This window comes from Pseudomonas sp. NPDC089752 (assembly GCF_044748725.1).
In the GTDB taxonomy this organism is placed as follows: Bacteria; Pseudomonadota; Gammaproteobacteria; order Pseudomonadales; family Pseudomonadaceae; genus Aquipseudomonas.
In genome coordinates this window covers 168,076-222,902 of the sequence record NZ_JBIVGP010000009.1, presented here as the reverse complement: position 1 = coordinate 222,902, position 54,827 = coordinate 168,076, and the positions used below count along the sequence as shown (strand labels likewise).

Here is a 54,827-nt window from a genome sequence, read left to right as displayed (position 1 = left end):
CTGCTGTTCCCGCTGTATGCCATTACTGGCTTGTGCGTGGGTGTGATTGGTGCAGTCCCTTATGTGATGGTCAAAGCATTTCCGGCGGCGGTGCGTTTCAGCGGCCTGTCGTTCTCCTACAACGTTGCCTACGCCATCTTCGGGGGGCTGACGCCGATGGTGGTGACTGCGCTGCTCAAGGTCAGCCCGATGGCGCCGGCCTATTACGTTGCGGGGTTGTGTGCGGTTGGTTTCGGTGTGGGGCTGTATTTGCTTGTCAACAAGCGCTGATTTGCGTTGCTTGTGCTGGCCTCTTCGCGGCTGAAGCCGCTCCCACAGAGTATTGCAGCCTCCGGCAATGATGGCCTTTCATCCAATTGTCACATTGGGGTCATATCGTGTTCATGCGGCCTGCCGATACTTGGGCCCGTTCCATCCAACACCCACAATATTCCTGCTAGGAGCAAGGCATGAAACTGAAGCGTTTGATGGCGGCCCTCACCTTCGCCGCCGCTGGCGTTGCAACCGCCAATGCGGTAGCCGCTGTCGACCCAGCCATCCCGACCTACACCAAGACCACCGGTGTTTCGGGCAACCTCTCCAGCGTAGGTTCCGACACCCTCGCCAACCTGATGACGCTGTGGGCCGAGGCCTACAAGAAGGAATATCCGAACGTAAACATCCAGATTCAGGCTGCCGGCTCCTCCACCGCGCCACCCGCGCTGACCGAAGGTACCGCCAACCTCGGCCCGATGAGCCGCAAGATGAAGGATGTCGAACTACAGGCCTTCGAGCAGAAGTACGGCTACAAGCCGACCGCCATCCCGGTCGCCGTCGACGCCCTGGCCGTGTTCGTGCACAAGGACAACCCGATCAAAGGCCTGACCATGGCCCAGGTCGATGCGATCTTCTCCTCCACCCGCCTGTGCGGTGGCAAAGCCGACGTCAAAACCTGGGGCGACCTGGGCGTGACCGGCGACCTGGCCAACAAGCCAGTACAGCTGTTCGGCCGTAACTCGGTATCGGGCACCTATGGCTACTTCAAGGAAGAAGCCCTGTGCAAAGGCGACTTCAAGCCTAACGTCAACGAACAGCCTGGCTCGGCTTCGGTCGTGCAGTCGATCAGCTCCTCGCTGAACGGCATCGGCTACTCGGGCATCGGCTACAAGACCGCCAGCGTCAAGACAGTCGCCCTGGCCAAGAAAGAAGGTGGCGAGTTCGTCGAAGACAACGAAGCCAACGCCCTGAACGGCACCTACCCGCTGTCGCGCTTCCTGTACGTCTACGTCAACAAGGCCCCGAACAAGCCTCTGGCCCCGCTGGAAGCCGAGTTCGTCAAGCTGGTGCTGTCGCAAGCTGGCCAGCAGGTCGTGGTGAAGGATGGCTACATCCCGCTGCCGGCCAAAGTTGCCGCCAAAGCCCTGGCTGACCTGGGCCTGGACCACAACGGTAACGTTGCAAAGAAGTAAGTAACTGAGGACGAGGCCGGCACTGACGCTGGCCTCCTCCCCGCATTCTCGGCCCGAAGCCAGGGTTCCTGCGCGGCGGGCTTTGTTGCGTCAACTCTCTGTCATGTTTTTGTCATACGGGACCGCTAGGGTGTGCGCATGAATGATCTGGCCAATTCCACAATGACCCCAAATTCCCCGCCCGTGCGGATTGACTTCAATACGCCCGAGCTGCAACGCAAGCGCCGCATGCGCGCGCTGAAAGATCGCCTGACCCGCTGGTATGTACTGGTGGGCGGGCTTGCCGTGCTGGCAGCCATCACCCTGATCTTCTTCTATCTGGCCTATGTGGTGCTGCCGCTGTTCCAGGGCGCCTCGCTGACCAGCAAGAAAGCCCTGGAGCCGACCTGGCTGCAGCAGGATGCCGGCAAGCCGCTGATGATCGCGCTTGAAGAGCAGAACCTGGTCGGCATGCGCGTCTCGGACAAGGGTCAGGCACTGTTCTTCGACACCAAGACCGGCAACGAACTCAAGCGTATCGACCTGCCGCTGCCAGAGGGCACCCAGGTCAGTTCGATCAGCACCGACCAGCCGGGCAGCCCGATGGTGGTGCTGGGCTTGTCCAACGGTAAGGCACTGGTGTTCCACCACACCTACAAGATCACTTACCCGGACAACAAGAAGACCATCACCCCCGGCATCGACTACCCGTATGGCCAGGAGCCATTTGTGCTCGATGACCAGGGCCGTGCCCTGGAGCACGTCAGCGTCAACGTCAATGGCGATACCCTGGTGCTGGCCGGCTCCACCGGCGCGCACCTGCAGGTAATCGAGCTGACGCGCACGGAAAACATGATGACCGAAGAGGTCACCACCGAGCAGAACCGCATCGAGCTGCCGCAGATGACCGAGGTGGTGAAGAACATCTTCATCGACCCGCGCCAGCAGTGGCTGTATGTGATCAACGGCCGTGCCACCGCAGATGTCTTCAGCCTGCGCGACAAGAGCCTCAATGGCCGCTACAAACTGTCCGAAAACGCCGACACCGAAATCACCGCCAGCGCGCAGCTGGTCGGCGGCATCTCGCTGATCATCGGTGACTCCAAGGGTGGCCTGGCCCAGTGGTTCATGGCCCGTGACGCGGATGGCGAGTCGCGCTTCAAGCAGATCCGCACCTTCCAGATGGGCAAGGCGCCGATCGTGCAGATCGATGCCGAAGAGCGCCGCAAGGGCTTCATCGCCCTGGACAGCGAAGGCGAGCTCGGCGTGTTCCACAGCACCGCGCACCGTACCCTGCTGGTCGAACCGGTCGCCGAGGGTGCCGGTACCTTGGCCCTGTCGCCTCGCGCCAACCGCATCATCATCGAACAAGGTGGCAAGCTGCTGCCGCTGAGCCTGAAGAACCCGCACCCGGAAGTTTCCTTCAGCGCGCTGTGGGGCAAGGTCTGGTACGAGAACTACGACGAGCCCAAGTACGTTTGGCAGTCGACTGCGTCGAACACCGACTTCGAGCCCAAGCTGAGCCTCTCGCCGCTGACCTTCGGTACCCTCAAGGCCGCGTTCTACGCGATGATCCTGGCGGCCCCGCTGGCCATTGCCGCCGCCATCTACACCGCCTACTTCATGGCCCCGGGCATGCGCCGCAAGGTCAAGCCGGTGATCGAGCTGATGGAAGCGATGCCCACGGTGATCCTCGGCTTCTTCGCCGGCCTGTTCCTGGCGCCGTATCTTGAAGGGCACCTGCCAGGAGTGTTCAGCCTGTTCCTGCTGATGCCGTTCGGCATCCTGCTGGCCGGCTTCACCTGGAGCCGCCTGCCTGAGTCGCTGCGCCTGCGGGTGCCGGATGGCTGGGAAGCGGCGATCCTGATCCCGGTGATCCTGTTCACCGGCTGGTTCGCCCTGACCATGAGCCCGTACCTGGAGACCTGGTTCTTCGGCGGCGACATGCGCCTGTGGATCACCAACGACCTCGGCATCACCTACGACCAGCGCAACGCCCTGGTGGTCGGTATCGCCATGGGCTTCGCGGTCATCCCGAACATCTACTCGATTGCCGAAGACGCCGTGTTCAGCGTGCCGCGCAGCCTGACCCTGGGTTCCCTGGCCCTGGGCGCAACGCCGTGGCAGACCCTGACCCGCGTGGTCATCCTCACCGCCAGCCCGGGTATCTTCTCGGCGCTGATGATCGGCATGGGCCGTGCGGTGGGCGAGACCATGATCGTGCTCATGGCCACCGGCAACACCCCGGTGATGGAGATGAACCTGTTCGAAGGCATGCGCACCCTGGCCGCCAACGTGGCGGTGGAAATGCCCGAATCCGAAGTCGGCGGCAGCCACTACCGTGTGCTGTTCCTCGCCGCCCTCGTGCTGCTGATGTTCACCTTCATCATGAACACCTTGGCCGAGCTGATTCGCCAGCGTCTGCGCAAGAAATACTCGTCGCTTTGATAGAAAGGTAGCGATCCGTGAAAAAGGATTCCCTCAAAGGCTGGTTCAAGAGCGGCGCCCCCGGCGTCTGGATCAGCGGTGGCGCGGTGGCGATGGCGGTGATCATGACCGTCGGCCTGCTGGCGGTGATCGCCGTGCGCGGCCTCGGCCACTTCTGGCCGGCCGACCTGATCCAGGCCACCTACAAGGTGCCAGGCCAGGCAGATCACATCGTCATCGGTGAAGTGGTGCAGAAAGAAGAGGTGCCGCGTGCGCGCCTCAAAGGCGCCGGCTTGCCGGTACCGGACGTAGGCCCGGAGTTCATGACCCGCGAGCTGATAAAGGTCGGTAACCGCGACCTCAACGGCAGCGACTTCACCTGGGTGGTCGGCGACTGGCTGGTCGATGAGCAGCGCCCGGCCGACTTGATCGCCCTGGAGCGCCGCGAGTGGGGCAACTTCTATGGCCGCCTGGTCAGCGTCAAGGAAGAAGGCCGCGTGGTCGCCGAAGGCCCTGGCGCCTGGAACGAACTGCAGGCCCGCCTCAAGCGCGCCAACCAGCTCAACGCTGAGCTGCAGCAGCTTGAGAAGAAAGACATCGGCGCCATCAACCATGGCCTCGAGCGCCTGCGCCTGCAAAGCCGCAAGCTGGAACTGCACGGCAAGCTGGACGCAGCCGCCCAGGCCGACATGGACGCCGAGCGTGCCGAGCTGAACAGCCGCTACAAGGCCATCGAAGAGCGCCTCAGCGGCCTGCATCAGGCGTTCTCCCGCGACAGCCTGGTGGCCCGCGACGGCAACGGCCGCGAAGTGGAGATCAACCTGAGCAAGGTGGTACACGCCATCCAGCCGAACGGCATGTCCGCGCTGACCAAGATGGGCACCTACTTCGCCAAGGTCTGGGAGTTCCTCAGCGACGACCCGCGTGAAGCCAATACCGAGGGCGGTATCTTCCCGGCCATCTTCGGCACCGTGATGATGACCCTGATCATGGCCGTGATCGTCACCCCATTCGGCGTGCTGGCGGCCGTGTACCTGCGCGAATATGCCAGGCAAGGCACGGTGACCCGGCTGATCCGCATCGCCGTGAACAACCTGGCGGGCGTGCCGGCGATCGTCTACGGCGTGTTCGGCCTGGGCTTCTTCGTCTACGTGCTGGGTGGCTCGATCGACCGGCTGTTCTTCCCCGAGTCGCTGCCGGCGCCTACCCTGGGGACACCGGGCCTGCTGTGGGCCTCGCTGACCCTGGCGCTGCTGGCGGTGCCGGTGGTGATCGTGGCTACTGAGGAAGGTCTGGCGCGAATTCCACGCACCGTGCGTGAAGGCTCGCTGGCGCTGGGTGCGACCAAGGCCGAGACGCTGTGGAAAATCGTCCTGCCGATGGCCAGCCCGGCGATGATGACCGGCATGATCCTCGCCGTGGCCCGCGCCGCCGGCGAAGTGGCGCCGCTGATGCTGGTGGGTGTGGTGAAGCTGGCGCCATCGCTGCCGCTGGACGGCAACTACCCGTATCTGCATCTGGACCAGAAGATCATGCACCTGGGCTTCCACATCTACGACGTCGGCTTCCAGAGCCCTAACGTCGAGGCCGCGCGGCCGCTGGTGTACGCCACCGCGTTGCTGCTGGTGATGGTGATCGCCACCCTCAACCTCTCGGCGGTGTGGATCCGTAACCACCTGCGCGAGAAGTACAAGGCGCTCGACCACTGAGCCTGATTTGCAAGCGTGCCGCCCGCATCCGGGTGGCCCTTTGAAACGAATTGATAGCGTATGGAGATGACCATGCAGCAAGACTCCCACACCCACGGCATCGACATGTCTGCCTTGGGTCGCGACAAGCAGGGCCTGCGCCTGGCCGAAGAAACCGTGGCCATCGAAGTACCGGGCCTGAGCCTGTTCTACGGCGACAAACAAGCGCTGTTCGACGTCAGCCTGAATATCCCCAAGCAGCGCGTGACCGCCTTCATCGGCCCGTCCGGCTGTGGCAAGTCGACCCTGCTGCGCACGTTCAACCGCATGAACGACCTGGTTGACGGCTGCCGCGTGGAAGGTGCCATCAACCTGTATGGCAACAACATCTACCGCAAGGGCGAGGACGTGGCCGAGCTGCGCCGCCGCGTGGGCATGGTGTTCCAGAAGCCCAACCCGTTCCCCAAGACCATCTATGAGAACGTGGTCTACGGCCTGCGTATTCAGGGCATCAACAAGAAGCGCGTGCTCGACGAAGCGGTCGAGTGGGCACTCAAGGGCGCGGCGCTGTGGGACGAGGTCAAGGATCGCCTGCACGACTCGGCACTGGGCCTGTCCGGCGGCCAGCAGCAGCGTCTGGTGATCGCCCGTACCATCGCTGTCGAGCCTGAAGTACTGCTGCTCGACGAACCCTGCTCGGCACTCGATCCGATCTCGACGCTGAAGGTCGAAGAGCTGATCTACGAACTGAAATCCAAATACACCATCGTTATCGTCACCCACAACATGCAGCAAGCGGCACGCGTTTCCGACTACACCGCGTTCATGTACATGGGCAAACTGGTCGAATTCGGTGATACCGACACCCTGTTCACCAACCCGGCGAAGAAGCAGACCGAAGACTACATCACCGGTCGCTACGGCTAAGCCTGCAGCCAGGGAACGACACGAACCACTTGCACCTGCTTCGCGGAGCGAAACGATGATCAACAAAGAAAGCCTGACGCACCATATTTCCCAGCAGTTCAACGCCGAGCTCGAAGAGGTGCGCAGCCACCTGCTGGCCATGGGCGGCCTGGTCGAGAAGCAGGTCAACGACGCGGTCACCGCGCTGATCGAGGCCGACTCCGGTCTGGCCCAGCAGGTGCGTGAAGTCGACGAACAGATCAACCAGATGGAGCGCAACATCGACGAGGAGTGCGTGCGCATTCTCGCCCGTCGCCAGCCGGCGGCCTCCGACCTGCGCTTGATCATCAGCATCTCCAAGTCGGTGATCGACCTGGAGCGCATTGGTGACGAGTCGACCAAGATCGCCCGTCGCGCCATTCAGCTGTGCGAGGAAGGCGAGTCGCCGCGCGGTTACGTCGAGGTGCGCCACATTGGCGACCAGGTGCGCAACATGGTGCGTGACGCGCTCGATGCCTTCGCCCGCTTCGACGCCGAGCTGGCGCTGTCGGTGGCGCAGTACGACAAGACCATCGACCGCGAGTACAAGACCGCCCTGCGCGAGCTGGTGACCTACATGATGGAAGACCCGCGCTCGATCTCGCGGGTACTGAGCGTCATCTGGGCCTTGCGCTCGCTGGAGCGTATCGGCGACCACGCGCGCAATATCTCGGAGCTGGTGATCTACCTGGTACGCGGCACCGACGTGCGCCACATGGGCCTCAAGCGCATGAAGGCAGAAGTCGAGGGTACGGCATTCGAAGAAGCCGAAAGCGCTAATGTTCCGGCTGAACCGGACGATAAATAAGATTGCTCCCGAGCATCGACGCCCGGCCTTGGCCGGGCGTTTTCGTTTGCGCCAGAGCAGCAGCAGGCACCCGCGAACGATGCAAAGAAGTCCCGGCGTGGCCCAGTTATTGGCAAATGGCCATCAATCGACGGTAGGCTAGTCGGGGATCAAGAGGAGTTTCGATGAGTAAAGTGAATGTGCTGGTCGTGGATGATGCGCCGTTCATCCGTGATCTGGTGAGGAAGTGCCTGCGTAATGCCTTCCCGGGCATGGTCATCGAAGATGCGGTCAACGGGCGCAAGGCCATGACCCTGTTGGCCAAGGAACAATTCGACCTGGTCCTGTGCGACTGGGAAATGCCGGAGATGTCCGGCCTGGAATTGCTGACCTGGTGCCGTCAGCAGCCCGAGATGAAGAGCCTGCAGTTCATCATGGTGACCAGCCGTGGCGACAAGGAGAACGTGATTCAGGCCATCCAGGCTGGCGTCTCCGACTTCGTCGGCAAGCCGTTCACCAACGAGCAGTTGCTGACCAAGGTGAAGAAAGCCCTGACCAAGATCGGCAAGCTCGACAGCTTGATGGCCGGTGGCCCGGCTCGGGTCAACTCGGCATTCGCCAACGACTCGCTGAGCGCACTGACCGGCGGCAAGCCCGAAGCGGTTAAGGTGGCAGCGCCTGCAGCTGCCCCGGCCAAGCCGTTGATCAACGCACCGCAACCTCAGACCGCCGCCGCGGCGGCTGCGCAGTCTGGCCGTGGCCAGGGCCAGTTGCGCCTGTCCAGCGGCACCCAGCCCTGCGTGATCAAGGCACTGAGCCTCAAGGAGGCGCTGCTGGTGGTGCGCCGCAGCGCGACCTTGCCGCAAGTGCTGGAAGGGGCCGTGCTCGATCTGGAGCAGGGCGAGAACGCAGAAGTGGCCCGTCTCAACGGTTACCTGCATGCCATCGCGGCGCTGGAGCCGAAGCCGGAAAGCGACTGGTTGCAGTTGACCTTCAAGTTCGTCGACCAGGATGCGCAGAAGCTCGATTACCTGTCGCGCCTGATTGCCCGCGGCACGGCGCAGAAGCACTTCACTCCGGGCGCCTGATTCGACCTACACCGAACCCTGTGGGAGCGGGCTTGCCCGCGAATACGATGGTGACTCCACCCTCGCTTTCGCGGGCAAGCCCGCTCCTACAGGGTCGGATAACGCCCGCCACAATCTTCCGACCAACTGTAATAACGCTCTCAGATCGCCCTGCTAGGCTTCGACAGAACACTACCTGTCAAAAAGCCACTATCATGCCCGCCATCGCCCGCTTGCTGCTTTGCTGTGCCTTGCTTTCGGCCTCGGCGTCGACGCTGGGCATGACGCTCTACAAAACCACCGACAATTTCGGCGTGGCCTCCTACTCCGATCGCCCCAGCCCAGGCGCAAAAGCCTTCGAGCTGCGCGAGCCGATGTTCGAGCGGTTGGACAGCCAGGTCCGCCTGCAGACCGAAACCTTCCCCGGCGGTGTACGCTTCATGGTGCGCAACGAGCTGTACGTGCCGATGCAGGTCGAACTGCGCATCGACAAGCTGGCCAACGCTTTCGGTGGCAATGCTCCGCGAACCGTGCGTGCGGTGGTCGGGCCGCGCTCGACCAAGGTGCTCAGCTCGGTGCTGGCGGCGCCCAGCGGGCCGCTCAAATACGCCAGCAACTTCCAGTACGCCATGGGCGACCCCGGCCAGCGTTCACAGGCTTACCGCTATCCGTTCCCGTGGAAAGGTGGGCCTTTCCGCCTGACCCAAGGCCCCAACGGCCGTTTCAGCCACTTCGGCCCCAAGGGCCGCTATGCCATGGACATTGCCATGCCCGAAGGCACCCCGATCATCGCGGCACGCGGTGGCATGGTGGTGAAAGTCGAGAACACCCAGAGCGGGCGAGGGACCAACCCTTCGGGCAACTTCGTACGCATCCTGCACCCGGACGGCACCATGGGCGTGTACCTGCACCTGATGCGCGGCTCGGTGGTAGTGGCGGAGGGACAACAGGTGGCGCTGGGGCAGGCGCTGGCCAAGTCGGGCAATACCGGCAACAGCACCGGGCCGCACCTGCATTTCGTGGTGCAGCGCAATGTGGGGCTGGCGCTGGAGTCGATACCGTTTCAGTTCGACCGGCCGATTGGCGGGTTGCCGGACTTTACCGCCGGCAACCCTTGAGGACGGTCAGTCCAGCTTCAGCACCTTGGCCAGCACGATCTTCGGCCCTTTCATCTTTTTGATGATGATGCGCAAGCCCTCGACCTCCAGCACTTCCTCTTCTTCAGGCACGCGCTTGAGGGTCTCGTAGATCAGTCCGGCGAGGGTTTCCGCTTCGATGTGGTCCAGGTCGATACCCAGCAGGCGCTCGACTTTGAACAGCGGTGTATCGCCGCGCACCAGCAGCTTGCCGGGCTGGTAGGCGAGGATGCCGCGCTCGGTCTTGCGGTGTTCGTCCTGAATGTCGCCCACCAGTACTTCCAGCACGTCTTCCATGGTCAGATAGCCGATCACCTTGCCATCGGCTTCCTCGACCAGCACGAAGTGCGCGCCGCCCTTGCGGAACTGCTCCAGCAGCTGCGATAGCGGCATGTGCCGGGACACGCGCTCCAGCGGGCGGGCGAGGTCTTCGAGGTCGACGGTTTCGGGCAGGTGTTCGAGCTCGGCCAGCTCCAGCAGCAGGTCCTTGATGTGCAGCAGCCCGGTGAATTCCTCACGCTCGGCGTCGTACAGCGGGTAGCGGCTGAACTTGTGGCGGCGCACCAGGGCGAGGATTTCCTTGAGCGGCGCATGGGCATCGATGCTGACCATGTCCTCGCGCGAATTGGCCCAGTCGACCACCTCCAGCTCGCCCATCTCCACGGCCGAGGCCAGCACGCGCATGCCCTGGTCGCTCGGGTCCTGGCCACGGCTGGAGTGCAGGATCAGCTTGAGCTCTTCGCGGCTGTAGTGGTGCTCGTGGTGCGGGCCAGGCTCGCCTTGCCCTGCGATGCGCAAAATGGTGTTGGCGCTGGCGTTGAGCAGGTAGATGGCCGGGTACATCAGCCAGTAGAACAGGTACAGCGGCACGGCGGTCCACAGCGACAGCAGTTCGGGCTTGCGGATCGCCCACGACTTGGGCGCCAGTTCGCCGACCACGATGTGCAGGTACGAGATGACGAAGAAGGCGACGAAGAACGAGATGGCCTTGATCAGCTCCGGCGTATCGACGCCGACGTAGGCCAGCAGCGGTTCGAGCAGGTGGGCGAACGCTGGCTCACCGACCCAGCCCAGGCCCAGCGAGGCCAGGGTGATACCCAGCTGGCAGGCCGACAGATAGGCGTCGAGCTGGTTGTGTACCTTGCGCAGGATGCTGCCGCGCCAGCCGTGCTGTTCGGCAATGGACTCGACCCGCGTCGAGCGCAGCTTGACCATGGCGAACTCGGCGGCAACGAAGAAGCCGTTGAGCAGCACCAGGAACAAGGCAAAGAGAATCATGCCGAAATCGGCGAAGAGCGAGGTGAGGCTGATACCAGGGGAAGGGTCCATGATGGAGTTTTAACGGGGTCCGTCTTAGAAAAGGTAGAAAGAAAAGTGCCAGCGTTTGCTGGCACAGGGGATCCAATGTAGCGGCTGGGGCGGCAAAAGCAAAGTGGCCCTTGGCATCAGCCCCTGTCGCTGGCCAATTGTGCTGGCGTGAAATGACAGGTGAATGTGCTGCCATGCCCCGGCACGCTGCTGATTTCCAGGCGCCCGCGATGGCGCATCAGCACATGCTTGACGATCGCCAGCCCCAGCCCGGTGCCGCCGGTGTTGGAGGCGCGGCTGGAGTCGACGCGGTAGAAGCGCTCGGTCAGGCGCGGCAGGTGCTTGGCGTCGATACCTACCCCCGAATCCTGCACCGACAGGTGCGCGCCCTGGTCGTCGGCCCACCAGCGGATGCGGATGTTGCCTTCGTCCTGGGTGTATTTCACTGCGTTGAACACCAGGTTGGAGAAGGCACTGCGCAGCTCCGATTCGCTGCCTTTCAAGCGCAGGCCCGGCGCGGCTTCCAGGGTGATGCGCTGGTTGCGCGGGCCGGACAGCGCCTGGGCATCGTTCTTGATCGCGGTGAGCATGGCATCCACCGCCACCGGCTGGTTGTCCGACGGGTAGTCGGTGGCTTCCAGCTTGGCCAGCAGCAGCAGGTCGTTGAGCAGCGTCTGCATGCGCGAACCTTGCTGGGTCATCTGCTGCAGCGCCCGTCGCCAGCGCGGGTTCACGTCTTCGACGTTATCCAGCAGGGTTTCCAGGTAGCCAGTGATCACCGTCAGCGGCGTGCGCAGCTCGTGCGAGACGTTGGCGACGAAGTCCTTGCGCATCTGTTCCAGCTGATGGATGCGGGTGACGTCGCGCACCAGCATCAGGTGCTCGTTGTTGCCGTAGCGGGTGAGGTGCAGCTGTACGCGCAGGCGGTCATTGATCGGCGAGGGGATTTCCAGCGGCTCGGCGTAGTTTTCCGACTCGAAATATTCCTTGAAGCGCGGGTGCCGCACCAGGTTGGTGACCGGCTGGCCGCCGTCTTGCGGGGTCTTGAAACCCAGCAGGGTTTCGGCGGCGCGGTTCCACCACTCCAGGTTGCCGTCGCTGTCGAGCATGATCACGGCGTCACGCAGGGCGGCGGTGGACTCCTGCACGCGGTCGATTACCGCTTGCAGGCGACCGCGCACACGCTGGTCGCGGCGCTGCAGGTGATAGATGCTGTCGAACACCTCGCCCCACAGGCCGTAGCCGTCGGGCGGCGCTTCGTCGGGCTGATGGTTGCGCAGCCAGTCGTGCAGGCGCAGCAACTGCTTGAGGGTCCAACCCAGGTAGAAGCCCAGCCCGATGGCCAGGCTCCAGCCGTAATAGCCACTGACCAGGCCGCCGATCAGGCAGACAGTGATCAGCAGCAACAGGTGGCGAATCAGGGTCGCGTGCCAGTTCTGGTTCAATTGACGGTCCTTGTACAACGACGTGCCGCTAGACGCTTGGGTGCTCGATCAGCTCTTGGTCGAGAAGCGGTAGCCAGTGCCCCGGACGGTTTGTACCAGATTTTCGTAAGCTTCACCCAGTGCCTTGCGCAGGCGACGGATGTGCACATCGACGGTGCGCTCTTCGACATAGACATTGCCGCCCCATACCTGGTCGAGCAACTGGCCGCGGGTGTAGGCGCGTTCCTGATGGGTCATGAAGAACTGCAGCAGGCGGTATTCGGTCGGGCCCATTTCGGCCGGCTTGCCATCGATGGTCACGCGGTGACTGATCGGGTCGAGCAGCAGGCCGCCGACTTCGATCGGCGCTTCGCTGTCACTCGGGCCGGTGCGGCGCAGCACAGCCTTCAGGCGCGCCACCAGCTCGCGCGGCGAGAACGGCTTGGTGATGTAGTCGTCGGCGCCGACTTCCAGGCCCTGGATCTTGTTGTCCTCTTCGCCCTTGGCGGTGAGCATGATGATCGGGATGTCACCGGTCAGCTCGTCGCGCTTGAGGCGGCGGGCCAGCTCGATGCCAGAGGTGCCGGGCAGCATCCAGTCGAGCAGGATCAGGTCCGGTTTGCGGTCGACGATGATCGCGTGGGCCTGTTGCGAGTTTTCAGCTTCCAGGCAGTCATAGCCGGCCATTTCCAAGGCAACGGCGATCATCTCGCGGATAGGCGCTTCGTCGTCGACGATCAGAATGTTTCTGCCAACCATGCTCTCAACCTCTCCTGGAATATCGTGTCTGGCCCGCATTAGATAACGGAATTATTGCAGCTGTGTGACAAGGCGTTGGCCGTTCTGGCGACATTGGATGACTGGGCTAGGCTTGAGAGGGCCGCTGCGGCGGCACGCAGCACTCATTCCACCCCCGAATTTATGGTGATTCCAATGACACGACACACGCTGAGCTGGATGGCCCTTTTCGCTGCACTGGCGCTGCCCGGGGTAGCGTCTGCCCACCATGCGATGGAGAAGGATGGCATGTGGGTCGATCACAACGGCATGACGCTTTACACCTTCGACAAGGATGCTGGCGGCAAGTCGATGTGCAATGGCGACTGTGCCAAGAACTGGCCGCCACTGCTGGTGAAGGCAGACGACGAAGCGCCCAAGGACAAATGGACCACGGTGATGCGTGATGATGGTCAGAAACAGTGGGCCTATGACGGCAAGCCGCTGTACACCTTCGTCAAGGACAAGAAGGCCGGCGAGACCACCGGCGATGGCATGAAGGACGTCTGGCACGTCGCCAAGCCGTAACGGCCACCCCTAACCCCGTGGGAGCGGCTTCAGCCGCGAACACCGGCGAAGCCGGTGCCATACACCGCGTCGCTTGCTTCGCGGCTGAAGCCGCTCCCACAGGGTGGGGTGCTCGCCTTTTATCGGAAGGCGTAATCCAGCACCACGCCTAAGAACACCAGCAACCCCGCCCAATGATTGTGCAGAAATGCGTTGAAGCACGACTCCCGATCCAGCTTGCGCGTCGACCAGTATTCCCAGGCAAAGCACAGCGCCGCACCCAGCAGCCCAAGGTGGAACCAGCCACCCAGCTCGAACCGGCTACCCGCGAGCAACAGGCAGCCCAGCGACAGCAACTGCAGGGTCAGGATGATCACTCGGTCGGCCTCGCCGAACAGGATCGCCGTAGATTTCACGCCAATCTTCAGGTCGTCGTCGCGATCGACCATGGCGTAGTAGGTATCGTAGCCCACCGTCCACAGCAGGTTGGCGATGTACAGCAGCCAGGCACTGGCCGGCAGCTCGCCGCCCGCGGCGGTGAAGGCCATGGGTATGCCCCAGGAATACGCGGCACCCAGTACCACCTGCGGGTAATAGGTGTAGCGCTTCATGAACGGATAGCAGGATGCCAAGGCCACAGCGCCGAACGACAGCCACACAGTCTGGCTGTTGGTGCACAGCACCAGCAGGAAGCTCACCGCCACCAGCAGGGCAAACAGCGCCAGCGCCTCGCGGGGCTTCACCCGGCCACTGGCCAACGGCCGGTCGGCAGTACGCTTGACGTGGCCATCGACCTTGCGGTCGGCGAAGTCGTTGATGCAGCAGCCGGCGGCGCGCATCAGCACCACACCCAGGGTGAAGATCAGCACATTGGCCAAGGTCGGCGAACCCTGCCCGGCGATCCACACTGCCGTCAGGGTCGGCCACAACAGCAGGTAGATGCCAATCGGCCGGTCCATGCGGCTGAGCTGGACGAAGTCCCAGGCACGCGGGTGCACACGGTTCAGCGACTTGAGCAGGTTCAGGTACATCAGCGGTTTTCCTCCTTGGCCGCTTGCCACAAGGTCGGCAGGAATACTTCGGCCACCAGCAGGTCGACGCCGTTGCGCTCGAAGCGCGAACGCCGCCCCCATAGGCCTTCAAGGGCCGCTTCAGCGGGCAGCCAGGCCTGTGGATAAGTGCACACCTCGATCGGGTGGCGGACGAATGCCTGGTCGCAGAACAGTAGCTCGCCCAGCGAGCGGCTGCCCAGGCTTTCCAGGTCCAGGCCACCGCGCTCCAGCGCGCTGCGGCTGGCCACGCTGCGGGCGAATACCCAAGGCTGGCCATGGCCGCGCAAGTACACCTCGCGTACCCAGCCTTCAGCCCCAGGCGCGATGCCCAGTGCCAGGCATTCGTCATCGCGCAGCGGCTGCCAGCCCTCGAACAGAGGGGTGACGCTGAAATGGTCGTGGGAGAGGCGGGTCAGGCGGCGAGTCAGGGAGCCTTCGTCGAACAGCCAGTCGAGGGTAGGCTGGTCGATATCGGTCGCCAGCTGTGAATACGGCAGCCACGCGACAGCGGCTGCTTGCGGGGATTCGTACGACACGTCGGTATGCTTTGTTACAGCCAGAGAGGCGGCGAGCTTAGCATGATTGCCCCGACTGCTTGCATAATGCCCGCATAACAAAGCCTGACCGAGGAAGTACGACCGATGAAGAAGTGGCAATGTATTGTCTGTGGCCTGATCTATGACGAAGCCCAAGGCTGGCCGGATGACGGCATCGAACCCGGCACGCGTTGGGAGGATGTACCGGAAGACTGGCTGTGCCCCGACTGCGGCGTCGGCAAGAGCGACTTCGAAATGATCGCCATCGGCTGATAGCACCACCGTCCAACACAGAGGAAAGCACGACATGACGTCACCCGTGGTCATCATCGGTACCGGCCTGGCCGGCTATAACCTGGCCCGCGAATTTCGCAAGCTCGATGGCGAGACGCCGCTTTTGCTGATTACCGCCGATGACGGCAGATCCTATTCCAAGCCCATGCTTTCCACGGGCTTTGCCAAGCACAAGGACGCAGATGGCCTGTGCATGGCCGAGCCGGGCGCCATGGCCGAGCAGCTCAAGGCCGAGATTCGCACCCATACCCGCATCAGCGGCATCGACCCGGGCCACAAGCGTTTGTGGATCGGTGAAGAGGCGGTGGAGTATCGCGATCTGGTGCTGGCCTGGGGCGCGCAGACCGTGCAGGTGCCGATCGAAGGCAACGGTGCCGGGCAGGTGTTCCCGATCAACGACCTGGAAGACTACGCCCGTTTTCGCGCCGCCGCGGCTGGCAAACAGCGGGTGTTGATCCTTGGCGCTGGCCTGATTGGCTGCGAATTTGCCAATGACATGAGCCTGGGTGGTTTCCAGGTCGATGTGGTGGCGCCCTGCGAACAGGTCATGCCCACGCTGTTGCACCCCGCTGCGGCCGTTGCCGTGCAGGCCGGGCTGCAAGGCCTGGGCGTGCGCTTCCACCTCGGCCCGGTGCTTACTCGACTTGATCAGGTGGGCGAGGGCCTTGAAGCGCACTTGTCCGATGGCAGCGTGATCGCCTGTGACCTGGTGGTGTCGGCCATCGGCCTGCGCCCACGCACTGACCTTGCGGCGGCAGCCGGCCTGCAGATTAATCGCGGTGTGGTCGTCGACCGCCAACTGCGCACCTCTCACGGCAATATCTTCGCCCTGGGTGATTGTGCCGAGGTTGAGGGCATCAACCTGCTGTACGTCATGCCGCTGATGGCATGCGCACGTGCCTTGGCCCAAACCCTGGCCGGTAACCCCACCCAAGTCAGCTATGGTCCGATGCCCATTACCGTGAAAACCCCGGCCTGCCCGCTGGTGGTATCGCCTCCGCCTGCGGGGCTTGACGGCAACTGGCAGGTCGAGGGGCAGGGCAGCGACCTGAAAGTGCTCTGTCACGCCGACGACGGCCAGTTGCTGGGCTATGCCCTGACCGGCACGGCTGTCATGGAAAAACTGGCGTTGAATCGGCAGTTACCGCCGCTGATGGCCTGAATAGCGGGCGTTCTGTCGGATTTACCCTGCTGTTGCCCCCACAATGGCCGCCCAGACACTGGCGCGGCCCCGGAGGGCGTGCCATTCTCACTTCCGTCTGCCGCAGATTAGAGCCTGCGGTGCCTTGAACGCTGCTTTCATGGCAGCACGGCAATAACAACAAAAAATTCCGTCAAAGAGGCTTCACTATGCGTAAACCAGAACTCGCCGCCGTCATCGCCGAAAAGGCCGATCTGACCAAGGAAAAGGCCAACCAGGTGCTGAACGCGATTCTCGACAGCATCACCGGTGCCCTGGACAAGGACACCGTCACCCTGGTCGGCTTCGGCACCTTTGAGAAACGCCATCGTGGCGCTCGCACGGGCAAGAACCCGCAGACCGGTGAGCCGGTGAAAATCAAAGCCAGCAATACCGTGGCGTTCAAGCCCGGCAAGAACCTGCGCGACAGCGTCAACGTTCCCGCCAAGCCGGCCAAAAAGACCAAGTGATCGACGCCTGATACCTTCAGCCTCTCTACAAACGGGCGCCCCAGGGCGCCCGTTGTGCTTTCTGCAGTAAACGTGCAGCGAACTTGCGTAAATAGTACGAGAAAAGGCTAAACTGCGTGCCTCAGTCATTTTTCATTCGAGGCGAGTTGATGAAGTTTCGCTTTCTTCTCTGGGCCATGGGGTTGTTGATGGCCAGGGCCAGCCGCACCAACCCGGCGTTTCAGCAGCAGTTGAAGGACAAGGACCTGGTGTTCCAGATGCAGACCCTCGATGGCAAAGTAGCCCGGCATTTCACCGTCAGCGGCGAACGCATCAGCAGCAAGGGTGGCAGCCACCCACAGCCAGCCTTCGCCATCGCCTTCAAGGATGCCGCCTACGGCTTCGCCACGATGCAGGCGAGCAACAAGCAGCTGGCGTTCATGCAGGGCATTCAGGACAAGAACATCCAGATCAAGGGCAATCCGGCGCTGGTGATGTGGTTTCAGGGTTTGATGAAGTACCTGAAGCCGAAGAAGAAGGGCTAATGTATTTCTGTGGGAGCGGGCTCGCCCCGCGAAGGACTCGCTGCGGAGCATGGCACCGGCTAGCCGGTGTTCGCGGGACAAGCCCGCTCCCACAGAGTCCGCAGTAGCCTCAGTGCGGTGCGTTGAACTGCGAAGCCAGCTCGCGCAGCAGGCTTTCGGCCTCAAGCACCTTGTTCACCACATCTTCGGCTTTATCCCGGGTAATCCCCAAACGCTCCAGCAGCGCGTCAGGGATCGCCTCCTGCGGCCCCGAGCCAATCCCGCGCGAGCGCAGCAGGCGTGTGGCCAGGCACACCAGGTTGGGGTAGGCCGAGTAGCTGCCTTCATATGAAGGGTCGTGCTGGAAGCGCAGCGCCGTTTGCAGTTCTTCCGGCATGTCCCACAGCTTCATCAGCCAGGCGCCGATCTGTTCGCGGCTGATACCCAACAGGTGCTGCTCCACATAGGTGTGGCACAGGTGCGGATTGACCTCCAGATGGCGACAGATCAGCGAGAAGTGCGGCGGGAACACATGTGCCAGCAGCAGGTAACCGAAGTTGTGCAACAGCCCGGCCAGGTAGGTCAGGCCGGCTTCCGGGCGTTCTGCGCGCGGCATGGCGCGGGTCAGGCCTTCGATGATCGCGGCGGTGTAGATCGACTGCTGCCAGTACGGCGTGGCCTGCTGCGGGTGATCCTTGGGCAGGCTCAGGGTCTTGCCCAGCGCCAGGCCCAAGGCCAGGTTGATCACCAGGTCGAAGCCCAGCACGCGGACGATGGCATCTTCCACCGAACGGATCTTGCCGGGTGAAGCGTAATAGGGCGATGCGGCCCAGCTGACCACCTGCGCAGCCAGCGCCGGGTCGGTTTCGACCACACCGGTGATATCGTCGATGCTGGCGTTGGGGTCGACACGCAGCTTGATGATCTTCTGCGCGGTGTCGGCCAGCGGTGGAATCTCGATGGTTTCTTCCAGGCGCTTCTGGATGCGTCGGGCGGTGAACGCCTGGACGGCCTGGGTGATCTCTTTGGAGTCGTCATCCGGGCGGTCGAGGTTGGGGCGAATTTCCCGAACTGGTTGGCCGAAGCTGCCTGCGCTGGCCTTTTTCAGCATGCGCTTGAAGTCTTCCTGCTCAATTTCCAGCAGTAGCCCGGCTTCGCCGGACTGGATCAGCAGCCGATCAGCTTCGAGCAACTTGCCTTCATACAGGCAGGGCGAACTGGTCAGCGCCGGAATGGCCGGCAAGGCCTTGAGCTGGTGCTTGTCGAGCATCTGTTTCAGGCGTGCCACGGGTACGGCCTTGAGCTTGCGGCCAGTCAGCTCTTCCAGGCGGTTGAGGTCCAGCAGCTTGCTCTGCGGGAACAGCACCATCAAAGCGCCGATCTCGTCGTCCAGCAGGATCGCCTGTACCCGCGAGGCTGCAGGCGCTTGCGGGTGTTCGGACACCTCGCGGTAGGCCACGCCCAGTTTATCGAGCAACAGCCGGATGACAGACGGTGCGTGTGGGGTTGCGGTGTCCAGGGCAACTTCAGTCATGGTCCGTATCCACTGATTCTTTTAAATGCGAAGTATAACCAGTCTGGTCGCAAAGCTGGATCCATTCTGGTACTGGCGTCACACTTGGCCATATTGCTGGCCATGGCGCAGCCAGCGGTCAAGTAGCGGGCTGACGTGGTCCGGCCAGCGAGCGATCAAGGCCTGGGCGGCGTCGCGCACGGCGGGCAACAAGTCGGCATCGCGCATCAGGTCGGCGACCTTGAATTGCAGCAGGCCGGTCTGGCGGGTGCCGAGCATCTCGCCAGGGCCGCGCAGTTCCAGGTCCTTTTCGGCGATGACGAAGCCATCGTTGGTTTCCCGCATGATCCCCAGGCGTTCACGGCCGATCTGCGACAGCGGCGGGTGATAGAGCAACACGCAGTGGCTCACCGCGCTGCCCCGGCCAACCCGGCCGCGCAGCTGGTGCAGTTGGGACAGGCCCAGGCGTTCGGGGTTTTCGATGATCATCAGGCTGGCGTTGGGCACGTCCACACCGACTTCGATCACGGTGGTCGCGACCAGCAACTGCAGGTCGCCTTGCTTGAACTCGGCCATGACCGCGGCCTTTTCCGCAGGCTTCATGCGCCCGTGGATCAAGCCCACGCGCAGCTCGCCCAAGGCGCTGCCGAGGTCTTCATAGGTGCTCTGCGCGGCCTGGCAGGTGAGCTCTTCGGATTCTTCGATCAGCGTACACACCCAATAGGCCTGGCGCCCCTCGGCGCAGGCGGCGCGTACCCGCTCGACCACTTCGAAGCGGCGGCTGTCGGCGACCAGTACGGTATTCACGGGTGTACGCCCTGGTGGCAGCTCGTCGAGCACCGAGGTGTCGAGGTCGGCGTAGGCGCTCATGGCCAAGGTCCGTGGGATCGGCGTGGCGGTCATGATCAGCTGATGGGGGCACAGTTCACCGGCCACGCCTTTCTTGCGCAAGGCCAGGCGTTGCTGCACGCCAAATCGGTGTTGTTCGTCGATGATCGCCAGGGCCAGGTGCTTGAACTGTACTTCTTCCTGGAACAGCGCGTGCGTGCCCACCACCATCGGCGCGCCGTTGGCGATCTGTTCCAGGGCGCTGGTGCGGGCCTTGCCCTTGAGCTTGCCGGCCAGCCAGGCGACTTCCAGGCCCAGCGGTTCGAGCCAGCGCTTGAAGGTGATGTAGTGCTGTTCGGCGAGAATCTCGGTGGGCGCCATCAGCGCCACCTGATAGCCGGCTTCCAGGGCCTGCAGCGCGGCGAGCGCGGCCACTACGGTCTTGCCGGCGCCTACGTCGCCCTGAACCAGGCGCATCATCGGTTCGTGCTGGCTGAGGTCATAGGCGATCTCGTTGGCCACACGCTGTTGCGCACCGGTCGGCTGGAAGCCCAGGTTGGCCAGATACTGCGCCTGCAGGCGCTTGGCCTTGGGCAGCACCGGCGCGCGCAAGCTGCGCAGGCTTTCCCGCAGGCGCTGTTGCGACAGCTGGTGGGTCAGCAGCTCTTCGAAGGCCAGGCGATGCTGGGCCCAGTGCTGGCCTTCGGCGAGCTCGTCGAGGTCGGCGTCGGCGGGTGGGTTGTGCAGGTAGCGGATGGAATCGTCCAGCGGCGCCAGGTGATAGTCCCGGGCCAGCTCATCCGGCAACCAGTCCGGCAGGCTGCGCGGGCCAAGCATGCCCAGGCTCTGCTGGCAGAGCAGGCGCAGGCGTTGCTGGGTCAGGCCTTCGGTGGACGGATAGATCGGCGTCAGGGTCTGCTCGACCGGCGGAGGCGGTTCATCGCCATTGAGCGCGCGGTACTCCGGGTGGTAGATCTCCAGGCCAGAGGCGCCAGGGCGAGCCTCGCCATAGCAGCGCACGTGGGTGCCGCGTTTCAGGCCTTCCTTCTGGGCATTGCTGAAGTGATAGAAGCGCAGGCTGAGCACGCCCGTGCCATCACCGAGGCGCACCACCAGGCTGCGGCGCTTGCCCATGGTGACGTCGGCGCCGCTGACCACACCTTCGATCACCGCATCCTGGCCCGGGCGCAGGGCGCCGATGGGCACCACGCGGGTACGGTCCTGGTAACGCAGGGGCAAGTGGAACAGCACATCCTGCAGGTTTTCCAGGCCGACCTTGGCGAGCTTTTCCGCCATGGCTTCGCCGACACCCTTGAGCGCAGTGACCGAGACCTTCGACAGCTCAGTCATGACTCAGGCCGGTTGTTCCACGGCTGGCTTGGCTACCGAGCAGAGGCGGATCGAGTCGGCAAGGATCTCGATGGCCTTCGGCCGCGGGAAGCTGGCGCGCCAGGCAATGGCTACGGTACGGAAGGGGGCGGGTGCGGTCAGTGGGCGAACTTCGATGACCCCCGGTGCGTAATGGTGGCTGTGCACCGCCGACAGCGGCAGGATCGACACCCCCAGGCCCGAGGCCACCATGTGGCGGATGGTTTCCAGCGAGCTGGATTCGACCGTGGTGTGCTTGGCAGCATCACCGCCCTTGTTCAGCGTCGGGCAGGCTTCCAGTACTTGATCACGGAAGCAGTGACCCTCGCCGAGCAGCAACAGGCTCTTGTCGTTGAGCATGGCGGTGTCGATGGTCTTTTTTGCCGTCCACGGGTGGTCGGCGGGCATCAGGGCACAGAACGGCTCGTCATACAGCGGCAGGGTCAGCACGTCGGCTTCGTTGAACGGCAGGGCGATGATCACCGCGTCCAGTTCGCCATTGCGCAGTTTTTCGCGCAGCACGTGGGTGAAGTTTTCTTCGATGTACAGCGGCATCTGCGGCGCCACGCGGTGCAGCTGCGGGATCAGGTGCGGGAACAGGTAGGGGCCGACGGTATAGATGGCACCGACTTTGAGTGGGGCGGTCAGCTGGTTCTTGCCGGCCTGGGCCAGCTCGCGGATACCTTGGGCCTGCTCCAATACCTTCTGTGCCTGGGCAACGATGCTTTCGCCGACCGGAGTCAGGCGCACCGCGCTCTTGCTGCGCTCGAAGATCAGCACGCCAAGCTCGTCCTCGAGCTTCTTCACCCCGACGGACAGGGTCGGCTGGCTGACGTGGCAACGCTCGGCGGCGTGGCCGAAGTGCTGCTCCTGGGCGAGGGTGACGATGTAGCGGAGTTCTGTGAGGGTCATAACGTGCGTCCATGAAGTTGCGAGCCCAGCATAGCGGCTGCAATTGATAGACGCACGTTATCAGACTTGCCGATTTGTGACAGAAACAAAAGTATCAGCGACGGTCCAGCGAGTAGACGAACGGCGCCACGACTTCGATCGTGCCATTGTTCAGCAACTCCGCAGGCGGCTTGGGTACGGTGCCGGCCCGGCGGATCATTTCCAGGGTTGCCCGGTCCAGTGCCGCGCTGCCCGAACCGCCAGCCATCGAGTACGACACCACCTTGCCTTCGGCATCGACCACGAAGCGCAGGCGGTTGATGCCCTGCAGGCCGCGACGGCGCGCGTCTTCCGGGTAGCGCTTGTACTTCGCCAGGTGGCGCAGCAGGTCGCTCTGCCAGGTCGGCAACGCTTGGCTGTTGGAGGCGATGCTCGGCGCCGGTGCCGCCGACTTCTGCGGTGGCGTGTTGCTTGGCGGCGTATCGACCACTTGTTCCTTGGCCGGTGGTTCATCCTTGGGCGGCTCAGGCTTCTTCTCAGGCTTCGGTGGTTGAGGCTTGGGCTTCGGCTTGGGCGGCTTGGCGATGGCGATTTTCGGTTTCGGCGCTTCTACCAGCTTGGGCATCGGCGGTTCTTCGACCGGTGCCGGTGGCTGTGGAGCGGCCTTCGGCGGTGGTGGTGGCGCGGGTTCCGGCAGCGGTGCCAGTTCGACCATCATGGCTGCCGGGGGCAGCTCGATGGCCTGGGGCACCGACCAGTTGAGCGTCAGCACCACGGCGACCACGTGCACGCCCAGCACGATCGCCAGGCTGCTACCGTAGCGCGCCATGTTTGAGCGCGTTGTCGTCATTTCTTGGCTGCCGTCTCGAGTCCGACCAGGCCGACCTTGAGGTAGCCGGCCGCACGCATGGTGTTCATCACTTCCATCAGGTCACCGTAATCCACGCCTTTGTCGGCCTGGAAGAAGATGGTGGTTTCCTTGTCACCCTTGGTCTTGGCGTCGAGCATCGCGCCAAGCTGCGCGGGGGCAGGCACCTGATCGTCGCCGACGTACAGCTTCTGGTCGGCCTTGACGCTGACGAACACCGGCTTCTCGGGCCTCGGTGCCGGCTTGGCGGTCGAGGCCGGCAGGTCGACCTTGATGTCGACCGTGGCCAGAGGCGCGGCAACCATGAAGATGATCAGCAGTACCAGCATCACGTCGATGAACGGCGTAACGTTGATTTCGTGGTTTTCGGCGAGGTCGTCGCCACCTTCGTTGAGATGCAGGCCCATGGCTTACCCCACTTTCACCATGTGCGGGGCGGCGCGGTCGCTGCCCTGGTGGTCGAGGTCACGGCTGACCAGCAGCAGCACCTGCGCCGAAGCGTCGGAAACCTGTGCCTTGTAACCAGCGATGGAGCGGGCGAAGACGTTGTAGATGACCACCGCCGGGATCGCGGCGACCAAGCCCAGGGCGGTAGCCAGCAGGGCTTCGGCGATGCCGGGAGCAACTACGGCCAGGTTGGTGGTCTGGGTTTTGGCGATGCCGATGAAGCTGTTCATGATGCCCCATACGGTACCGAACAGACCGACGAACGGCGCAGTGGAACCGATGGTGGCGAGCACGCCGGTGCCGCTGCTCATGTTACGGCCGCTGGCGTGCACCAGGCGTTCCAGGCGGAAGCTGACGCGTTCCTTGATGCCTTCCTTCTCGCGGGCGTTGGCCGACAGGCGCATCTCTTCGAGGGCATCGTGGACCAGAGTGTGGGCCAGGGTGCCTTCCTTGTTCGAGACGTCGCTGGCTTCCTTGAGGCTGGCGGATTTCTTCAGCTGGGCGATCTCGCCGCGCAGACGGCGCTTGGCGCCCATCAGCTCGAAGCCTTTGGCGATCCAGATGGTCCAGGTGATGATCGAGGCGATGGCCAGGCCGATCATGACGATCTTCACCACGATGTCGGCGTTCTTGTACATGCCCCATGGCGACAGGTCGTGGGCCATGCCCAGCGAGGTGTCTTCGACCAGCGCTTCGACACTTGGGTCTACCGCTGCAGGCGCATCGACCGGCGTGGCGACCTGACCGTCTGCTGCTGGAGCCGGGGCTTCGGCGGCCGGGGCAGCCGGAGCGGTTGCGGCAGCGGGGGTGCTGGCGTTGGCGGTTGGCTCATCGGCCATGGCCACTGGGGCCAGCACCAGGCTGAACATCAGCGCGGCGATGGCGCGCCAGGCGCGCGACGGGGTTGGCGAAGCGGAAGGTTGAGTACGTGTCATGCTGGCCGGACCTGATGAAGAAAAAAAGTGAGCGTTCTCCAAGGCCTCGAGATAGGCCGAGAACAGATAGGGGTGCCATTATTGCAAGTAATTCTTGTTAACAAAAGTAATCATGTTGCTTTTTTCGCCCATGGTCTAGCCGCCTATCGTGTAATCCGGCTAGCCTGAATCTTTGGTCTAGGGAGTATAGAGATGTCAGACCTTTCCGCTTTGATAGTCGGTTGCGGTGATGTAGGGGGCCGTTTAGCCCGTCAATTGCTGGCTAAAGGCTGGCATGTCAGCGGCCTGCGGCGCTCGGTCGAGGACCTGCCTGCCGGTGTTGAGCCTATCGCTGCCGACCTTTGCGACTCAAGCATTCCATCCTCATGGCCGCAGCGTTCGCCGGACTATCTGGTGTACTGCGTCGCCGCCAGTCAGCATGATGAGCCCGGCTATCAGGCCGCGTATGTTGACGGTTTGCGCCATGTGCTGGCTTGGTTGGCCGAACGCGGCCAGCACCCGAAGCGCCTGCTGTTCGTGTCCAGCAGCAGCGTGTTTGCGCAAAAGGATGGCGAATGGATCGACGAGACTGCGGCCACCGAGCCTGAAGGCTATTCCGGGCGTGTGATGCTGGAGGCCGAGCGATTGGCACTGGCCAGCGGTGTTCCGGCAAGCGTGGTGCGTTTGACTGGCATCTATGGGCCGGGGCGTGAGTGGCTGCTTAGCCAAGTACGCCAGGGGTATCGAGTGGCCGAGGAGCCGCCGTTGTATGGCAACCGCATCCATGCCGAAGATGCTGCCAACCTGCTGGCTTTCCTGCTGGAAAAGGATGCCGAGGGTGTGGCGCTGGAGGATTGCTATATAGGTGTTGATGACGACCCGGCGCCACTGGCCGATGTGGTGGGCTGGTTGCGGGGCTACATGGGCGTTACCGAGTGGTCTGATGAGCAGCGGGTGCGCCGGACCGGCAGCAAGCGTTGCAGCAATGCGCGGGTGAGGGCGTTGGGTTGGGTGCCGGCGTATTCGAGTTACAAGGAAGGGTATGCGGCGATTCTGAACGAGAAGAGTTGATACGACCGGCCTCTTCGCGGGCAAGCCCGCTCCCACAGGTACATCACTGTTCTCAAGGGCAGTGGTGCACCTGTGGGAGCGGGCTTGCCCGCGAAGAGGCCGGTGAGGCCTAATCCTTCTCCAGCACCCACTGCCGAGCGCCGGCTGCCAACTGAGGTATCTCATCCGGCTGTGCCTGGTTCACCGCACGGAAAATCTCCAGCTTGTCGTCATCGCGCTTGAAGATGAACGGCGCGCCACGCTGGTTGCGCTCCAGCCACAGACTGTCGTTGCTGCCGCCCATGTTGGCGCAGTCGCCCGCCAGGCACAGGGCATAGCGGTCCGGGCCTGGCAGGCCGGTCACGCTGCCGTTATCGGCGAAGCGCACCACGCCGCCTTTGCCTTCACCTTCGACGATCTTCCACTCGCCACCCAGGTAAGCCTGATACAGCGCCTTCTCGAAGCTGCCACCCAGCGGGGTATTGCCAGGTTGCTTGCTGCGCTCGAAGGTCTGCTCGGCACCGCTCTGGTCAGTGGTCTTCAGTTTATCGCCATCGAGCACAAGCTGGTCGGTCCAGCCGCCCTGAAAGTTGGCCTGCCATTGCTTTTCATTGGCGCTGAATTGGCCGTCGCCGGCCTCGAAACCGTTACTGAAGCTGGCTCGCTGGTTGGCCACATCGAGTTTCCACTCGAACACCGGGCCGTGTTCGTTCAGGGCCTGGCGCAGGCTGCCACCTTTGACGGCGGCGTCGATGGCTTCCTGGTTGATCCAGGTGCCGTTCAAATCTTCAGGTTTGTGGCTGGCGCAGCCGCTCAGAAGCAGGGCTGCCAGCGCGAGGGGCAGTGCTTGACGCATGGTGGGGGTAACCTTGAACAGAAGGGTGACGGGCACGGTGCCCGTCACCGGCGGCATCACTCGATGACCAGGATAGCGTCCATTTCGACCTGGGCGCCTTTCGGCAGCGCGGCAACGCCAATGGCGGCGCGGGCTGGGTATGGCTGCTCGAAGTAGCGGCCCATCACCTCGTTGACCTTGGCGAAGTGGCTCAGGTCGGTGAGGAAGATGTTCAGTTTGACGATGTCCTTGAACGAACCGCCAGCGGCTTCGGCGACCGACTTGAGGTTCTCGAACACCTGGACGGTCTGGGCTTCGAAGCCTTCGACCAGCTCCATGGTTTTCGGGTCCAGCGGGATCTGGCCCGACATGTACACGGTGTTGCCGGCCTTGATCGCTTGCGAGTAGGTACCGATGGCGGCAGGGGCTTTGTCGCTGTTGATGACGGTCTTGCTCATGATGACTCCTTGCGGTTGGCGGACTACGTACGCATGCGGGTGATGCGGACTACGCCGGTCAGCGTACGCAGCTTCTTGATCACACGAGCCAGGTGCACGCGGTCGTGCACGCTGACCACCAGTTGGACAACGCTGATGCGGCCGTCGCGTTCGTCCATGCTGATCTTCTCGATGTTGCCGTCGGCGGCGTTGACGCTGCTGGCCAGCAGGGCGATCAGGCCGCGCTGGTGTTCCAGCTCGACACGCAACTCGACATTGAATTCGCCGGTGATGTCCTTGGCCCAGGAAAGCTGTACGCATTTCTCAGGGTTGTGGCGAACTTCGCTGATGTTGCGGCAGTTCTCCAGGTGCACGACCATGCCCTTGCCCGCCGACAGGTGGCCGACGATCGGGTCGCCCGGGATCGGCGTGCAGCACTTGGCATAGCTCAGCACCAGGCCCTCGGTGCCGCGGATCGCCAGCGGGCCTTCCGGCGCCGGCAGCTGTTCGCCTTCGGCCGACAGCAGGCGGCGGGCGACCACGTAGGCCATGCGGTTGCCCAGGCCGATGTCCTCGAGCAGGTCTTCGATCAGCTCCAGGCGGTATTCGGCGAGGATCGCGCTGATGCGCTCCTGAGGAATCTTCTCCAGGCTGCTGTCGAAACCGGTCAGCACCTTGTTCAGCAGGCGCTCGCCAAGGCTGATCGACTCGGAGCGACGCTGCTGCTTGAGCGCGTGACGGATGTGCGTCCGGGCCTTGCCGGTGACCACGAAGTTGAGCCAGGCGGGGTTCGGCCTTGCGCCAGGGGCACTGACGATCTCGACCGTCGAACCACTTTGCAGCGGCTCGGAGAGCGGCGCCAGGCGACGGTTGATGCGGCAGGCGATGCAGCTGTTGCCGACGTCGGTGTGCACCGCGTAGGCGAAGTCGACGGCCGTGGAGCCTTTGGGCAGCTCCATGATCCGGCCTTTGGGCGTGAACACGTAGACCTCGTCGGGGAACAGGTCGATCTTCACGCTCTCGATGAATTCCAGCGAGTTGCCGGCACGCTGCTGCAACTCGAGGATGCCCTTGACCCACTGACGGGCGCGGGCGTGGCTGCCTTTGGGCTGTTCATCGTCGTTGGACTTGTACAGCCAGTGCGCGGCGATGCCGTTGTTGGCCATCTCTTCCATCTCGCGGGTGCGGATCTGGATTTCGATGGGCACGCCGTGCATGCCGAACAGCGTGGTGTGCAACGACTGGTAGCCGTTGGCCTTGGGGATCGCGATGTAATCCTTGAAGCGCCCGGGCAGCGGCTTGTACAGGTTGTGCACGGCGCCGAGCACGCGGTAGCAGGTGTCGACCTTGTCGACGATGATGCGGAAGGCGTACACGTCCATGATCTCGGTGAAGGCACGGCGCTTGCCGCGCATCTTCTTGTAGATGCCATAGAGGTGTTTCTGCCGGCCGCTGACTTCGCCCTGGATGCCGTCGGCGGCCAGGCAGTTGGCCAGCGAGTGCTCGATCTTGGCGACGATCTCTTTACGGTTGCCGCGTGCGCTCTTGACCGCCCGGTGGATCAGCGACGAACGCATCGGGTGCATGGCCTTGAAGCCGAGGTCCTCGAATTCCACGCGCACGGTGTGCATGCCCAGCCGGTTGGCGATGGGGGCGTAGATTTCCAGGGTTTCCTTGGCGATGCGCCGACGCTTTTCGCCGGACAGCACTTCCAGCGTGCGCATGTTGTGCAGGCGGTCGGCCAGCTTGACCAGGATCACGCGGATATCGCGGGCCATGGCCATGGCCATCTTCTGGAAGTTCTCGGCTTGCGCCTCGGCCTTGGTTTCGAAGTTCATCTGGGTCAGTTTGCTGACCCCGTCGACCAGCTCGGCCACCGTCTCGCCAAACTGCTGGCTGAGGGCTTCCTTGGCGATGCCGGTGTCTTCGATCACGTCGTGCAGCATGGCCGCCATCAGGCTCTGATGGTCCATGTGCATGTCGGCGAGGATGCCGGCCACGGCCAGCGGATGGGTCACGTAGGGCTCGCCGCTGCGGCGGCGCTGCCCATCGTGTGCCTGTTCGGCGTAAAAGTAGGCCCGGCGAACCAGGTTGACCTGTTCGGGGCCCAGGTAGGTCGACAGCCGTTCGGCTAAGGCTTCTATGCCCGGCATGGTTTCACCTCTTGCCGAGGAAGAGGTCCTTGTGCCGCGCGACGTCGACCAGGCATGGCTTAGACGGCCTCGTTGGACTCGTCCTCGAACGCGGCGAAGACCGGATCCTCGGTGACGATCTCTTCAGCGGCGATGAATTCGTTGGTCACGATGCCTTCAGCGATTTCACGCAGGGCAACGACGGTCGGTTTGTCGTTTTCCCACGCTACGCGTGGCTCTTTGCCGCCGGTCGCCAGCTGACGGGCGCGCTTGGTCGAGAGCATGACCAGCTCAAAACGGTTATCCACGTGTTCCAGGCAGTCTTCAACAGTTACGCGGGCCATGGTCTTCCTCAGTAGCAAATGCGATGGGCGTGCAGCCCAATATGGGCAGGCGGACTCGATAGTTTAAAAAATCACCAGCCAATAGGGAAGCGCTGTTTTGTCGGTAGGGCTGTGGGGGCTTCTTCGCGGGGCAAGCCCGCTCCCACAATGACTCAGCAGCCTTGGCCCCCTGTGGGAGCGGGCTTGCCCCGCGAAAGGGCCGAAATAGAAGCCCTCAGTGCATGATCCCGACGATAACCTCAGAGCATCGCGCCACGCAACCGCGGGGTCAATTCCTCGAACAACGTCTGCACCGAGCGCAACGCCCGGCAATCCGGCCGGGTCAGCAGCCATAGCTGCGTGTCGCACCCGGCCAGCGGCCCGCTCAGCGCATCGACGCCGGGCAGGGCATGCACCATGTAGTCAGGCAACGCCGCCACGCCAAGCCCGGTGCTCACCAGCTGAGCGATGGTCGACATGCTGCTGCACTGGTAGCGCGGGCTCAGCCCTGGATACTGCTGGTTGCGCCAGACCACGGTGGGATGGTCCTGCATCGAGTCGTCAGGGGCGATCCACGGCACGCTAGTGTGCGCCTCGGCCAGGCGCTCGCGCCATTGCGGTTGGCCACAGATTACGTAGGAAGTAGAGCCCAGGCAGCGTCCGACCAGGTGTTCCGGCGGTGTATTGGTCAGCCGCAGGGCGATGTCGGCATCGCGCCGGCTGAGGTTGGCGAAGGTATTGGAGGTGCCCATTTCCAGCGACAGCGCCGGGTAGTTGGGCATGAACTCGGCCAGTGCCGGCAGCAGCAGGCTGTGCATCACCGCTTCGGTACAGGTCAGACGAACGGTACCGCTGACCACCTGCTCGCCACTGCTCATGGCGATGCGCGCGGCATCCAGCGCCTGCTCGGCACGTTCGGCCTGCTCGGCCAACGCCTGGGCGGTGTCGGTCGGCAGGTAGCCTTTGCGGCTCTTGACGAACAGCGCGGTGCCAAGGGCCGATTCAAGCCGGCGGATCGAACGGAACACGGTCGAAACATCGACCTTGAGCAGTTCGGCGGCCTTTGCCAGCGAGCGGCCGCGTTCCAGGGCCAGGACCAGGGAAAGGTCGGCATGGGTGATCTGATATTGCATTGGTGCACGCTCTGCTTGCCGAAATGCCAATGTCTGTTGCGTAGAGGCCATTTTATAGTGGAACCGCCCCTGGGAATCAATGCGCCCGGTCGGGCAACCAATCCCCACGATGGGAAAGTTAAAAAGAACAACAGTTGCAACCATCGTCGCCCGTGAGGCGCCAGCCGTATCCCCACATCGCCGCAGCAAATCAAAGGATGTACACCATGACGTCGGTCACCCCGTGCGCCAGTTCTTCCAGCGAGATGAAAGACTTCCTCCAGGCCCATCCGGACACCCAGTACGTCGATTTGCTGATTTCCGACATGAACGGCGTGGTACGCGGCAAGCGCATCGAGCGGGCCAGCCTGCACAAGGTGTACGAGAAGGGGATCAACCTGCCGGCGTCGTTGTTCGCGCTCGATATCAACGGCTCCACCGTTGAAAGCACTGGCCTGGGCCTGGACATTGGCGATGCCGACCGCATCTGCTATCCCATCCCCGGCACGCTGTGCAACGAGCCCTGGCAGAAGCGCCCCACCGCCCAGTTGCTGATGACCATGCACGAGCTCGAAGGCGAACCGTTTTTCGCCGACCCGCGCGAGGTGCTGCGCCAGGTGGTGAGCAAGTTCGACGACCTTGGCCTGGATATCTGCGCCGCGTTCGAGCTGGAGTTCTACCTGATCGACCAGGACAACCTCAACGGCCGCCCGCAGCCGCCGCGTTCACCCATTTCCGGCAAGCGCCCGCAGTCGACCCAGGTGTACCTGATCGACGACCTCGACGAATACGCCGACTGCCTGCAGGACATGCTGGAAGCGGCCAAGGAGCAGGGCCTGCCGGCCGACGCCATCGTCAAGGAAAGTGCCCCGGCGCAGTTCGAGGTCAACCTGCATCACGTCGCCGACCCGCTCAAGGCGTGCGACTACGCGATTCTGCTCAAGCGCCTGATCAAGAACGTCGCCTACGACCATGAAATGGACACCACCTTCATGGCCAAGCCCTACCCGGGCCAGGCAGGCAACGGCCTGCACGTACATATCTCGCTGCTGGACAAGAAAACCGGCAAGAACATCTTCAGCCATGAAGACCCGCTGCAAAGCGATGCCCTGCGCCACGCCATCGGCGGTGTGCTGGAAACCATGCCGGCGTCGATGGCTTTCCTCTGCCCGAACATCAACTCGTACCGCCGCTTTGGCGCGCAGTTCTACGTACCGAATGCGCCGAGCTGGGGCCTGGACAACCGTACCGTGGCCGTTCGCGTGCCGACCGACAGCAGCGAAAACGTGCGCATCGAGCACCGCGTGGCCGGCGCTGACGCCAACCCATACTTGATGCTCGCGGCGATTCTGGCCGGCATCCACCACGGCCTGACCAGCAAGGTCGAGCCTGGCGCGCCAATCGAAGGCAATTCCTACGAGCAGCTGGAACAGAGCCTGCCAAACAACCTGCGCGACGCCCTGCGCGCGCTGGATGACAGCGAAGTGCTCAACCAATACATCAGCCCGGACTACATCGATATCTTCGTGGCCTGCAAGGAAAGCGAACTGGCCGAGTTCGAAGTGTCGATTTCCGACCTCGAGTACAACTGGTACCTGCACACGGTGTAAGCCCATGAGCGCAACTGCGGTCCCCTTGATCGGTGTCAGCGCCTGTCGTCAGCAGGTGGGGAAGAACTCGTCGCACACGGTGGGCGACAAGTATGTGGAGGCCGCCGGTTTTGCCGGGCTGCCGCTGATCCTGCCGGCCCGCGATGGCGGCAGCGACACGCAGGCGCTGTTGGCCAGGCTCGACGGCATTCTTTTTACCGGCTCGCCTTCAAATGTCGAGCCGCATCATTACAATGGCGCCCCCAGCGCGGAAGGGACCCGGCACGACCTTGCACGTGACCGCCTGACCCTGCCGCTGCTGCAGGCGGCCATAGACGCCGGTGTGCCGGTGTTCTGCATCTGCCGTGGTTTCCAGGAATTGAATGTGGCCCTTGGCGGCAGCCTGCACCAGCGTGTGCAGGAACTGCCCGGCTACCTGGACCACCGAGAACCTGAGGACGCACCCCTGGAGGTGCAATACGGCCCTCGTCACCCCGTCGGCATTGCGCCTGGCGGGGTGTTCGAGCGCCTGGGCCTGGCTGCGCAGTTCGAGGTCAACTCGCTGCACAGCCAGGGCATCGACCGCCTGGCCCCTGGCCTGCGTGTCGAGGCACGGGCCCCGGATGGCCTGATCGAAGCGGTGTCGATGCCTGATGCGCCGGGCTTTGTGCTCGGCGTGCAGTGGCACCCGGAATGGCGTTTTGCCGACAACCCGGTCTCGCTGCGCCTTTTCCAGGCGTTTCGCGAGGCCTGCATTGCCCATGCTGCACGGTAGGGTCTTACCCGAAGGTCTTGGATGACCAACACCGATTCGCAAGCTTTCAATGAGTGAAAGCGCCTTGTTCGCAAGGCCTGTGACAACAATTCCAATAGTTACGGCAAATACTCATGAGCAATTACACAGAAGCCGGCCGCCCACCCGATGCGGCCGACTCGGGCAGCACACAGCGCAGCAAAGGCCTGGCCAAGGGCCGCCTCGGCCTGTTGGCCAGCGTGGTGCTGGGCATTTCCACGATCGCCCCGGTCTACACCCTGACCGGCGCCCTTGGCCCCACCGTGCGGGAGGTCGGTGCTCACCTTCCGGCCGTGTTCATCGTCGGTTTCCTGCCCATGCTGCTGGTCGCCCTGGGCTACCGCGAGCTGAACTCGGCAGAGCCGGACAGCGGCACGTCCTTTACCTGGTCGGCCCGTGCGTTCGGCCCGATGATTGGCTGGATCGGCGGTTGGGGCTTGGTCGTTGCCACCACCATCGTGTTGTCCAACCTCGCAGGTGTCGCCGTCGACTTCTTCTACCTGTTCCTCAGTCAAATCACCGGCAGCCCTGAGCTGGCGGCCCTGGCGGACAATTTATTGATCAACATCACCACCTGCTGCGTGTTCATCGCCATGGCGGTGTGGATCTGTTGCCGTGGCATGGCTACTACGATGACCGTGCAATATGGCCTGGTGGCGTTACAGCTGTTGGTGCTGATCGGCTTTGCCTTCGCTGCCTTCAGCGAGACCACCGCCCCACCGCCGCTGGCGTTCGATCTGGCCTGGTTCAACCCATTCGGTGTCGAGTCGTTCTCGGCCTTCGCTGCTGGCCTGTCACTGTCGATCTTCATCTTCTGGGGCTGGGACGTGTGCTTGACCGTCAGCGAAGAATCCATCGGCAGCGATGAAGTGCCGGGCAAGGCCGCGACCTGGACCGTACTGCTGATCCTTGGCCTGTACCTGGTCACTGCCATCGCCACCCTGCAGTTTGCCGGCATTAGCGAACATGGCCTGGGGCTTAACAACCCGCGCATCCAGGAGAACGTCTTCGCCCACCTGGCCGGGCCGGTGATGGGGCCGCTGGCAATCCTGATGTCGATCGCCGTGCTGGCCAGCACCGCCGCATCGCTGCAGTCGACCTTCGTTTCGCCAGCGCGCACGTTGCTTGCCATGGGCTACTACGGTGCGGTTCCACAGAAGTTCGCCAGTGTTTGCCCGCGTTCACAGACGCCTCGCTACGCGACCATCTGCGCCGGGGTAGCGGCGGGCCTGTTCTACGTGACCATGCGCAGCCTGAGCGAGAACGTGCTGGCGGACACCATCACCGCGCTGGGCATGATGATCTGCTTTTATTATTCGCTGACCGCGTTCGCTTGCGTCTGGTACTTCCGCCACAGCCTGTTCGCCAGCCTGCGCCACTTCTTCATGCGCGGCCTGTGCCCGCTGGTGGGTGGGGTGATTTTGTCGGTGATCTTCGTGCGCACCGCCATCGACAGCGCCTCGCCGGACTTCGGCAGTGGCTCGCATGTGGGCGGATTGGGCTTGGTATTCGTGATTGCGGCGATCATCTCGGCACTGGGGATCGTGCTGATGATGCTGTCGCGGATGCGCGCGCCGGCTTACTTCCTGGGGGCTACCCTGCGTCAGCAGGCAACTCTGCAGCTGCAGGAATAAGTCATTGGGGCTGCTTTGCAGCCCTTCGCGGGCGAGCCAGCTCCCACAGGTAAGTCATTGCCCGGAAGGCTTGTGCTGTTCTTGTGGGAGCGGGCTTGCCCGCGAAGGGCCGCAAAGCGGCCCCAATAACTAATCAGGCAAGCAGTTCTTTCAGCAGCCCGCTATTGCGCTGCTGCTGCTTCTTCAGCAGCAAGCGGTTGGCCACGAACACCGCCTTCAACTCCTCCAACGCCACGCCGAAGTCATCGTTGATGATGACGTAGTCGTACTCGTCGTAGTGCACCATCTCGCTGACCGCTTCTTTCATGCGCCCGGCGATGATCTCTTCGCTGTCCTGGCCACGGCCATCCAGGCGCTGGCGCAGGGCTTCCTGGCTCGGCGGCAGGATGAATACCGACAGTGCTTCGGGCATCAGCTTGCGTACTTGCTGGGCGCCTTGCCAGTCGATTTCCAGGATCATGTCGAAGCCCTGGTCGAGGGTCTGCTGCAGCGCGCTGCGCGAGGTGCCGTAGAAATTGCCGAACACTTCGGCATGCTCGAGGAAATCACCTTGTTCGATCAGTGCCTTGAATTCCTCGTGAACGACGAAGTGGTAGTTCACCCCGTGTTGCTCACCCGGGCGCATGGCGCGGGTGGTGTGCGAGACCGAGACGCGGATCTGCTGGTCGTCCTTGGTCAGGGCGGTGACCAGGCTGGTCTTGCCGGCACCCGAAGGTGCCGAAACGATATAGAGGGTGCCGCTGCTGTGATTCATGGTCGGGGTGGCCTTACTCGATGTTCTGTACTTGTTCACGCATTTGTTCGATCAGCACCTTCAGGTTGACCGCCGCTTGCGTGCTACGCGGGTCGAAGGCCTTGGAGCCCAAGGTGTTGGCTTCGCGGTTGAGTTCCTGCATCAGGAAGTCCAGGCGCCGCCCGGCGGCGCCGCCGGACTTGAGCACCCGGCGCACTTCGTTGACGTGGGTGCTGAGGCGGTCGAGTTCCTCGGCAACGTCGCTCTTCTGCGCCAGCAGCACCATCTCCTGCTCCAGGCGCTGCGGGTCGAGCTCGGCCTTGAGGTCGCCGAAGCGGTCGATGATCTTCTGTCGTTGGGCCGCCAGCATCTGCGGCACCAGGGCGCGCAGGGTGGTGACTTCGGTGGCCATGTTGTCCAGGCGCTCGTTGATCAGCCGGGCCAACTCCTGGCCTTCGCGCTGGCGCCCGGCCTTGAGTTCGGCCAGGGCTTCGTCGAACAGTGCCAAGGCTTCGGCGTTGAGCGCTTGTGGGTCGCTGGCGTCGGCCACCAGCACGCCTGGCCAGGACAGCACTTCCAGCGGGTTGAGCGGCGCTGGCTGCTTGATCAGGCCAGCCACTTGTTCGGCGGCGGCGACCAGCTGCGCGGCGCGCTCGCGGTCGACCTTCAGCGGTTTGCCGTTGCTGTCTTCGTGCAGGCGCAGGGTACATTCGACCTTGCCCCGCGACAGGCCCTGGCGCAGGCCTTCACGCACAGCGCCTTCGAGGTCGCGCAGGGCGTCGTGCAGGCGCAGGTGCGGTTCGAGGTAGCGGTGGTTGACCGAGCGCAGTTCCCAGACCAGGGTGCCTTGGCTGCCGGCGCGCTCGACACGAGCAAAAGCGGTCATGCTGTGCACCATGGAGAGTACCTCGCGTAATTGAATGGAAGGCGCGGGATTGTAGCGCAGTGCGCCCCCCGGCGCCCAATCCGACCATGTTACCGAGCGCCTGCTTGCGGGTCAGAAAAAGCGACGGGCTGCCGAGGGCGCGACAATAGGCATGTCCTCTGCGGGCAGCGGGCTCTATAATGCTGGGCAGATTCAAAGTCCCAGTACAGGTATCCCAGATGAAACGTCCAAGTGGTCGCGCCGCCGATCAGCTCCGCTCGATCCGCATCACCCGCAACTACACCAAGCACGCCGAAGGGTCGGTACTGGTCGAGTTCGGTGACACCAAGGTCATCTGCACGGTCAGCGTCGAGAACGGCGTGCCGCGCTTCCTCAAAGGCCAGGGCCAAGGCTGGCTGACCGCCGAGTACGGCATGCTGCCGCGTTCCACTGGCGAGCGTAACCAGCGTGAAGCCAGCCGTGGCAAGCAGGGTGGCCGCACCCTGGAAATCCAGCGTCTGATCGGCCGCTCGCTGCGTGCCGCGCTGGACATGAGCAAACTCGGTGACATCACCCTGTACATCGACTGCGACGTGATTCAGGCCGATGGCGGCACCCGCACCGCATCGATCACCGGTGCCATGGTCGCGCTGGTCGATGCCCTGGCAGTGATCAAGAAGCGCGGCGGCCTCAAGGCCGGCAACCCGCTCAAGCACATGATCGCCGCAGTGTCGGTGGGCATGTACCAGGGCGAAGCGGTGCTCGACCTCGACTACCTGGAAGACTCCGCCGCCGAGACCGACCTGAACGTGGTCATGACCAGCGCCGGTGGTTTCATCGAAGTGCAAGGCACCGCTGAAGGTGCGCCGTTCCAGCCTGAAGACTTCAACGCCATGCTGGCGCTGGCGCAAAAAGGCATGAACGAGCTCTTCGAGCTGCAGCAGGCCGCGCTGGCCGACTGATCGCTCGTGCAGATACGAAAAAGCCGACAGTGATGTCGGCTTTTTTGTGTCTGAATAGCATTCAGATGGTCAACGTCCAGTCATAGTCGACGATCAGCGGCGCATGTTGCGAGAAGCGCGGCTGACGCGGCAGGCGGGCATTGCGCACGAAGCGGCGCAGGCCTGGCGTGAGGATCTGGTAGTCGAACCGGTAGCCCAGGTTGAGCATCTCGGCCTGCTCGTTGTCCGGCCACCAGCTGTACTGGTCGCCTTCACGGCTGACTTCGCGCAGGGCATCGACGTAGCCCATCTCGCCGGTGATTGCGTCCATCCAGGCCCGCTCCGGCGCCAGGAAGCCCGGCGACTGCTGGCTGTCACGCCAGTTCTTGATGTCGAGCTTTTGCTGCGCCACGTAGAACGAGCCGCAGTAAATGTACTCGCGGCGCTTGCGGCGCTGCTTGTCCAGGTACTTGCCGAAGTCGTCCATCAACTTGAATTTCTGGTTCAAGTCTTCGTCGCCGTTCATGCCCGAAGGCAGCAGCAGGCTGGCAATACTGACTTTGTCGAAATCTGCTTGCAGATAACGCCCGTAGCGGTCGGCTGTCTCGAAGCCCAGGCCGGTGATGACTGCCTTGGGCTGCATGCGCGAGTAAAGTGCCACGCCACCTTGGGCGGGCACCTCCGCGTCGCAGGCATAAAGGAAATAGCCATCGAGCTGGAAAGCTGGGTCGTCGAGTTCAAAGGCCGAGGCGCGGGTATCCTGAAGGCAGATGACGTCGGCATTCTGGGCTTGCAACCAGCTGAGCAAACCACGCTCGGCCGCAGCCTGAATGCCATTCACGTTCACACTGATGATCCGCATAAATGGCCCCAAAAATCTCGTGCGTGTATGATACCCGAGCTCAACCCATTTAGCTAAATCCGTGGTGTCCGGGACCTTACATGCAGCCGTATCAGCGCGACTTCATCCGTTTTGCCATCGATCGCGGCGTGCTGCGCTTCGGTGAATTCACCCTGAAATCGGGGCGTACCAGCCCATATTTCTTCAATGCCGGCCTGTTCAACACCGGTTCCGCCCTGGCTGAGCTGGGGCGCTGCTACGCGGCAGCCATCGTCGACAGCAAGATCCCGTTCGACGTGCTGTTCGGCCCGGCCTACAAGGGTATTCCCCTGGCGGCGACCACCGCAGTGGCTCTGGCCGACCAACACCAGCTCGACGTGCCGTGGTGCTTCAACCGCAAGGAAGCCAAGGATCACGGCGAAGGCGGCAGCCTGGTCGGCGCGCCGCTGGCCGGTGAGGTGCTGATCATCGACGACGTGATCACCGCCGGTACCGCCATCCGCGAAGTCATGCAGATCATCAACGCTCAGCAGGCCAAGGCCGCTGGCGTGCTGATCGCGCTGAACCGCGAAGAGCGCGGCAATGGCGAGCTGTCGGCGATCCAGGAAGTGGAGCGCGACTTTGGTATTCCGGTGGTCAGCATCGTTTCGCTGACCCAGGTGCTGGAGTTTTTGGCCGATGATCCGCAGCTCAAGCAGCACTTGCCGGCTGTTGAGGCGTACCGGGCACAGTACGGGATCTGATCCTGGCTTGGTAATGCAAAAGGCGACCTTCTGGAGAAGGTCGCCTTTTTTGTATCGCCTGTACCGGCCCTTTCGCGGGGCAAGCCCGCTCCCACAAGTACACCACTACCCTCAGGCCTGGTGCATATCCTGTGGGAGCGGGCTTGCCCCGCGAAGAGGCCGGATCAGGTTATCCGTGCCGCTTGCGGTTACTGATCAGGGTACCCACACCGCTGTCGGTGAAGATCTCCAGCAGCACCGCATTCGGCACGCGGCCGTCGATGATGTGCGAGGTTGTCACGCCGCCCTGGACTGCATCCAGCGCACACTTGATCTTCGGCAACATGCCACCGTAGATGGTGCCGTCGGCGATCAGTTCGTTGACCTGCTCGGTGGTCAGGCCGGTCAGGACCTGGCCCTGCTTGTCCATCAGGCCGGCGATGTTGGTCAGCAGCATCAGCTTTTCAGCCTTCAGCGCTTCGGCAACCTTGCCCGCCACCAGGTCGGCGTTAATGTTGTACGACTCACCGTTGGCGCCCACGCCGATTGGCGCGATCACCGGGATGAAATCGCCCTTCACCAGCATGTTCAGCAGGTCGGTGTTGACGCTGACTACTTCGCCGACGTGGCCGATGTCGATGATTTCCGGTTGGGTCATCTCTGGTGTCTGGCGGCTCACGGTGAGCTTTCTGGCGCGGATCAGCTCCGCGTCCTTGCCGGTCAGGCCGATGGCGCTGCCACCGTGGCGGTTGATCAGGTTGACGATGTCCTTGTTGACCTGGCCACCCAGGACCATCTCAACAACGTCCATGGTCGCAGCGTCAGTGACGCGCATGCCATCGATGAAGTGGCTTTCGATCGACAGGCGCTTGAGCAGGTCGCCGATCTGAGGGCCACCGCCATGCACGACCACCGGGTTGATGCCCACGGCCTTCATCAGCACGATGTCCCGGGCGAAGCCGGTCTTGAGCTCTTCGCTCTCCATCGCGTTGCCGCCGTACTTGATCACCAGCGTCTTGCCGACGAAGCGGCGAATGTAAGGCAGTGCTTCGGACAAAACTTCGGCTACATGGGAAGCGGCATCGCGATCGAGGGTCATGCAGGGCTCCTGTAAGGAACAGATAGTCGGTCAGAACGGCAGTTGCAGCTCAGGGGCAACCCGCAGCAACTGCGCGCGGAAAACATCCTTGATACGTTGCAATTCGGCGTCGCTTTCAGCCTCGAAGCGCAGCACCAGCACCGGCGTGGTGTTGGAAGCGCGCACCAGGCCCCAGCCCTGGGCGTAGTCGACCCGCACACCGTCGATGGTGGTCAGGCTGGCGTCGCCCCAGTCGGCGTCGCGTTGCAGTGCATCAATGATGCTGAATTTACCCTCGTCGGTCACATCAATGTTGATTTCCGGCGTGGAAATATCGTTCGGGAACGCGGCGAACAGGCTTTCGGCGTCCTGATCGGCCTTGCTGAGGATCTCCAGCAGGCGCGCGGCGCTGTAGATGCCGTCGTCGAAGCCGTACCAGCGCTCCTTGATGAAGATGTGCCCACTCATCTCGCCGGCCAGCAGCGAGCCGGTCTGCTTCATCTTCTTCTTGATCAACGAATGGCCGGTCTTCCACATTAGCGCGCGGCCGCCGTGCTGTTCGATCAGCGGGGTCAGGCGACGGGTGCATTTGACGTCGAAAATGATCTCGGCGCCGGGGTTGCGCGCCAGCACGTCCTGGGCGAACAGCATCAGCAGGCGGTCGGGGTAGACGATGCTGCCGGTGTTGGTCACCACGCCGACGCGGTCGCCGTCACCGTCGAAGGCCAGGCCAATGTCGGCGCCTGTTTCCTTGACCTTGGCGATCAGGTCTTCGAGGTTTTCCGGCTTGCCCGGGTCCGGGTGGTGGTTGGGGAAGTTGCCATCCACCTCGCAGAACAGCGGGATGACTTCGCAGCCAAGGGCCTCGATGAGCTGTGGCGCGATTACGCCGGCCGCGCCGTTGCCGCAATCCACCACCACTTTGAGTTTCTTCGCCAGCTTCACGTCGGCGACGATCTGCTGATAATAGCGCTCGAGGATCTCGACCTTCTGCACGCTGCCTTCGGCGCGGGTCAGGTCGTTGGTCTTCAGGCGGGTCAGCAGGGCCTGGATTTGTTCATTGGCCAAAGTATCGCCAGCGATGACGATCTTGAACCCGTTGTAGTCCGATGGGTTGTGGCTGCCAGTGAGCATTACCCCCGACTTGCCAGCAAGCACGTTGGCGGCATAGTACAGCGCCGGGGTCGGCACCAGGCCGACGTCGCTGACCTGGCATCCGGCGTCCACCAGGCCGTTGATCAGCTGCTCGACCAACATCGGGCCGGACAGGCGGCCGTCACGGCCCACGGAGATTTGCGGTTCGCCCTGGGCGATGGTCTGCGCGCCAATGGCACGGCCAATCCAGTAGGCCGTCTCGGCATGCAGGGTCTTGCCGACCACGCCGCGAATGTCATAGGCGCGGAAGATGCTCTCGGGCAATGCGGGGACCAGGTGGGCCATGTCGTTCATCTCTGGAGACTCCATTAGTCAAAGGCTGCCTGGGCAGGCGCAAACTGAACGCTTGGACGATGGTTTCGCCAGAGAGTTCGCCATCCATGGCCTGAGCGGTCGCCGGACGGCTCAGTGGCTGCCGGAGTGGCCGAAGCCGCCCGTGCCGCGCTGGCTTTCGTCGAAGGCCTCGACGATGTCGAAATGCGCTTGGACCACAGGTACCAGAACAAGCTGTGCGATGCGCTCGCCAACGGCGATGGTGAACGGCGTATTGCCGCGGTTCCAGCACGACACCATCAGCTCGCCCTGGTAGTCCGAGTCGATCAGGCCGACCAGGTTGCCCAGCACGATGCCGTGCTTATGGCCCAGGCCCGAGCGCGGCAGGATCATGGCCGCCAGGCCCGGGTCACCGATGTAGATCGACAGGCCGGTGGGGATCAGCAGGGTCTGGCCCGGCTCGAGGACGGTGTCTTCTTTGAGCAGCGCGCGCAGGTCGAGGCCGGCGGAGCCTGGGGTGGCGTACTGCGGCAGCGGGAATTCGGTGCCCAGGCGTGGGTCGAGGATCTTGGCTTGAAGAGCGTGCATGTAACTTATTGAACCTTGTTGAGCCGTTCGGCGATGAAGGCGACCAGTTGCCGGGCGATCTTGCCCTTGCTGGTCTGCGCGAAGAGAGTCTGGTGCTGCTGGCGGTCGATCACGGTCAGGGCGTTTTCTTCGCTGTTGAAGCCGATGCTGGGGTTGGCCACATCATTGGCGACGATCAGGTCGAGGTTCTTGTCCTTGAGCTTGCGCGTGGCGTAATCGAGCAGGTGTTCGGTCTCGGCGGCGAAGCCGACGCTGAACGGGCGGTCGGTGCGGCCAGCGATGGTGGCAAGGATATCGGGATTGCGCACCATCTGCAGCAGCATGCCGTCGCCGGTCGTAGGATCCTTCTTGAGCTTTTGCGCGGCAACCACTTCTGGGCGGTAGTCCGCGACCGCTGCCGAGGCGATGAACAGGTCGCATGGCATGGCGGCTTCGCAGGCGGCGAGCATGTCCCGCGCGCTGACCACGTCGATGCGGTTGACCCGGTCGGGCGTCTGCAGGTGCACCGGGCCGGTGACGAGGGTCACCCGAGCCCCGGCTTCGGCGGCCGCTTCGGCCAGGGCGAAGCCCATCTTCCCGGAGCTATGATTGGTGATGTAGCGCACCGGGTCGATGTTTTCCTGGGTCGGGCCGGCGGTGATCAGCACGTGTTTGCCGGTGAGCGCCTGGCGTTTGAAGCTCTCGGCGGCGCACCAGGCCAGGTCGGTGGCCTCCAGCATGCGGCCCAGGCCGACGTCGCCGCAGGCCTGGCTGCCGGAGGCCGGCCCGAAGACCTGGATGCCGCGTTTCTTGAGCAGTTCAAGGTTGTCTTGGGTCGCCGGGTCGCGCCACATGGCCTGGTTCATCGCGGGCGCCACGGCGACCGTTGCATCGGTGGCCAGCACCAGGGTTGTCAGCAGGTCGTCGGCCATGCCTTGGGCCATGCGCGCCATCAGGTCGGCGGTGGCCGGGGCGATGAGCACCAGGTCGGCCCATTTGGCCAGCTCGATATGGCCCATCGCCGCTTCGGCGGCAGGGTCGAGCAGGTCCATGTGCACCGGGTGGCCGGACAACGCCTGCAGGGTCAGCGGGGTGATGAATTCAGCGCCACCACGGGTCATGACGACGCGCACCTGCGCGCCGTGCTCGAGGAGACGGCGGATCAGCTCGGCGCTCTTGTAGGCGGCAATGCCGCCCCCCACGCCGAGAACGATGCGCTTGCGATACAGCCGCTGCATAGGCTTGCCTTATTCCAGTGAGAGCGGGCGGCGACGTTGCACAAATGCCTGCGGCACAACGTCGCATGTACGAGGCGAAATAGATTAACACACGGGTTAAACGGGCCACAGCAGGACCAAGGAGCAGGGATGAATATCAGGGAGTGGCCAGCGGATGAACGGCCGAGGGAGAAGTTATTGTTGCGTGGGGCAGGGAGCCTTACTGACGCTGAGCTACTGGCGGTGTTCCTCGGCTCGGGCATCCGAGGGCGCAATGTCGTGGAACTGGCGAGAGGGCTTCTGGTGAAGTTTGGTGGCTTGCGTCAGTTGCTGGAGGCCAGTCGTGAAGCCTTCGTGGGCGAGCTTGGGCTGGGGCCGGTGAGATACAGCCAGTTACAGGCATTGCTGGAGATCGGGCGACGGCACTTGGCAACCACCATCCAGCGCGAATCGGTCATGGACAGCCCGGCGGCGGTGCGCAGTTATCTGAAATCCATGCTGCGGCATGAGGCGAGCGAGGTGTTTGGCTGTCTGTTTCTGGATACTAAACACAGGCCGCTGGCCTTCGAGATTCTGTTCAGGGGCACCATCGACCGCGCCAGTGTCTATCCGCGCGAAGTGGTGCGGCGGGCGCTGCAGCACAACGCTGCGGCATTGATTCTGTGCCACAACCATCCTTCGGGTAACAGCGAGCCGAGCCAGGATGATGTGCACCTGACGGTGTCGCTGAAGCGGGGGCTGGGGTTGATCGATGTGCGGGTGCTCGATCACATCATCGTGGGTGACGGGGAGCCCCTTTCGATGGTGGAGCAGGGGTGGATTGTGGCCTAGCGAAGGTCTCTATTGAGAGATGTGGCGCCTGTGAGATCGAGCGCCGCCCGCGCGGCGCATCGCGAGCAACGCTCGCTCCTACGTTTGTTTCGGGCCAATTATTCCTGTGGGATTTGCGCGCGATCGCTTTGGTGCACGACTCGATATCGAATCGTACACACCAGGCGTTCGCGCGCGTCTGTTACTGACGTTACTGGCCCGAAACAAACGTAGGAGCGAGCGTTGCTCGCGATGCGCCGCGCGGGCGGCGCTCGATCTCATAGACAACAAATACCCAAAGGCAGGCACCTCAAATCAACGTTTCACCGAAACCTTACTCAAATCCAACCGCCCAAACGGGCTCGCCTGATACCCCTCGACCCCATCGCGCAACAACGTCGCTGCCGTCGGATGCGCCAGCGGCACCCACAGCGCCTGCTGCTGAATCAACGTCTGCGCCTGCTGGTACAGCCGGCTGCGCACGCTCTGGTCGTTGGTCGTGCGCCCGGCGCTGATCAGCTGATCCAGCCGGTTATCGCAGAACCGCGCGAAGTTGGTCCCCGACTTCACCGCCGCACAGGAAAACTGCGGGCTGAGGAAGTTGTCCGGGTCGCCGTTGTCACCGGCCCAGCCCATGAACAGCAGGTCATGCTCGCCGGCCTTGGCGCGGCGAATCAGCTCGCCCCATTCGATCACGCGGATCTCGGCCTTGATGCCGATCTTGCCGAGGTCGGCCTGAAGCATCTGGGCGCCCAGGCTCGGGTTGGGGTTGAGCAGGCTGCCCGAAGGGCGGGTCCAGATCGTGGTGCTGAAACCTTCGGCCAAACCGGCCTTGGTCAGCAGCGCCTTGGCTTTCTTCAGGTCCAGCGGGTAGCCAGGCAGGTCCTTGGCGTAGCTCCAGGTGTTGGGCGGGTAGGGGCCGTTGGCCGCGGTGGCGGTGTCTTCGAACACGGCCTTGAGGTAGGCCTGCTTGTCGAACGCCAGGTTGATCGCCTGGCGCACCTCGGGCTTGTCCAGCGGCGGGTGTTCGCTGTTGATGGCGACGAAGGCGGTCATGAAGGCCGGCGTGGTGGCGACCTTGAGGTTGCCGTCCTTGCCTGCCTCGGCGACGTCCAGTGGCTTGGGCGACAGAGCCACCTGGCACTCGCCGCGCTTGAGCTTCTGCAGGCGCACGTTGGCATCGGTGGTGATGGCGAAGATCAGCGGGTCAACCGCCGGCTTGCCGTCGAAGTAGTCGGGATTGGCGCGGTAGCGCACCACGGCATCCTTCTGGAAGCGTTGGAAGACGAACGGGCCGGTGCCTATCGGCTGGCTGTTGAGCTTTTCAGGGGTGCCGGCCTTGAGCAGCTTGTCAGCATACTCGGCGGAGTAGATCGAGGCGAAGCCCATGCTCAGGGTGGCCAGGAAGGTGGCGTCGGCGTGGGTCAGGGTGAAGCGCACAGTGTTGCCGTCAGCGGCCTCGATCGACTTGATCAGGCTGCCCAGCTGCAGCGACTGTGCGTGCGGGTAGCCACCCGGAGCCGTCTTGTGCCAGGCGTGGGCGGGGTAGAGCATGCGCTGGAAGCTGAACAGCACGTCATCGGCATTCAGTTCGCGGCTGGGCTTGAAGTACGGCGTGGTGTGGAATTTGACGCCGTCGCGCAGCTTGAAGTCGTAGACCATGCCGTCGGCCGACACCGTCCAGCTTTGCGCCAGGCTCGGTACGACCTTGCCTTGCGCGGCGTCGAATTCGACCAGGCGGTTCATCAGCACGTCGGCCGACGCATTGGTGGTGGTCAGCGAGTTGTACTGAACCACGTCAAAGCCCTCGGGGCTGGCTTCGCTGCAGACGCTGAGCGGGGCAGCCTGGGCAACGCCTGCGGCAAACAGCGAGGTGAACAATAAGGAAAGGGCGGCAGCACGCATGGTGGCTCCTTGGCTGATCAGTGGCCCATCTGCCGGTGCAGTCTGGAAACGTCCTACCCTAGTGCGCGAATCGGCAAATGACTACCCTCTTTTTCGACCGGCTGGCGACGAGTGGTCGACAGCACGCCGAGCTAGTCGTTATGCTGCCCGCGCAAGATTTGTCTCGGTCAGATGCTCATCATCTGTTGTTGCAACGCAGTCTTTCTGGTATAAAGCAGCGCTCTTTTCTAGGGGCTCGGCCTGTCGCATCAGCGGATCCGGTCGATAAGACCTCCAGAATCACGGCGCCTGGCGCCAAAGACTGAGAGATTAAGCGGCCAACCCATGCCGGGTTGGGCATGTGGTTTTAGAGGGCTGAGTCATGTCGAGAGTCTGTCAAGTTACTGGTAAGGGTCCAGTAACCGGGAACAACATTTCCCACGCAAACAACAAAACCCGTCGTCGTTTCCTGCCGAACCTGCAGCACCACCGTTTCTGGGTTGAATCCGAGAACCGTTTCGTGCGTCTGCGTGTTTCCGCCAAAGGCATGCGTATCATCGACAAGCGCGGCATCGACGCCGTTCTGGTTGACATCCGTAAAGCTGGCGCCAAGGTCTAAGGGAGAACATCATGCGTGAATTGATCCGTCTGGTTTCGAGTGCCGGTACCGGCCACTTCTACACCACCGACAAGAACAAGCGCACCACTCCGGACAAAATCGAGATCAAGAAATACGATCCGGTTGTTCGCAAGCACGTGGTATACAAGGAAGCCAAGATCAAGTAATTGATCGGCGACCAAAAAAAACCCGCATCCGAAAGGACGCGGGTTTTTTTTTACCACTGCGATGGCTTAGCCGAAGGCGAAGCCTTCGATCAAGCTGTCGCTGTTGGCACGAATGGTGATGCGGTTGGGGTCAAGTTGGAGCGTTCGGATGTCACCTGGGCCGAGGACCCCAACGCGGCCCGTGATGCGCATGACGGTATCCCTGGTGTTCTCGTCGTAGGTGGTGCCGATCAGATGCGCCAGGGCCTGCAGAACTTCTTCGTTGTTCATGGTGCGTTTCCTAAAGAATGCCTGTCATTAGGCAAGCCCATGTTCCTGCGCGTTTTGGCCCTCGCGTCGGTAAATAGTTACTACCCCTGCTCGAACATCACATAGATCTTGCGGCATGGCTCCAGCACCTCCCAGGTGCCCTTGAAGCCCGCCGGGATAACGAAACGATCACCGGCACGCAGGGTCTTGGCACCGCCATCCTGATCGCGCAGCACCGAAACGCCCTGGACGATCTCGCAATACTCATGCTCGGTGTAGTTCACTGTCCATTGCCCGACCTCACCTTCCCACACGCCCGCAGCGAACTGCCCACACGGGCTGGAGTAATGGTTGTAGACGGCCTGGTCCGGCTCGCCCTTGAGAATTTTTTCCGCCGCCGGGCGGTAGCGTTCAGCCTCGGTGAGCACCTGGGCGAAGTCGATGATGCTGGCGATACTCATGGTACGGCTCCTGTTGTTGTTTAATAAAATGCACATCAGTAGGCTTTTAGGCCATTCGTGTCAAATATATTGATAGTTTACCCGGCCTGGTTTAGGGTATCGCTTGCCCGTGTGCGCTCGTCGCCCGGCCAGAATTCTGACAACGCCAGTGAGTCCTCAGTGCGGCGTTGCACCTAAACAAGAGGAGGAGTTTCGTATGACCACCCTGACCCGTGCGGACTGGGAACAACGTGCCCAGCAACTGAAGATCGAAGGCCGCGCCTTCATCAACGGCGAATACACCGACGCCGCATCCGGTGAAACATTCGACTGCCTGAGCCCGGTCGACGGACGCTTCCTGGCCAAGGTCGCCAGCTGCGACCTGGCCGACGCCAACCGCGCCGTGGAAAACGCCCGCGCTACTTTCAACTCCGGCGTCTGGTCGCAGCTGGCCCCGGCCAAGCGCAAGGCCAAGCTGATCCGCTTCGCCGAGCTGCTGCGCAAGAACGTCGAAGAGCTGGCGCTGCTTGAAACCCTGGACATGGGCAAGCCGATCGGCGACTCCTCCACCATCGATATCCCAGGCGCGGCGCAAGCCCTGCACTGGAATGCCGAAGCCATCGACAAAGTCTACGACGAAGTCGCGCCAACCCCGCATGACCAACTTGGCCTGGTTACCCGCGAGCCAGTGGGTGTGGTCGGTGCCATCGTACCGTGGAACTTCCCGCTGCTGATGGCCTGCTGGAAACTCGGCCCGGCCCTGGCCACCGGTAACTCGGTAGTCCTCAAGCCGTCCGAAAAATCGCCGCTGACTGCCATCCGCATCGCCCAGCTGGCCATTGAAGCCGGCATCCCGGCCGGTGTGCTGAACGTGTTGCCAGGCTACGGCCACACCGTGGGCAAGGCCCTGGCCCTGCACATGGACGTCGACACCCTGGTGTTCACCGGTTCGACCAAGATCGCCAAGCAGCTGATGATCTACGCGGGCGAGTCGAACATGAAGCGCATCTGGCTGGAAGCCGGTGGCAAGAGCCCGAACATCGTCTTCGCCGACGCTCCGGACCTGCAAGCCGCCGCCGAATCTGCCGCCAGCGCCATCGCCTTCAACCAGGGCGAAGTCTGCACTGCCGGTTCGCGCCTGCTGGTCGAGCGCTCGATCAAGGACAAGTTCCTGCCCATGGTGGTCGAGGCCCTCAAGGGCTGGAAGCCAGGTAACCCATTGGACCCGCAGACCACCGTCGGTGCGCTGGTCGACACCCAGCAGATGAACACCGTGCTGTCGTACATCGACGCCGGCCACAAGGACGGCGCCAAACTGCTGGCCGGTGGCAAGCGCACCCTCGAAGAGACCGGTGGCACCTACGTCGAGCCGACCATCTTCGACGGCGTGACCAACGCCATGAAGATCGCCCAGGAAGAAATCTTTGGCCCAGTGCTGTCGGTGATCGCCTTCGACACCGCCGAAGAAGCCATCGCCATCGCCAACGACACCCCGTATGGCCTGGCCGCTGGTATCTGGACCTCGGACATCTCCAAGGCGCACAAAACTGCCCGTGCCGTACGCGCTGGCAGCGTCTGGGTCAACCAGTACGACGGCGGCGACATGACCGCGCCGTTCGGTGGCTTCAAGCAGTCGGGCAACGGCCGTGACAAGTCGCTGCATGCGCTGGAGAAGTACACTGAGCTGAAAGCGACCTGGATCAAACTGTAATCCAGTAGGCCGCTTCGCGGGACAAGCCCGCTCCCACAGGTCCTCCACCGCTGTCGATGGCAGCGGAGATCCTGTGGGAGCGGGCTTGTCCCGCGAATGGGCCTAAGAAAATCAAACAGGGAGGTCAAATGCGCTGGGGCACCTACTTCGCCGTGCTGGCATCGGTACTGAGCGTCGGGCTCGCGCTCGGAGTGAGCATGCCGCTGGTATCCCTGCGCCTGGAGGCCTGGGGCTACGGCAGCTTCGCCATCGGCGTGATGGCGGCGATGCCGGCGCTGGGCGTGCTGCTCGGCGCCAGCCTGGCCAGCCGCCTGGCCGGTTGGGTCGGCGTGCCTGCGGCCATGCGCCTGTGCCTGTGGGGCGGGGCATTGTCGATCGGCTTGCTGGCGCTGCTGCCCAGCTACCCGTTGTGGCTGGCGCTGCGCTTGCTGATCGGCATGTCGCTGACCGTGGTGTTCATCCTCGGCGAAAGCTGGATCAACCAGTTGGTGGTCGAGCAGTGGCGCGGCCGCCTGGTGGCGCTGTATGGCAGCAGCTACGCCTTGAGCCAGCTGGCCGGGCCGCTGGTGTTGGGCTTTCTCGGCTCTGACGATGACTTCGGCTTCTGGTCCGCGACCGGCCTGCTGCTGCTGGCCCCCTTGCTCCTGTTAGGGCGTGGCGGGGCGCCGAGCACCGAGGCGTGCAGCGTCACCTTCGGCGACCTGTTCGCCTTTTGCCGCCGGCTGCCGGTGATCGCCTGGGCCATCGCGTTGTTCGCCGCTTTCGAGGCGATGATTCTTACTCTGTTGCCGGTGTATTGCCTGCAGCAGGGCTTCAGCACCGAAATCGCCCTGTTCATGGTCAGCACCGTGGTGGTGGGTGATGCGGTGCTGCAATTGCCAATCGGTGCCTTGGCCGACCGCATGTCACGGCAAAAACTGTTCACCGGTTGTGCAGTGACCTTGATGGTGTCCAGCCTGGCGATTCCGCTGCTGCTGGAGACGCCGGTGATCTGGCCGCTGTGGGTGTTGTTCGGTGCCAGCGCCGGTGGCTTGTTCACGCTGTCGTTGATACTGATCGGCGAGCGCTATCGTGATGATGCGCTGGTACGCGCCAATGCCCATGTGGCGCAGCTGTGGGGCATCGGTTGCCTGCTTGGGCCGTTGCTGGCCGGGGCTGGCAGCCAGTGGGTCAGCGGCCATGCGTTGCTGTGGCTGATGGCGGCCGGGGCGGCGGGGCTGGTGGTGCTGACCCGGCGGCGCGGGGCGTTCGAGGCGGCGCCTGCGTGACCCTCAGAGCATTTTCTCCAGGCCAACGGCCTTGCTGATCCAGGCATTGAACCGCCGCCAGAGCCCACCGGGCTCTGCGGTCAGCGTGTGCAACTGGCCGTTGTCCTCGGTCACCCAGACCAGCTTGTCGTTGGCCAGCTTCACCTGGTAGCTGAGCGCAGGCGCCATACCCTGCAGCGCCAGCTCGCGGGTGTATTCGGCCAGTTCCGGGCTATCCACCAGGACGCCCACCTCGGTATTCCACAGCACCGAGCGCGGGTCGAAGTTGAACGAGCCGATGAAGGTCTTGCGCCGGTCGAAGACGATCGCCTTGCTGTGCAGGCTCGAATCCGAGCTGCCGTGGAAGCTCAGGCGCCCGGCGCTGGGGTCGCCCGGCTGGCGGCGCAGCTCGAACAGCTGCACGCCGTGTTCGAGCAGCGCGCGGCGGTAGGGTGCATAGCCGCCATGCACCGCTGGCACATCGGTGGCTTCCAGTGCATTGGTCAGCAGCTTGACCGAGGTCCCGGCATCGGCACGGCCAGTCAGGTACAACAGCCCCGGCTCGCCCGGCACGAAGTAGGCCGACACCAGGATCAGCTCCTTGTGCACGCTGGCCAGGTCCGGTGCCAGCTGCTGGCTCATCAACAGGTGCGGATCTGGCTCGTCATCGGCCAGCACCTTGCTCGGCGCATCCCAGAGTGCCGAGCTGTGCGCCCAGATCAGCTCATTGCGCCAGACGTCCAGGCGCGGCTGGGATTGATAGGCCATCAAACGGTCATACAACGCCTTGCGCTTGACCCGCGCCTCGGCCAGCGACACTTCCAGGCGATGGCGGCTGGCACGCAGGTCGTCGGCATCGGGCTGTTGCCAGAGGAAGTCGCCGATCGGCCGGCTCAGCGCACTGTTCCAGTACTGGTCGAAACCGTGCCCAAGCTGCTCGGCCACCGGGCCGACGCCGAGCAGGTCGATGTCGGTGAAGTTGAGGTTGGGCTCGGCATCGAAATACTCGTCGCCCAGGTTGCGCCCGCCGACGATGGCCATGCTGTTGTCCACCAGAAACAGCTTGTTGTGCATGCGCCGGTGCTGGCGCGAGAGGTTGAACAGGCGGCCCACGGCGCGGGTGACGCCGGTGCTGCGGCCCAGGTGCAGCGGGTTGAACACGCGAATCTGGATATTCGGGTGGGCGTCGAGGGTGCCCATGATGGTGTCCAGGCCATCGCTGGTGGTGTCGTCGAGCAGGATGCGCACGCGCACGCCACGGTCGGCGGCGCGCAGCAGTTCGTGCACCAGTGCACGGGTGCTCAGGCCGTCATGGACGATGTAGTACTGCAGGTCGATGCTCGCCTGGGCGTTGCGGATCAGCTCGGCGCGGGCACGGAACGCCTCGTTGCTGTTGGGCAGCAGGCGAAAGCCCGAGCGCCCTTCATAGGGTGCGGCCTGACGCATGACCGAGCGGCCGAAGGCAGAATCCTTGGCCGGCAACGCCTGGCTGGTTTCGCGGGGTGCACCAACGCTGGCACAGCCTGTGAGGCCGAGCAGCGCCAGCAGCAGAGGCAGAATGCGCTGGAATCTCAAATGTGGATCGTCCTGTGCAGCAAGGGCCTGGGGATTTGGACCACAGAGGGCGGCGCAAAGTTACCCTTCGCCGTTGTCCTCAGCCAGTAGACGAAGGGCGGTTTCACCGACCTTGCGTACTGCGTCCTCGATCTGAGGCGTTGGCCGCGCGGCAAAGTTCATGCGTAGGCAGTGGCGGAATTTGCCCGAGGCCGAGAATATGCTGCCCACCGCTACTTGCACGCCCTGTTCCAGTAAAGCGCGATTCAGCCGCAGCGTGTCGAAATGTTCCGGCAACTCCACCCACAGCATGAAGCCGCCCTGGGGCCGGCTGACACGGGTGCCGGCCGGGAAGTAGCGGCTCACCCAATCGCTCATCAGGTCGCGACCCCGCTGGTACTGGCTGCGCATGCGCCGCACGTGCGGCTGGTAATGCCCGGCCGCGATGAAGTCGGCAATGGCCAGTTGCGGCTGGGTAGCGGTGCTGCCGGTGCTGATGTACTTCATGTGCAGCACGCGCTCCAGGTAACGCCCCGGCGCCACCCAGCCGATGCGCAGGCCGGGGGCGAGGGTCTTGGAGAACGAACTGCACAACAGCACGCGGCCGTCGTCGTCGAACGACTTGAGGGTGCGCGGGCGCGGGTAGGTGTAGGCCAGGTCGCCATACACATCATCTTCGAGGATCGCCACGTCGTAGCGCTGGGCCAGGCTCAGCAGCGCTTTCTTGCGCGCCTCGGGCATGATGTAGCCGAGCGGGTTGTTGCAGCTTGGGGTGATCTGGATGAGCTTGATCGGCCATTGCTCCAGCGCCAGTTCCAGGGCTTCGAGGCTGATGCCGGTGGTCGGGTCGGTGGGGATTTCCAGCGCCTTCATGCCCAGGCCCTTGAGGGTCTGCATGGCGCCGTGGAAGCTCGGCGAGTCGACCGCGACGATGTCGCCGGGCTCGCACACCGCGCGGATGCTGCACGACAGCGCTTCGTGGCAACCGGTGGTCACCACCAGGTCGGCGGGGGCCAGGCGACAGCCGGAGTCGAGCATCAGCCGGGCGATCTGTTCGCGCAGGGCGAGGTTGCCGTGGATGTTGTCGTAATACAGCCCTGGCATGTCCTGCCGCCGGCTCAGCTGGGCGAGGCTGCGCAGCAAGGGCTTGAGGCTGGGGCTGTCGATGTCGGGCATGCCGCGGCCCAGCTGAATCACATCCTTGCGCGGGGTGCTGCGCACCAGTTCCAGCACTTGCTCCCATTGCGAGATGTCCACCGGGCGCTGCGCTGGACGGCTGACGGCGGGCAGGGCGGCGAGGTGGCGGTGATCGCTGACGAAATAGCCGGACTTGGGCCGTGGCGAGACCATGCCGCTGTCTTCCAGCATGCGGTAGGCCTGCTGCACGGTGCTCAGGCTGACGCCGTGTTCCATGCTCAGGGCGCGCACCGACGGCAGGCGTTGGCCGGGGCGGTACAGGCCTTGCTCGATACGGGCGCCGAGCAGCTCGGCGAGGTTCAGATAGAGCGTCACGGCATACTCCTGCGCGGTATTGCGGCAGCGACCAGTACAGTTGCGCTGAAAATACAGCATTCAGCCCGTCGGCCGCCAATTCTGTATGGGAATAATAACCCTGTAGTGGCTCTGTATTGTAGGCGCTGCCCGCGCGCATGCTTTCTCCACGGTAACCACTGAATGGGAGAACGCAGCGATGGGTGGCATGAGCGATGTGCGCTTGCAACTGATGGCCAAGGAACTGGAAGCGGGGCAGCAGGCCCAGGTTTTCAATGCGCCGGCAGGCCTTGGCCGTTGGGGCTTGATGCTGCACCGCTGGCACACCCGCAGGGCGCTGCTGCAGCTGGATGACAACCAGCTGCGGGATATCGGGTTGAGCTGGGAGCAGGCTCGGCAGGAAGGCTCCAAGCCCTTTTGGCGGGATTGATTCGGTCAATGTGGGAGCGGGCTTGCCCCGCGAACACCGGCAAAGCCGGTGCCAGCCACCGCGTCGCTTGCTTCGCGGGGCAAGCCCGCTCCCACAGGTATTGAGGTGAACTAGACCAGTTCTTTCAGCCGATGCCAGAGCATCCCCAACGCCAGCAGCGGCGAGCGCAGGTGCTTGCCGCCGGGGAAGGTAATGTGCGGCACCTTGGCGAACAGGTCGAAGCGCCCGCTCTGCTGGCCGCTGATCGCCTCGCCAAGCAGGCGTGCGGCCAGGTGCGTGGCGTTCAACCCGTGACCGGAGTAGGCCTGGGCGTAATAGACGTTCGGCTGGCTGGCCAGGCGGCCGATCTGCGGCAGGCGGTTGGCGCCGATGCCGATCATGCCGCCCCACTGAAAGTCGATGCGCACGTCGGCCAACTGCGGGAATACCTTGTGCATCTTCGGCCGCATGTACGCGGCAATGTCCTGCGGATCGCGGCCGGAGTAATGGCAGGCACCGCCGAACAGCAGGCGGTGGTCGGCGGACAGGCGATAGTAGTCCAGTGCCACACGCTGGTCGCACACCGCCATGTTCTGCGGCAGCAACTGGCGTGCGCGTTCCTCACCGAGCGGCTCGGTGGCGATGATGTAGCTGCCGGCGGGCAGCACTTTGCCGCCCAGCTCGCGGTTGAGGCCGTTGTGATAGGCGTTGCAGCACAGCACCAAGGTCTTGGCGCGCACGCGGCCCTGGGCGGTGTGCACCTTCACTTCGGGGCCGTACTCGATGCGGCTGACTTCCGATTGCTCGTAAAGCTGTACACCGAGGCGGCTGGCCACGGCCGCTTCGCCGAGTGCCAGGTTGAGCGGATGCAGGTGCCCCGAGCCCATGTCGATCAGGCCGCCGACGTAGCGGTCGGAGCCGACCACGCTGTGGATCTCGTCTTTTTGCACCAGGCGCAGTTCGTGGCGGTAGCCCAGGCTGCGCAGTTCCTCGGCATCCTCGGCAAAGCCTTGCAGCTCGCCGGGCTTGTTGGCCAGGTCGCAGTAGCCCCAGGTCAGGTCGCAGGCGATGGCGTGGCGTTCGACCCGCTCACGGACGATCTCCACGGCTTCCAGGCCCATCAGCTTCATGCTGCGCACGCCTTCTTCGCCGATCACCGGGAGGAACTGCTCCAGGCCATGGCCGACGCCCCGGATCAGCTGGCCGCCATTGCGCCCGCTGGCGCCCCAGCCCAGCTTGCGCGCCTCCAGCAGGATCACCGAAAGGCCGCGTTCGGCCAGCTCGATGGCGGTGTTCAGGCCCGAGTAGCCGCCGCCGACGATGCACACGTCGGCGCTGTGCTCGCCTTGCAGAAACGGGTAGTCGGCGTGTGGCGCGCTGCTGGCGGCGTAGTAGGAGGCGGCGTGCTGCGCGCTGTGGATCATTGGGCAGGTCCTGGGCGAATGGGCCTATAATCTTGCCTGAATTCCTGCTTCGTACCCAGTCATGTCCTGCAACCGCCACAAGATCCAGTTCCTGCGCGAACTCATTCCTACTTTCGAGTGCGAACCGGGCTGCCACGATTGTTGCGGCCCGGTCACCACGTCCGCCGA

Annotated in this window: 54 protein-coding genes and 1 pseudogene (2 of these 55 only partly in view); 26 read left to right on the top strand and 29 right to left on the bottom strand. The window is 63.3% G+C overall.

Features of this window, described 5'->3' with window-relative positions; all coding sequences use genetic code 11:
- The 8 genes from ACIPZF_RS17480 to ACIPZF_RS17445 all read left to right on the top strand — a co-directional run.
- Window positions 1-270, top strand: partial view of an MFS transporter gene (locus ACIPZF_RS17480; RefSeq protein WP_400801569.1) — the 3' portion only. Its footprint begins 1,020 nt before the window's first position; only the last 270 of its 1,290 coding nucleotides appear in the window; its start codon lies off the left edge, out of view; the stop codon is at window positions 268-270.
- A 179-nt stretch (window positions 271-449) separates the two neighbouring features.
- Entirely contained in the window at window positions 450-1,448 is a 999-nt protein-coding gene (locus ACIPZF_RS17475) for a phosphate ABC transporter substrate-binding protein PstS (RefSeq protein ID WP_400801568.1), read from the top strand.
- A 138-nt stretch (window positions 1,449-1,586) separates the two neighbouring features.
- On the top strand, window positions 1,587-3,875 hold the full coding sequence (locus ACIPZF_RS17470; protein ID WP_400801566.1) for a phosphate ABC transporter permease: 2,289 nt from the start codon (window positions 1,587-1,589) through the stop codon (window positions 3,873-3,875).
- 17 nt (window positions 3,876-3,892) lie between these two features.
- Complete coding sequence (pstA, locus tag ACIPZF_RS17465; protein WP_400801564.1) at window positions 3,893-5,563, top strand: phosphate ABC transporter permease PstA; 1,671 nt, start codon at window positions 3,893-3,895, stop codon at window positions 5,561-5,563.
- Between the two features lie 72 nt (window positions 5,564-5,635).
- Window positions 5,636-6,469 (top strand): phosphate ABC transporter ATP-binding protein PstB, encoded by an 834-nt coding sequence (gene pstB / locus ACIPZF_RS17460; RefSeq protein ID WP_400801563.1) that lies wholly within the window; start codon window positions 5,636-5,638, stop codon window positions 6,467-6,469.
- A 55-nt stretch (window positions 6,470-6,524) separates the two neighbouring features.
- Window positions 6,525-7,295 (top strand): phosphate signaling complex protein PhoU, encoded by a 771-nt coding sequence (gene phoU / locus ACIPZF_RS17455; protein ID WP_400801562.1) that lies wholly within the window; start codon window positions 6,525-6,527, stop codon window positions 7,293-7,295.
- 164 nt (window positions 7,296-7,459) lie between these two features.
- On the top strand, window positions 7,460-8,362 hold the full coding sequence (locus ACIPZF_RS17450; RefSeq protein WP_400801560.1) for a response regulator: 903 nt from the start codon (window positions 7,460-7,462) through the stop codon (window positions 8,360-8,362).
- Window positions 8,363-8,556: 194 nt separating this feature from the next.
- Entirely contained in the window at window positions 8,557-9,459 is a 903-nt protein-coding gene (locus ACIPZF_RS17445) for a M23 family metallopeptidase (RefSeq protein WP_400801559.1), read from the top strand.
- 6 nt (window positions 9,460-9,465) lie between these two features.
- Here ACIPZF_RS17445 and ACIPZF_RS17440 read toward each other — a convergent pair whose 3' ends face one another.
- The 3 genes from ACIPZF_RS17440 to phoB form a co-directional block, all read right to left on the bottom strand.
- The gene (locus ACIPZF_RS17440) at window positions 9,466-10,806 is read right to left on the bottom strand and encodes a hemolysin family protein (RefSeq protein WP_400801557.1); all 1,341 of its coding nucleotides are present in this window, start codon (window positions 10,804-10,806) and stop codon (window positions 9,466-9,468) included.
- Between the two features lie 116 nt (window positions 10,807-10,922).
- Window positions 10,923-12,230 carry a phosphate regulon sensor histidine kinase PhoR gene (gene phoR / locus ACIPZF_RS17435; protein ID WP_400801555.1) on the bottom strand — a complete coding sequence of 436 codons (1,308 nt, stop codon included), beginning with the start codon at window positions 12,228-12,230 and terminating at the stop codon, window positions 10,923-10,925.
- A gap of 48 nt (window positions 12,231-12,278) precedes the next feature.
- Entirely contained in the window at window positions 12,279-12,968 is a 690-nt protein-coding gene (gene phoB / locus ACIPZF_RS17430) for a phosphate regulon transcriptional regulator PhoB (protein ID WP_003253341.1), read from the bottom strand.
- 174 nt (window positions 12,969-13,142) lie between these two features.
- Here phoB and ACIPZF_RS17425 point away from each other — a divergent pair, with 174 nt between their 5' ends.
- Window positions 13,143-13,514: a hypothetical protein gene (locus tag ACIPZF_RS17425; protein WP_400801553.1), complete on the top strand. Its 372-nt coding sequence runs from the start codon at window positions 13,143-13,145 to the stop codon at window positions 13,512-13,514.
- Window positions 13,515-13,633: 119 nt separating this feature from the next.
- Here ACIPZF_RS17425 and ubiA read toward each other — a convergent pair whose 3' ends face one another.
- Both ubiA and ACIPZF_RS17415 read right to left on the bottom strand, forming a co-directional pair.
- Window positions 13,634-14,524, bottom strand: coding sequence for a 4-hydroxybenzoate octaprenyltransferase (gene ubiA, locus ACIPZF_RS17420; RefSeq protein WP_400801552.1), 891 nt, complete (start codon window positions 14,522-14,524; stop codon window positions 13,634-13,636).
- Window positions 14,524-15,081, bottom strand: coding sequence for a chorismate--pyruvate lyase family protein (locus tag ACIPZF_RS17415; protein ID WP_400801550.1), 558 nt, complete (start codon window positions 15,079-15,081; stop codon window positions 14,524-14,526). The genes ubiA and ACIPZF_RS17415 overlap by 1 nt, the downstream gene beginning before the upstream one ends.
- A 105-nt stretch (window positions 15,082-15,186) precedes the next feature.
- Here ACIPZF_RS17415 and ACIPZF_RS17410 point away from each other — a divergent pair, with 105 nt between their 5' ends.
- The 4 genes from ACIPZF_RS17410 to ACIPZF_RS17395 all read left to right on the top strand — a co-directional run bounded on the left by ACIPZF_RS17410 (window position 15,187) and on the right by ACIPZF_RS17395 (window position 17,549).
- A complete protein-coding gene (locus tag ACIPZF_RS17410) occupies window positions 15,187-15,354 on the top strand; it encodes a rubredoxin (RefSeq protein ID WP_400801548.1) in 168 nt (55 codons plus the stop codon).
- A 34-nt stretch (window positions 15,355-15,388) separates the two neighbouring features.
- Window positions 15,389-16,537, top strand: a complete 1,149-nt coding sequence (locus ACIPZF_RS17405) for an NAD(P)/FAD-dependent oxidoreductase (protein WP_400801547.1) — start codon at window positions 15,389-15,391, stop codon at window positions 16,535-16,537.
- A gap of 188 nt (window positions 16,538-16,725) precedes the next feature.
- Entirely contained in the window at window positions 16,726-17,025 is a 300-nt protein-coding gene (locus tag ACIPZF_RS17400) for an HU family DNA-binding protein (protein ID WP_400801545.1), read from the top strand.
- A gap of 149 nt (window positions 17,026-17,174) precedes the next feature.
- The gene (locus ACIPZF_RS17395) at window positions 17,175-17,549 is read left to right on the top strand and encodes a helicase (protein ID WP_400801543.1); all 375 of its coding nucleotides are present in this window, start codon (window positions 17,175-17,177) and stop codon (window positions 17,547-17,549) included.
- A 109-nt stretch (window positions 17,550-17,658) separates the two neighbouring features.
- On the opposite strand, the gene ACIPZF_RS17390 is transcribed toward ACIPZF_RS17395, so the two are convergent.
- From ACIPZF_RS17390 to exbB, 6 genes are all read right to left on the bottom strand, one after another.
- Window positions 17,659-19,062 (bottom strand): HDOD domain-containing protein, encoded by a 1,404-nt coding sequence (locus ACIPZF_RS17390; protein WP_400801542.1) that lies wholly within the window; start codon window positions 19,060-19,062, stop codon window positions 17,659-17,661.
- A gap of 78 nt (window positions 19,063-19,140) precedes the next feature.
- The gene (gene recG, locus ACIPZF_RS17385) at window positions 19,141-21,219 is read right to left on the bottom strand and encodes an ATP-dependent DNA helicase RecG (protein ID WP_400801540.1); all 2,079 of its coding nucleotides are present in this window, start codon (window positions 21,217-21,219) and stop codon (window positions 19,141-19,143) included.
- A 3-nt stretch (window positions 21,220-21,222) separates the two neighbouring features.
- The gene (locus ACIPZF_RS17380) at window positions 21,223-22,149 is read right to left on the bottom strand and encodes a LysR substrate-binding domain-containing protein (RefSeq protein WP_400801538.1); all 927 of its coding nucleotides are present in this window, start codon (window positions 22,147-22,149) and stop codon (window positions 21,223-21,225) included.
- Between the two features lie 94 nt (window positions 22,150-22,243).
- On the bottom strand, window positions 22,244-22,978 hold the full coding sequence (locus tag ACIPZF_RS17375) for an energy transducer TonB (protein ID WP_400801537.1): 735 nt from the start codon (window positions 22,976-22,978) through the stop codon (window positions 22,244-22,246).
- Window positions 22,975-23,403 carry a TonB system transport protein ExbD gene (exbD, locus tag ACIPZF_RS17370; RefSeq protein WP_400801535.1) on the bottom strand — a complete coding sequence of 143 codons (429 nt, stop codon included), beginning with the start codon at window positions 23,401-23,403 and terminating at the stop codon, window positions 22,975-22,977. The genes ACIPZF_RS17375 and exbD overlap by 4 nt, the downstream gene beginning before the upstream one ends.
- Before the next feature lie 3 nt (window positions 23,404-23,406).
- Window positions 23,407-24,378: a tonB-system energizer ExbB gene (exbB, locus tag ACIPZF_RS17365; RefSeq protein WP_400801534.1), complete on the bottom strand. Its 972-nt coding sequence runs from the start codon at window positions 24,376-24,378 to the stop codon at window positions 23,407-23,409.
- A gap of 192 nt (window positions 24,379-24,570) precedes the next feature.
- Here exbB and ACIPZF_RS17360 point away from each other — a divergent pair, with 192 nt between their 5' ends.
- On the top strand, window positions 24,571-25,428 hold the full coding sequence (locus ACIPZF_RS17360; protein ID WP_400801532.1) for an SDR family oxidoreductase: 858 nt from the start codon (window positions 24,571-24,573) through the stop codon (window positions 25,426-25,428).
- Between the two features lie 109 nt (window positions 25,429-25,537).
- Here ACIPZF_RS17360 and ACIPZF_RS17355 read toward each other — a convergent pair whose 3' ends face one another.
- From ACIPZF_RS17355 to ACIPZF_RS17335, 5 genes are all read right to left on the bottom strand, one after another.
- Entirely contained in the window at window positions 25,538-26,263 is a 726-nt protein-coding gene (locus tag ACIPZF_RS17355; protein WP_400801613.1) for a hypothetical protein, read from the bottom strand.
- Window positions 26,264-26,319: 56 nt separating this feature from the next.
- Window positions 26,320-26,700: a RidA family protein gene (locus tag ACIPZF_RS17350; protein ID WP_043199829.1), complete on the bottom strand. Its 381-nt coding sequence runs from the start codon at window positions 26,698-26,700 to the stop codon at window positions 26,320-26,322.
- A 23-nt stretch (window positions 26,701-26,723) separates the two neighbouring features.
- Entirely contained in the window at window positions 26,724-28,832 is a 2,109-nt protein-coding gene (gene spoT, locus ACIPZF_RS17345; protein WP_400801531.1) for a bifunctional GTP diphosphokinase/guanosine-3',5'-bis pyrophosphate 3'-pyrophosphohydrolase, read from the bottom strand.
- Between the two features lie 59 nt (window positions 28,833-28,891).
- Window positions 28,892-29,155, bottom strand: a complete 264-nt coding sequence (gene rpoZ / locus ACIPZF_RS17340) for a DNA-directed RNA polymerase subunit omega (RefSeq protein WP_012312123.1) — start codon at window positions 29,153-29,155, stop codon at window positions 28,892-28,894.
- Window positions 29,156-29,394: 239 nt separating this feature from the next.
- Window positions 29,395-30,267, bottom strand: coding sequence for a LysR family transcriptional regulator (locus ACIPZF_RS17335; protein ID WP_400801529.1), 873 nt, complete (start codon window positions 30,265-30,267; stop codon window positions 29,395-29,397).
- Between the two features lie 245 nt (window positions 30,268-30,512).
- Between ACIPZF_RS17335 and ACIPZF_RS17330 the strand changes: the two genes are divergently transcribed.
- The 3 genes from ACIPZF_RS17330 to ACIPZF_RS17320 all read left to right on the top strand — a co-directional run bounded on the left by ACIPZF_RS17330 (window position 30,513) and on the right by ACIPZF_RS17320 (window position 34,262).
- A complete protein-coding gene (locus tag ACIPZF_RS17330) occupies window positions 30,513-31,856 on the top strand; it encodes a glutamine synthetase family protein (RefSeq protein WP_400801611.1) in 1,344 nt (447 codons plus the stop codon).
- A 4-nt stretch (window positions 31,857-31,860) separates the two neighbouring features.
- Window positions 31,861-32,610: a gamma-glutamyl-gamma-aminobutyrate hydrolase family protein gene (locus ACIPZF_RS17325; protein ID WP_400801527.1), complete on the top strand. Its 750-nt coding sequence runs from the start codon at window positions 31,861-31,863 to the stop codon at window positions 32,608-32,610.
- Between the two features lie 113 nt (window positions 32,611-32,723).
- Window positions 32,724-34,262: an APC family permease gene (locus ACIPZF_RS17320; RefSeq protein ID WP_400801525.1), complete on the top strand. Its 1,539-nt coding sequence runs from the start codon at window positions 32,724-32,726 to the stop codon at window positions 34,260-34,262.
- Window positions 34,263-34,395: 133 nt separating this feature from the next.
- On the opposite strand, the gene gmk is transcribed toward ACIPZF_RS17320, so the two are convergent.
- A complete protein-coding gene (gmk, locus tag ACIPZF_RS17315) occupies window positions 34,396-35,016 on the bottom strand; it encodes a guanylate kinase (RefSeq protein WP_400801523.1) in 621 nt (206 codons plus the stop codon).
- 13 nt (window positions 35,017-35,029) lie between these two features.
- On the bottom strand, window positions 35,030-35,893 hold the full coding sequence (locus tag ACIPZF_RS17310) for a YicC/YloC family endoribonuclease (RefSeq protein WP_400801521.1): 864 nt from the start codon (window positions 35,891-35,893) through the stop codon (window positions 35,030-35,032).
- Window positions 35,894-36,099: 206 nt separating this feature from the next.
- Between ACIPZF_RS17310 and rph the strand changes: the two genes are divergently transcribed.
- On the top strand, window positions 36,100-36,822 hold the full coding sequence (gene rph, locus ACIPZF_RS17305) for a ribonuclease PH (protein WP_400801519.1): 723 nt from the start codon (window positions 36,100-36,102) through the stop codon (window positions 36,820-36,822).
- A gap of 61 nt (window positions 36,823-36,883) precedes the next feature.
- Here the strand turns inward: rph and ACIPZF_RS17300 are convergent, their stop codons facing one another.
- Window positions 36,884-37,663 (bottom strand): catabolite repression control protein Crc, encoded by a 780-nt coding sequence (locus tag ACIPZF_RS17300; protein ID WP_400801518.1) that lies wholly within the window; start codon window positions 37,661-37,663, stop codon window positions 36,884-36,886.
- Window positions 37,664-37,743: 80 nt separating this feature from the next.
- On the opposite strand from ACIPZF_RS17300, the gene pyrE reads away from it, so the two are divergent.
- Window positions 37,744-38,385: an orotate phosphoribosyltransferase gene (gene pyrE / locus ACIPZF_RS17295; protein WP_014861506.1), complete on the top strand. Its 642-nt coding sequence runs from the start codon at window positions 37,744-37,746 to the stop codon at window positions 38,383-38,385.
- A gap of 169 nt (window positions 38,386-38,554) precedes the next feature.
- Here the strand turns inward: pyrE and argB are convergent, their stop codons facing one another.
- The 4 genes and pseudogenes from argB to coaBC all read right to left on the bottom strand — a co-directional run bounded on the left by argB (window position 38,555) and on the right by coaBC (window position 42,675).
- Window positions 38,555-39,463, bottom strand: coding sequence for an acetylglutamate kinase (gene argB, locus ACIPZF_RS17290; RefSeq protein WP_400801516.1), 909 nt, complete (start codon window positions 39,461-39,463; stop codon window positions 38,555-38,557).
- 30 nt (window positions 39,464-39,493) lie between these two features.
- Window positions 39,494-40,867 (bottom strand): annotated as a pseudogene (locus ACIPZF_RS17285) (phosphomannomutase/phosphoglucomutase); the annotation flags it as partial.
- Window positions 40,868-41,002: 135 nt separating this feature from the next.
- A complete protein-coding gene (gene dut / locus ACIPZF_RS17280; protein WP_400801514.1) occupies window positions 41,003-41,458 on the bottom strand; it encodes a dUTP diphosphatase in 456 nt (151 codons plus the stop codon).
- A 5-nt stretch (window positions 41,459-41,463) separates the two neighbouring features.
- Window positions 41,464-42,675, bottom strand: coding sequence for a bifunctional phosphopantothenoylcysteine decarboxylase/phosphopantothenate--cysteine ligase CoaBC (gene coaBC / locus ACIPZF_RS17275; RefSeq protein ID WP_400801512.1), 1,212 nt, complete (start codon window positions 42,673-42,675; stop codon window positions 41,464-41,466).
- A 129-nt stretch (window positions 42,676-42,804) separates the two neighbouring features.
- On the opposite strand from coaBC, the gene radC reads away from it, so the two are divergent.
- Complete coding sequence (radC, locus tag ACIPZF_RS17270) at window positions 42,805-43,485, top strand: DNA repair protein RadC (protein ID WP_400801511.1); 681 nt, start codon at window positions 42,805-42,807, stop codon at window positions 43,483-43,485.
- Between the two features lie 294 nt (window positions 43,486-43,779).
- Here radC and ACIPZF_RS17265 read toward each other — a convergent pair whose 3' ends face one another.
- A complete protein-coding gene (locus ACIPZF_RS17265; RefSeq protein ID WP_400801509.1) occupies window positions 43,780-45,369 on the bottom strand; it encodes an ABC transporter substrate-binding protein in 1,590 nt (529 codons plus the stop codon).
- 361 nt (window positions 45,370-45,730) lie between these two features.
- On the opposite strand from ACIPZF_RS17265, the gene rpmB reads away from it, so the two are divergent.
- Together rpmB and rpmG are read left to right on the top strand one after the other, a co-directional pair.
- Complete coding sequence (gene rpmB / locus ACIPZF_RS17260) at window positions 45,731-45,967, top strand: 50S ribosomal protein L28 (protein ID WP_054894119.1); 237 nt, start codon at window positions 45,731-45,733, stop codon at window positions 45,965-45,967.
- An 11-nt stretch (window positions 45,968-45,978) separates the two neighbouring features.
- Window positions 45,979-46,134, top strand: coding sequence for a 50S ribosomal protein L33 (gene rpmG / locus ACIPZF_RS17255; RefSeq protein ID WP_003253507.1), 156 nt, complete (start codon window positions 45,979-45,981; stop codon window positions 46,132-46,134).
- 66 nt (window positions 46,135-46,200) lie between these two features.
- On the opposite strand, the gene ACIPZF_RS17250 is transcribed toward rpmG, so the two are convergent.
- Window positions 46,201-46,404, bottom strand: coding sequence for a hypothetical protein (locus ACIPZF_RS17250; protein WP_400801506.1), 204 nt, complete (start codon window positions 46,402-46,404; stop codon window positions 46,201-46,203).
- Between the two features lie 80 nt (window positions 46,405-46,484).
- Window positions 46,485-46,844 carry a cupin domain-containing protein gene (locus tag ACIPZF_RS17245; RefSeq protein WP_400801505.1) on the bottom strand — a complete coding sequence of 120 codons (360 nt, stop codon included), beginning with the start codon at window positions 46,842-46,844 and terminating at the stop codon, window positions 46,485-46,487.
- A 196-nt stretch (window positions 46,845-47,040) separates the two neighbouring features.
- On the opposite strand from ACIPZF_RS17245, the gene ACIPZF_RS17240 reads away from it, so the two are divergent.
- Both ACIPZF_RS17240 and ACIPZF_RS17235 read left to right on the top strand, forming a co-directional pair.
- Window positions 47,041-48,534, top strand: coding sequence for an aldehyde dehydrogenase (locus tag ACIPZF_RS17240; protein ID WP_400801504.1), 1,494 nt, complete (start codon window positions 47,041-47,043; stop codon window positions 48,532-48,534).
- Between the two features lie 128 nt (window positions 48,535-48,662).
- Entirely contained in the window at window positions 48,663-49,802 is a 1,140-nt protein-coding gene (locus ACIPZF_RS17235; protein ID WP_400801502.1) for an MFS transporter, read from the top strand.
- 3 nt (window positions 49,803-49,805) lie between these two features.
- Here the strand turns inward: ACIPZF_RS17235 and ACIPZF_RS17230 are convergent, their stop codons facing one another.
- Window positions 49,806-51,356 (bottom strand): phospholipase D family protein, encoded by a 1,551-nt coding sequence (locus ACIPZF_RS17230; RefSeq protein ID WP_400801500.1) that lies wholly within the window; start codon window positions 51,354-51,356, stop codon window positions 49,806-49,808.
- A gap of 60 nt (window positions 51,357-51,416) precedes the next feature.
- Window positions 51,417-52,847, bottom strand: coding sequence for a PLP-dependent aminotransferase family protein (locus ACIPZF_RS17225; protein WP_400801499.1), 1,431 nt, complete (start codon window positions 52,845-52,847; stop codon window positions 51,417-51,419).
- A gap of 178 nt (window positions 52,848-53,025) precedes the next feature.
- On the opposite strand from ACIPZF_RS17225, the gene ACIPZF_RS17220 reads away from it, so the two are divergent.
- Window positions 53,026-53,256, top strand: a complete 231-nt coding sequence (locus ACIPZF_RS17220; protein WP_400801497.1) for a DUF1127 domain-containing protein — start codon at window positions 53,026-53,028, stop codon at window positions 53,254-53,256.
- Window positions 53,257-53,366: 110 nt separating this feature from the next.
- Here the strand turns inward: ACIPZF_RS17220 and ACIPZF_RS17215 are convergent, their stop codons facing one another.
- Window positions 53,367-54,659 carry an NAD(P)/FAD-dependent oxidoreductase gene (locus ACIPZF_RS17215; protein WP_400801496.1) on the bottom strand — a complete coding sequence of 431 codons (1,293 nt, stop codon included), beginning with the start codon at window positions 54,657-54,659 and terminating at the stop codon, window positions 53,367-53,369.
- A 61-nt stretch (window positions 54,660-54,720) separates the two neighbouring features.
- Here ACIPZF_RS17215 and ACIPZF_RS17210 point away from each other — a divergent pair, with 61 nt between their 5' ends.
- A protein-coding gene (locus ACIPZF_RS17210; protein ID WP_400801495.1) for a YkgJ family cysteine cluster protein crosses the window boundary here: on the top strand, window positions 54,721-54,827 show its beginning. Its footprint extends 247 nt past the window's final position; 107 of the gene's 354 nt are visible here — the first part of the coding sequence; it begins with the start codon at window positions 54,721-54,723; the stop codon falls past the right edge of the window.

What these genes read in the sequence shown, in the direction of transcription:
- ACIPZF_RS17475 (WP_400801568.1), top strand. Translation starts at nt 450, where the DNA reads ATGAAACTGAAGCGTTTGATGGCGGCCCTCACCTTCGCCGCCGCTGGC.
- ACIPZF_RS17470 (WP_400801566.1), top strand. Translation starts at nt 1,587, where the DNA reads ATGAATGATCTGGCCAATTCCACAATGACCCCAAATTCCCCGCCCGTG.
- pstB (WP_400801563.1), top strand. Translation starts at nt 5,636, where the DNA reads ATGCAGCAAGACTCCCACACCCACGGCATCGACATGTCTGCCTTGGGT.
- phoU (WP_400801562.1), top strand. Translation starts at nt 6,525, where the DNA reads ATGATCAACAAAGAAAGCCTGACGCACCATATTTCCCAGCAGTTCAAC.
- ACIPZF_RS17450 (WP_400801560.1), top strand. Translation starts at nt 7,460, where the DNA reads ATGAGTAAAGTGAATGTGCTGGTCGTGGATGATGCGCCGTTCATCCGT.
- ACIPZF_RS17445 (WP_400801559.1), top strand. Translation starts at nt 8,557, where the DNA reads ATGCCCGCCATCGCCCGCTTGCTGCTTTGCTGTGCCTTGCTTTCGGCC.
- ACIPZF_RS17440 (WP_400801557.1), bottom strand. Translation starts at nt 10,806, where the DNA reads ATGGACCCTTCCCCTGGTATCAGCCTCACCTCGCTCTTCGCCGATTTC.
- phoB (WP_003253341.1), bottom strand. Translation starts at nt 12,968, where the DNA reads ATGGTTGGCAGAAACATTCTGATCGTCGACGACGAAGCGCCTATCCGC.
- ACIPZF_RS17425 (WP_400801553.1), top strand. Translation starts at nt 13,143, where the DNA reads ATGACACGACACACGCTGAGCTGGATGGCCCTTTTCGCTGCACTGGCG.
- ubiA (WP_400801552.1), bottom strand. Translation starts at nt 14,524, where the DNA reads ATGTACCTGAACCTGCTCAAGTCGCTGAACCGTGTGCACCCGCGTGCC.
- ACIPZF_RS17410 (WP_400801548.1), top strand. Translation starts at nt 15,187, where the DNA reads ATGAAGAAGTGGCAATGTATTGTCTGTGGCCTGATCTATGACGAAGCC.
- ACIPZF_RS17405 (WP_400801547.1), top strand. Translation starts at nt 15,389, where the DNA reads ATGACGTCACCCGTGGTCATCATCGGTACCGGCCTGGCCGGCTATAAC.
- ACIPZF_RS17400 (WP_400801545.1), top strand. Translation starts at nt 16,726, where the DNA reads ATGCGTAAACCAGAACTCGCCGCCGTCATCGCCGAAAAGGCCGATCTG.
- ACIPZF_RS17395 (WP_400801543.1), top strand. Translation starts at nt 17,175, where the DNA reads ATGAAGTTTCGCTTTCTTCTCTGGGCCATGGGGTTGTTGATGGCCAGG.
- ACIPZF_RS17390 (WP_400801542.1), bottom strand. Translation starts at nt 19,062, where the DNA reads ATGACTGAAGTTGCCCTGGACACCGCAACCCCACACGCACCGTCTGTC.
- recG (WP_400801540.1), bottom strand. Translation starts at nt 21,219, where the DNA reads ATGACTGAGCTGTCGAAGGTCTCGGTCACTGCGCTCAAGGGTGTCGGC.
- ACIPZF_RS17380 (WP_400801538.1), bottom strand. Translation starts at nt 22,149, where the DNA reads ATGACCCTCACAGAACTCCGCTACATCGTCACCCTCGCCCAGGAGCAG.
- ACIPZF_RS17375 (WP_400801537.1), bottom strand. Translation starts at nt 22,978, where the DNA reads ATGACGACAACGCGCTCAAACATGGCGCGCTACGGTAGCAGCCTGGCG.
- exbD (WP_400801535.1), bottom strand. Translation starts at nt 23,403, where the DNA reads ATGGGCCTGCATCTCAACGAAGGTGGCGACGACCTCGCCGAAAACCAC.
- exbB (WP_400801534.1), bottom strand. Translation starts at nt 24,378, where the DNA reads ATGACACGTACTCAACCTTCCGCTTCGCCAACCCCGTCGCGCGCCTGG.
- ACIPZF_RS17360 (WP_400801532.1), top strand. Translation starts at nt 24,571, where the DNA reads ATGTCAGACCTTTCCGCTTTGATAGTCGGTTGCGGTGATGTAGGGGGC.
- ACIPZF_RS17355 (WP_400801613.1), bottom strand. Translation starts at nt 26,263, where the DNA reads ATGCGTCAAGCACTGCCCCTCGCGCTGGCAGCCCTGCTTCTGAGCGGC.
- ACIPZF_RS17350 (WP_043199829.1), bottom strand. Translation starts at nt 26,700, where the DNA reads ATGAGCAAGACCGTCATCAACAGCGACAAAGCCCCTGCCGCCATCGGT.
- spoT (WP_400801531.1), bottom strand. Translation starts at nt 28,832, where the DNA reads ATGCCGGGCATAGAAGCCTTAGCCGAACGGCTGTCGACCTACCTGGGC.
- rpoZ (WP_012312123.1), bottom strand. Translation starts at nt 29,155, where the DNA reads ATGGCCCGCGTAACTGTTGAAGACTGCCTGGAACACGTGGATAACCGT.
- ACIPZF_RS17335 (WP_400801529.1), bottom strand. Translation starts at nt 30,267, where the DNA reads ATGCAATATCAGATCACCCATGCCGACCTTTCCCTGGTCCTGGCCCTG.
- ACIPZF_RS17330 (WP_400801611.1), top strand. Translation starts at nt 30,513, where the DNA reads ATGAAAGACTTCCTCCAGGCCCATCCGGACACCCAGTACGTCGATTTG.
- ACIPZF_RS17325 (WP_400801527.1), top strand. Translation starts at nt 31,861, where the DNA reads ATGAGCGCAACTGCGGTCCCCTTGATCGGTGTCAGCGCCTGTCGTCAG.
- ACIPZF_RS17320 (WP_400801525.1), top strand. Translation starts at nt 32,724, where the DNA reads ATGAGCAATTACACAGAAGCCGGCCGCCCACCCGATGCGGCCGACTCG.
- gmk (WP_400801523.1), bottom strand. Translation starts at nt 35,016, where the DNA reads ATGAATCACAGCAGCGGCACCCTCTATATCGTTTCGGCACCTTCGGGT.
- ACIPZF_RS17310 (WP_400801521.1), bottom strand. Translation starts at nt 35,893, where the DNA reads ATGGTGCACAGCATGACCGCTTTTGCTCGTGTCGAGCGCGCCGGCAGC.
- rph (WP_400801519.1), top strand. Translation starts at nt 36,100, where the DNA reads ATGAAACGTCCAAGTGGTCGCGCCGCCGATCAGCTCCGCTCGATCCGC.
- ACIPZF_RS17300 (WP_400801518.1), bottom strand. Translation starts at nt 37,663, where the DNA reads ATGCGGATCATCAGTGTGAACGTGAATGGCATTCAGGCTGCGGCCGAG.
- pyrE (WP_014861506.1), top strand. Translation starts at nt 37,744, where the DNA reads ATGCAGCCGTATCAGCGCGACTTCATCCGTTTTGCCATCGATCGCGGC.
- argB (WP_400801516.1), bottom strand. Translation starts at nt 39,463, where the DNA reads ATGACCCTCGATCGCGATGCCGCTTCCCATGTAGCCGAAGTTTTGTCC.
- dut (WP_400801514.1), bottom strand. Translation starts at nt 41,458, where the DNA reads ATGCACGCTCTTCAAGCCAAGATCCTCGACCCACGCCTGGGCACCGAA.
- coaBC (WP_400801512.1), bottom strand. Translation starts at nt 42,675, where the DNA reads ATGCAGCGGCTGTATCGCAAGCGCATCGTTCTCGGCGTGGGGGGCGGC.
- radC (WP_400801511.1), top strand. Translation starts at nt 42,805, where the DNA reads ATGAATATCAGGGAGTGGCCAGCGGATGAACGGCCGAGGGAGAAGTTA.
- ACIPZF_RS17265 (WP_400801509.1), bottom strand. Translation starts at nt 45,369, where the DNA reads ATGCGTGCTGCCGCCCTTTCCTTATTGTTCACCTCGCTGTTTGCCGCA.
- rpmB (WP_054894119.1), top strand. Translation starts at nt 45,731, where the DNA reads ATGTCGAGAGTCTGTCAAGTTACTGGTAAGGGTCCAGTAACCGGGAAC.
- rpmG (WP_003253507.1), top strand. Translation starts at nt 45,979, where the DNA reads ATGCGTGAATTGATCCGTCTGGTTTCGAGTGCCGGTACCGGCCACTTC.
- ACIPZF_RS17250 (WP_400801506.1), bottom strand. Translation starts at nt 46,404, where the DNA reads ATGAACAACGAAGAAGTTCTGCAGGCCCTGGCGCATCTGATCGGCACC.
- ACIPZF_RS17245 (WP_400801505.1), bottom strand. Translation starts at nt 46,844, where the DNA reads ATGAGTATCGCCAGCATCATCGACTTCGCCCAGGTGCTCACCGAGGCT.
- ACIPZF_RS17240 (WP_400801504.1), top strand. Translation starts at nt 47,041, where the DNA reads ATGACCACCCTGACCCGTGCGGACTGGGAACAACGTGCCCAGCAACTG.
- ACIPZF_RS17235 (WP_400801502.1), top strand. Translation starts at nt 48,663, where the DNA reads ATGCGCTGGGGCACCTACTTCGCCGTGCTGGCATCGGTACTGAGCGTC.
- ACIPZF_RS17220 (WP_400801497.1), top strand. Translation starts at nt 53,026, where the DNA reads ATGGGTGGCATGAGCGATGTGCGCTTGCAACTGATGGCCAAGGAACTG.
- ACIPZF_RS17215 (WP_400801496.1), bottom strand. Translation starts at nt 54,659, where the DNA reads ATGATCCACAGCGCGCAGCACGCCGCCTCCTACTACGCCGCCAGCAGC.